Origin of the sequence: Micromonospora sp. CMU55-4, from assembly GCF_011602315.1 — a bacterium.
GTDB classification, from domain to species: Bacteria; Actinomycetota; Actinomycetes; order Mycobacteriales; family Micromonosporaceae; genus Micromonospora; species Micromonospora chalcea.
In genome coordinates, this window is sequence record NZ_JAAOLH010000005.1 from 56,439 (window position 1) to 113,201 (window position 56,763).

Genomic DNA, 56,763 nt, shown 5'->3' on the forward strand with positions numbered 1-56,763 from the left:
GCTCGGCCAGCCCGGCGGCGACCACGTTCTTGGCCACCCAGCGCATCGCGTACGCGGCCGAGCGGTCGACCTTCGAGGGGTCCTTGCCGGAGAACGCGCCGCCGCCGTGGCGCGCGTACCCGCCGTAGGTGTCCACGATGATCTTCCGGCCGGTCAGGCCGGCGTCACCCATCGGGCCGCCGATCTCGAAGCGCCCGGTCGGGTTGACCAGCAGCCGGTAGCCCTCGGTCTCCAGGCCGAGGCCCTCCAGCTCCGGGGTGATGACGTGGTCCCGGATGTCCGGGGTGAGCAGCGACTCCAGCGAGATGTCGGCCGCGTGCTGGCTGGACACGACGACGGTGTTGAGCCGGACCGGGCGCAGCCCGTCGTACTCGATGGTCACCTGGGTCTTGCCGTCCGGCCGCAGGTAGGGGATGGTGCCGTCCTTGCGGACCGTGGCGAGCCGGCGCGCCAGCCGGTGCGCCAGCGCGATCGGCAGCGGCATCAGCTCGGGCGTCTCGGAGCAGGCGAAGCCGAACATCATGCCCTGGTCACCGGCGCCCTGCGCGTCCAGCGCGCTCTCCGACCCGCCGGTACGCAGCTCGAAGGCGTTGTCGACGCCCTGGGCGATGTCCGGCGACTGGGCGCCGATGGACACGCTGACGCCGCAGGACGCGCCGTCGAAGCCCTTCTTCGACGAGTCGTAGCCGATGCCGAGGATGGTCTCCCGGACGATGGTGGGGATGTCGGCGTACGCCTTCGTGGTCACCTCACCGGCCACGTGCACCTGACCGGTGGTGATCAGCGTCTCCACCGCGACCCGGCTGTGCGGGTCCTGGGCGAGCAGCGCGTCGAGAATGCCGTCACTGATCTGGTCGGCGATCTTGTCCGGGTGGCCCTCCGTGACCGATTCGGACGTGAAGAGACGTGTCACGGCACTCCTAAGCATGTGAAGACTTTTAAAGGTCGCTCGGCGGCAGTTTAGCCATCCTCGTTCCGCCGCGACCCCCTGAACGCGGGCCGACCAACCGTCAGGAACGTGACGGCAACCGCGGACAGACGAGGTCCCAGACGGCGTCGGCCAGGGCCTCCTTGGGCTGCTCGGCCAGCCGGTGCACGGCGCCGTCGGCGCCGATCACGGTGGCCGCGTTGGTGTCGGCGCCGAAGACCTTGTCCACGCCGACCTCGTTGACGACGATCATGTCGGCTCCCTTGCGGGCCAGTTTGGCCCGGCCGTTGGCCTCCGCGTCGTCGGTCTCCGCGGCGAAGATCACCAGCACCTGGCCGGGGCGGCGGACGCGACCCAGCTCGGCGGCGATGTCCGGGTTGGTGACCAGCTCGATGGTCGGCGCGACACCGTCGTCCGACTTCTTGATCTTCCCGGTGGCGTAGCTGGCCGGCCGGAAGTCGGCGGGCGCGGCGGCCATCACCACGGCGTCCGCGTCGACGGCCGCCGCCAGCGTCGCCGTGCGCAGCTCCTCGGTGGTGCCCACCCGGACCAGGTCCACCCCGGCCGGATCGGGCAGCGCCACGTTCGCCGCGACCAGCGTCACCCGGGCGCCCCGGGCCACAGCGGCGCGGGCGAACGCGTACCCCTGCTTGCCGGAGGACCGGTTGCCCAGGAACCGGACCGGGTCCAGCGGCTCGCGGGTGCCCCCGGCGGTGACCACCACGTGCCGGCCGGCCAGGTCGGCCTCGGCCTCGACGCCGCGGGCCAGGGCCCGGCGGGCCACCGCGAAGATCTCCGCCGGGTCGGGCAGCCGGCCCTTGCCGGTGTCCCGCCCGGTGAGCCGCCCCACGGCCGGCTCGATCACCCGGACGCCGCGCGAGCGCAGCGTGGCCACGTTCGCCACGGTCGCCGTGTGCTCCCACATCTCGGTGTGCATGGCCGGCGCCAGCAGCACCGGGCAGCGCGCGGTCAGCAGCGTGTTTGTCAGCAGGTCGTCGGCGAGGCCGTGGGCGGCCTTGGCGAGCAGGTCAGCGGTGGCCGGGGCGACCACGACCAGGTCGGCGTGCTGCCCGAGCCGCACGTGCGGCACCTCGTGCACGTCGGACCAGACGTCGTCGGCCACCGGCTGGCCGGACAGGGCCGCCCAGGTCGGCGCCCCGACGAAACGGAGCGCCGAGGCGGTCGGCACCACCCGGACCCGGTGACCCGACTCGGTGAAGAGCCGGAGCAGCTCACACGCCTTGTAGGCGGCGATGCCGCCGCCGACCCCGAGGACGATCTCGGCGGGCATCGGCGCGGGCGCGGTTACGGCTGGTCGGTCGGCTCAGCGGTGAGCAGGCCCGCGTTGATCTCGCGCATGGCGATGGAGAGCGGCTTCTCCTGCGGGGTGGTCTCCACCAGCGGGCCGACGTACTCCAGCAGGCCCTCACCGAGCTGGCTGTAGTAGGCGTTGACCTGACGGGCGCGCTTGGCGGCGAAGATGACCAGCGCGTACTTCGAGGTGGTCTTCTCGAGCAGCTCGTCGATCGGCGGGTTGGTGATGCCCTCGGGGTTGGTGGCGATGGATCCCACGAATTAAACCTCTGCGTCTCGTGCGCCGCCCGCGGGCGGTCGGGCCGGAGCCAGGAAGGACGAACCGAGCAATCCTACCAGCTCCGCCGCGGCGCGCTCGGTGTGGTCGTGTGCCACGGCGTGGGCGAAGAGGGCCGCGACGTCCGGGTCGGCCCGGTACGCCGGCGGCGCGAGCAGCACCAGCCGGGCGCCGGGCGCCGCCGCCCGTACCGCGAGCGCGCCGCCCAGGTCCAGCGGCAGCAGCACCGGCCGGCCCGCGGCGAGCCGCGCCCGTACCTCGGCCCGGGGCACGCCCCGGCGGTACGGCCCGATCCGGCACCACTCCAGCAGTTCCCCGGCGGCGATCAGCTGGTCGAAGGCGGGCGCGTCGAGGAAGACGCGGTCCACGCCGTCCCGCTCGTCGGGGCGCGGCGGCCGGGTGGTGGCGACCACCGGCACCCAGACAGACGCAAGGCGCGCCCGGACCGCCTCGACCACACTGCTCCGGCCGGCCCCGGAGGGACCGGACAGGACAGTGAGCCGAGCCGCCGAGCGCGCCTCGTCATCCGTGCTCACCGCTTGTTTCTACACGGCGGGCCGTTCAGTTCGCGGCGAACTCCCCGAGCAGAGCCTTGCGCTGCTGCTCGCCGAGGCCGCGCAGGCGACGGCTGTCCGCGATCTTGAGCTTCTCCATGATCTGGGTGGCCCGGATCTTGCCGATGCCCGGCATCGCCTGGAGCACGGCCGAAACCTTCAGCTTGCCCACGACGTCGTCGGACTCGGCCCGCTCGAGGACGGTGGCGAGGGTGGTCTTGCCCTGCTTGAGCTGCTCCTTCAGCTCAGCGCGGGCCTTGCGGATCTCCGCGGCCTTCTCCAGCGCGGCAGCGCGCTGTTCGGGGGTCAGTGACGGGAGCGGCACCAGTTCTCCTCAGGTCCCTAGTACGGCGGGCGGAGCGCCCCACCGCATCTGTGAAACGTGGTGTCGCTGGCAACCAAAGGGGTCCGTGGTTCCCAGCGCGGGGAAAACTAGCGGTCAACGGAGATTTCGGCAACGTGGGCGCGCGATGATCAACGGAAAGTGACCGAGCCGTCAGTCAGCCTACGACGTCCAGGGCGCTCCGGCACTCGGCCAGCGCCCGCTCGGCGGCGGCGCGCAGAGCGTCCGGGTCCGGTCCCGCGCCGAGCACCTCCCGGGAGTACGACGGGAGCACCGACGGCAGCGCGGCGCCGAAGACGGTGCGCAACCCGGCGGGCGTGCCGCCCTGCGCGCCCAGGCCCGGAGCGAGCAGCGGACCGTTCACGGAGCCGAGGTCGTGACCGGTCTCGCCGACCGTCGCGCCGACCACCAGACCGAAGCTTCCGAGCGGCTCCGCACCCCGGTTGAGCTGGGAAATCTCGTCGATCACGGTCTGCGCGACGGTGCGCCCATCGGCCCCGACGGCACGCTGCACGGAGGCGCCCTCCGGGTTCGAGGTGAGGGCCAGGACGAAGACCCCGCCACCGTGCTCGGCTGCGGTGGAGAACATCGGCGCGAGTGAACCTACTCCCAGGTAGGGGCTCGCGGTCACCGCATCGACATACATCGGGCTGGATGGATCGAGGTACGCCGACGCGTACGCGGCCACCGTCGAGCCGATGTCGCCGCGCTTCACGTCAAGCAGAACGAGCGCTCCCAGATCTCGCAACTGTCGGATAGTTGACTCAAGCACCCCGACGCCGCGCGAGCCGAAGCGCTCGAAGAACGCCGACTGCGGCTTGACCACGGCCACCCGGTCCCCGATCGCCTCCACCACGGTGCGGCAGAACCGGTCGAGTCCGTCGACGTCGTCGGTCAGCCCCCAGCCGGCCAGCAACCCGGGGTGCGGATCGATCCCCACGCACAGCGGCCCTCGCTCCGCCACGGCCCGGTGCAGTCGGGCGCCGAACGTCTCCATCGCGTCTCTCCTCTCCCCGCGGCCCCGGGCCGCCTGGGCGTGTCCGGCGACGGCCTTCCCGTCGCGCCCTGTCGAACTCGGCCGGGCTCAGCCGGCCTTCACCGCCGCGGCCACCCCGGCCGCGATCCGTGCCACGTCCGCGGCGTCGCAGACGTACGGCGGCATGGTGTAGACGAGATCCCGGAACGGGCGCAGCCACACCCCCTGCGCCACCGCGGCGGCGGTCGCCCGGGGCAGGTCCACCTCGTGGTCGAGCTGCACCACCCCGATCGCGCCGAGCACCCGTACGTCGGCCACGCCGGGCGCGCCGCGCAACGGCGCCAGGCCGGCCCGCAGGCCCTCGGCGATCCCCGCCACCCGGCCGGCCCAGTCCCCGGCCCGCAGAAGCTCCAGGGAGGCGTTGGCGACCGCGCAGGCGAGCGGGTTGCCCATGAACGTCGGTCCGTGCGCCAGCACCCCGTCGGCGGAGATCGCCCGCGCCACCTCGGGCGTGCAGAGCGCCGCGGCCAGCGTCAGGTACCCGCCGGTGAGCGCCTTGCCGACGCAGAGCACGTCCGGGGCCACCCCGGCGTGCTCGGCGGCGAACATCCTCCCGGTCCGGCCGAAGCCGGTGGCGATCTCGTCGAAGACCAGCAGGATGCCGTGCTTCCGGGTCACCTCGCGCAGTACACGCAGATAGTGCGGGTGGTGGAACCGCATCCCGCCGGCGCCCTGGACCACCGGCTCGACGATCACCGCGGCCAGCTCGTCGGCGTGCCGCTCCACGGCGTCCACCAGAGCCGCCTCGTACGCCGGGTCGGGCGGCGCGTCGAAGCCGGACGGCGGCGCCGGCGCGAACACCTGCCGGGGCAGCACGTCGCCCCAGAGGTGGTGCATGCCGCCCTCCGGGTCGCAGACGCTCATCGGGTGGAACGTGTCACCGTGGTAGCCGCCCCGCCAGGTGCCCAGCCGGCGGCGCTGCGGGCGTCCCCGCGCCCGCTGGTACTGCAGGCACATCTTCACCGCGACCTCGACGCTCACCGAGCCGGAGTCGGCCAGGAAGACGTGTTCCAGGCCGTCCGGGGTCAGCTCGACGAGCGTGCGCGCCAGGCGTACCGCCGGCTCGTGGGTGAGCCCGCCGAACATAACGTGGCTCATCCGCCCGAGCTGGCCGGTCACCGCGGCGTCGAGCGCCGGGTGCCGGTAGCCGTGGATCGCCGCCCACCACGACGACATGCCGTCGACCAGCTCCCGCCCGTCCGCCAGCCGCAGCCGCACCCCTTGCGCGCTGTCCACGACGTACGGCGCGCCGGCGGAGGGCATCGCGGCGTACGGATGCCACACGTGCCGCCGGTCCGCGTCCAGAATCTCCTCAGGCGTCACGTCTCCTCCTTCACCCCTCCCCGCCGCCCCCTCTCTTCCCCCGCGATCTTGCGGTTGCTGCCCCTGCCGCGCCCGGAATGAGGGGGTGTGCCGGGGCCGCGAGTGCAAGATCGCGGGGAAGAGAGGGGTGGGTCAGGGGTGGGTGGTCCGGGTTATGGCTCTCGTCAGGGCGGGGCCGCGGTAGATGAAGCCGGTGTAGAGCTGGACCAGGGACGCGCCGGCGTCGAACATGCGCGTCGCGTCGTCCGGGTCGAGGATGCCGCCGACGCCGATCACAGGCAGCCGCCCGCCGGTCTCCCGGTGCACGAAGGCGACCATCTCCCGGGCCCGTACGGTCAGCGGCCGGCCGGACAGGCCGCCCGTCTCCGCGCCGCGCGCCCGGTCGGCCGGGGCCAGCCCGTCCCGGGCGAGCGTGGTGTTGGTGGCGATGACCCCGGCGGCGCCCCGGTCGAGGCAGACCTCCAGCAGCTCGGCCACGGCCGGCTCGGTGAGATCCGGGGCGATCTTCACCAGCACCGGCTTCTCCCCCACCAGCGCGGCCAGCAGCGCGTCCAGGTGGGACCGGTCCTGAAGCGAGCGCAGCCCGGGCGTGTTCGGTGAGGACACGTTCACGGCGAAGTAGTCACCGTGTCCCTTGAGCGCCCGGTAGGAGTCGAGATAGTCCTCGACCGCCTGGTCCAACGGGGTCACCTTGGACTTGCCGAGCGAGATGCCCAGCGGTACGCCGAGCGGGCGCGGCAACGCCGCCAGCCGGTCGGCGAGGGCCGCCGCGCCCGCGTTGTTGAAGCCCATCCGGTTGATCACCGCTTCGCTGTCGCGCAGCCGGAACAGCCGGGGCCGGGGGTTGCCCGGCTGGGCGTGCGCGGTCACGGTGCCGACCTCGACGAAGCCGAAGCCGAGCGCCGGCCAGGCGGGCAACGCGAGTCCGTTCTTGTCCATCCCGGCGGCCAGCCCGACCGGGTTGGGGAAGCGCACCCCGAACACGGTGCGCGGCGCGGACCGGAAGTACGCCCGTCGCAGCGCCGCGAGAACGGCCGGCTGCCGCGACACCGCCGCGAGCCGTTCCAGGGTCCACTCGTGCGCCCCCTCGGCGTCCCCGCCCGCGAGCGAGAACAGCCGGGGCCGCACCACCTTCTCGAAGATCACGCCCCGGCCCCCCGCCCGCTCTCCCCGTCGATCATGAGGTTGGCGGCGGATTTGGAGATCCACATCGCCGCCAACCTCATGATCGGCGCAGTCAGGCGCGGGGTCACTCGCCCGCCCGGAGGGCGGCGTGCAGGTCCTGCAGGGGGCGGACCTTCAGGTCGCCTCGGATGCGGGCCTCGATGCCCATGACCGCGGCTGCGGCGCCGGGGACCGTTGTCACGCAGGGGATGTCGACGCTCACCGCGGCGCTGCGGATCTCGTACCCGTCCGAGCGGGCGCTCGCGCCGGAGCCCTGCGGCGTGTTCACCACCAGCGCCACGTCCCCGCCGAGGATCAGCGAGACCGCGTCCGCACCCTCACCCGACTCGTAGTGCTTGCGGATCTGCTCGCAGGCGATGCCGTGCCGGCGCAGCACCTCGGCCGTGCCGGTGGTGGCCACGATCTCGAAGCCCAGGTCGGCCAGGCGCTTGATCGGGAAGATCATGCCGCGCTTGTCCCGGTTGGCGACCGAGACGAAGATCTTCCCGGCGGTGGGCAGCGAGCCGTACGCGGCAGCCTGCGACTTGGCGAACGCCTGCCCGAAGCCGGTGTCGATGCCCATCACCTCGCCGGTGGACTTCATCTCCGGGCCGAGCAGCACGTCGATGCCCTTGCCGGAGGGGGTGCGGAACCGCTTGAACGGCAGCACCGCCTCCTTGACCGCGATCGGCGCGTCGGCCGGCATGGTGCCGCCGTCGCCGGTGGGCGGCAGCATCCCCTCGGCGCGCAGCTGCGCGATGGTGGCGCCGAGGGCGATCCGGGCCGCCGCCTTGGCCAGCGGCACCGCCGTGGCCTTCGAGACGAACGGCACGGTACGGGAGGCACGCGGGTTGGCCTCCAGCACGTAGAGCATGTCGCCCTGCAGCGCGTACTGGACGTTGAGCAGGCCGCGCACCCCGACGCCGCGGGCGATCTCCTCGGTGTAACGGCGCACCTGGGCCAGGTGCGAGCCGGCCAGGGTGATCGGCGGCAGCGCGCAGGACGAGTCGCCGGAGTGGATGCCGGCCTCCTCGATGTGCTCCATCACGCCGCCCAGGTAGACGTCGCCGTCGGCGTCCACGAGCGCGTCCACGTCGATCTCGATGGCGTCGTCCAGGAACCGGTCCACCAGCACCGGGCGGTCCGGCGAGATGGCGGTGGCCCGGCCGATGTAGTCGCGCAGCGTGGCGTCGTCGTACACGATCTCCATGCCGCGCCCGCCGAGCACGTACGAGGGGCGGACCAGCACCGGGTAGCCGATCTCGTCGGCGATCGCCTTCGCCTCGTCGTACGAGGTGGCCATGCCGTGCGCGGGCGCGCGCAGCCCGGCCCGGGACAGCACCGCGCCGAACGCGCCGCGCTCCTCGGCCAGGTGGATCGACTCCGGGGACGTCCCGACGATCGGCACCCCGGCGTTCTTGAGCCGCTGGGCCAGGCCGAGCGGCGTCTGCCCGCCGAGCTGGACGATCACCCCGATCACGCCGGGGCCGCCGGCGGCCTTGCCGGAGGAGTCCTCGGCGTGCCAGACCTCCAGCACGTCCTCGAACGTCAGCGGCTCGAAGTAGAGCCGGTCGGCGGTGTCGTAGTCGGTGGAGACGGTCTCCGGGTTGCAGTTGACCATCACCGTCTCGTAGTCCACGGCCCGGAGCGCCTGGACCGCGTGCACGCACGAGTAGTCGAACTCGATGCCCTGACCGATCCGGTTCGGCCCGGAGCCCAGGATCAGCACCTTCGGCCGCGCCGAGGGCGCCACCTCGGTCTCCGAGTCGTAGGTCGAGTAGTGGTACGGCGTGGTCGCCTCGAACTCGGCCGCGCAGGTGTCCACCGTCTTGTAGACCGGCCGTACGCCGAGCCGGTGGCGCAGCGTGCGGACGCCGTCCTCGGCGGCCAGCTCGGGACGCAGCGCGGCGAGCTGCCGGTCGGACAGGCCGGCGCGCTTGGCCCGGCGCAGCAGACCGGCGTCGAGCACCGGCGCGGCCACGATCTCGGCGCGCAGCTCGACCAGCGAGGCGATCTGGTCCAGGAACCACGGGTCCATGCCGCCGGACGCCTCGGACACCTCGGCGATCGACGCGCCCAGGCGCAGCGCCCGCTCGACGGTGTAGAGCCGGCCGTCGTGCGGCGTCCGCAGCGCCGCGAGGGTGTTCTCCAACGTGGCGCCGTCCGGGTCCGGAGTGGTCCAGAAACCCGACGCCTTGGTTTCCATCGAGCGCATCGCCTTGTTCAGCGCCTCGGTGAAGTTGCGGCCCAGGCTCATCGCCTCGCCCACCGACTTCATGGTGGTGGTCAGCTCCGGGTCGGCGCCGGGGAACTTCTCGAACGCGAACCGGGGGATCTTCACCACCACGTAGTCGAGCGTCGGCTCGAACGCGGCCGGCGTCTTGAGCGTGATGTCGTTCGGGATCTCGTCCAGCGTGTAGCCGATGGCCAGCTTCGCGGCGATCTTCGCGATCGGGAAGCCGGTGGCCTTCGACGCCAGCGCCGAGGAACGCGACACCCGGGGGTTCATCTCGATCACGACGATCCGGCCGTCGGCCGGGTTCACCGCGAACTGGATGTTGCAGCCGCCGGTGTCCACCCCGACCTCGCGCAGCACCGCGATGCCGAGGTCACGCAGCCGCTGGTACTCCCGGTCGGTGAGCGTCATCGACGGCGCGACGGTGACGCTGTCGCCGGTGTGCACGCCCATCGGGTCGACGTTCTCGATCGAGCAGACCACCACCACGTTGTCGTGGCGGTCGCGCATCAGTTCGAGCTCGTACTCCTTCCAGCCGAGCACGCTCTCCTCGATGAGCACCTCGTGCACCGGGCTGGCCGCCAGGCCCGAGCCGGCGATGCGCTCCAGGTCCTCGTCGGTGTGCGCCATGCCGGAACCGAGGCCGCCCATCGTGAACGACGGCCGGATGACCACCGGCAGGCCCAGCTCGGCGACCGTCTCGCGGACCTCGTCCATCGAGTGGCAGACCCGCGAGCGCGGCACCAGCGCGGACGGATCCTCCAGGCCCAGCCGTACGCCGGCCTTCGCGACGATCTCCTTGAACAGCTGCCGGTCCTCGCCCCGGTTGATCGCCTCGATGTTCGCGCCGATCAGCTCGACGCCGTACTTCTCCAGCACGCCCGCCTCGTGCAGCGCGACGGCGGTGTTCAGCGCGGTCTGCCCGCCGAGCGTCGGCAGCAGCGCGTCGGGGCGCTCCTTGGCGATGACCAGCTCGACGAACTCCGGGGTGATCGGCTCGACGTACGTGGCGTCGGCGAACTCCGGGTCCGTCATGATCGTCGCCGGGTTGGAGTTGACCAGGCTGACCCGGATCCCCTCGCTGCGCAGCACCCGGCAGGCCTGGGTGCCGGAGTAGTCGAACTCGCAGGCCTGTCCGATCACGATCGGCCCGGAGCCGATCACCAGGACGTGCTTGAGGTCGGTCCGCTTAGGCATTCTTGCGCCCCTCGATCAGCTCTGCGAAACGGTCGAAGAGGTAGTCCGCGTCGTGCGGGCCGGCCGCCGCCTCCGGGTGGTACTGGACGGTGAAAGCGGGGATGTCGACGCCCCGCAGCCCCTCGACCACGTTGTCATTGAGGCAGACGTGTGACACCTGGACACCGCCGAACTCGGTCTGGATCACCTGATCCGGCACCACCGCGCCGTCCCCGGCGCCCGGCACCTGCACCGCGAAGCCGTGGTTGTGGCTGGTCACCTCGACCTTGCCGGTGGCCCGGTCGAGCACCGGCTGGTTGATGCCGCGGTGGCCGTACCCCAGCTTGTAGGTGCCGAAGCCGAGCGCCCGGCCGAGGATCTGGCTGCCGAAGCAGATGCCGAACAGCGGGATCCGCCGGGCCAGCACCTCCCGGGCCAGCGCCACCGGACCGTCGGCGGTCGCCGGGTCGCCCGGGCCGGGCGAGAAGAAGACCGCGTCCGCGCCGGTGGCGAGCAGGTCCTCGATCGTCGACCCGGCGGGCAGCACGTGGGTGGTGACGCCGCGGGCGGCGAGCCGGCGCGGCACGTTGCGCTTGATGCCCAGGTCCACCGCGGCCACCGTGAACCGGTGCTCGCCCTCCGCCTCGACCACGTACGGCTTGGCGGTGGTCACCTCGTCGGACAGGTTCGCGCCGACCATCTGCGGCGAACGGCGCACCCGCTCCAGCAGCGCGGCCGGGTCGTCCTCGACGCTGGAGATGCCGACCCGCATCGCGCCGCGCTCGCGCAGGTGCCGGGTCAGCGCCCGGGTGTCCACCCCGCTGATGCCGACGACGCCCTCGGCGGCGAGCCGGTCCTCCAGCCCGCCGTCGGCGCGCCAGTTGGAGCTGATCCGGGCCGGGTCACGCACCACGTACCCGGCCACCCAGATCCGGTCGGACTCGTCGTCCTCACCGTTGACGCCGGTGTTGCCGATGTGCGGCGCGGTCTGCACCACCACCTGCCGGTGGTACGAGGGGTCGGTGAGCGTCTCCTGGTAGCCGGTCATGCCGGTGTTGAAGACCGCCTCGCCGAAGGTCTCCCCGACGCTGCCGTACGCCTCGCCGTGGAACGTGCGCCCGTCCTCGAGGACGAGAATCGCAGGACGTCTCTTCACTTAACTGCCTTTCCGTCCAGGACCGTCGGCTCGCCGCGCAGGAAGGTCGCCACGATGCGACCCGGCAGCGTCATGCGGGCGTACGGGGTGTTACGACTACGGCTGGCCAGCTCCGCCGGTTCGATGACGCGGCGGGCGGCGGGGTCGACAAGGGTCAGGTTGGCCGGCACGCCGGGCGCCGGGTCGACGCCGTGCCCGGTCAGCCCGGCGATGCGGGCCGGCGTGCGGGACATCCGCTCGGCGATCAGGTCCCAGCGGGGGCCGAACACGTCGAGCGCGATGGACAGGGCGGTCTCCAGGCCGAGCATGCCCGGCCGGGCGTACGCCCACTCGCACTCCTTGTCCTCCACGGCGTGCGGGGCGTGGTCGGTGGCGATGATGTCGATCACGCCCTCGGCCAGCGCCTCCCGCAGCGCGGCGATGTCGGCGGCGGTGCGCAGCGGCGGGTTGACCTTGAAGACCGGGTCGTAGCTCTCCGCCTTGGCGTCGGTCAGCAGCAGGTGGTGCGGCGTGACCTCGGCGGTGACCCGTACCCCGCGCGCCTTGGCCTGGCGCAGCACCTCGACGCTGCCGGCGGTGGAGACGTGGCAGACGTGCAGGCGGCTGCCCACGTGCTCGGCCAGCAGCACGTCCCGGGCGATGATCGCCTCCTCGGCGACGGCCGGCCAGCCGGTCAGGCCGAGGCGGGTGGACACCTCGCCCTCGTGCATCTGCGCGCCCTCGGTGAGCCGGGGCTCCTCGGCGTGCTGGGCGATCACGCCGTCGAACGCCTTGACGTACTCCAGGGCCCGGCGCATCAGCCGCGGGTCGGCCACGCAGTGCCCGTCGTCGGAGAAGATCCGCACCCCGGCGGCGGAGTCGGCCATCGCGCCCAGCTCGGCCAGGCGCTCGCCGGCCAGCCCGACGGTGACCGCGCCGATCGGCTGCACGTCGACCAGGCCGGCCTCCCGGCCGAGCCGCCACACCTGCTCGACCACGCCGGCGGTGTCGGCGACCGGCGAGGTGTTTGCCATCGCGCACACCGCCGTGTACCCGCCGAGCGCCGCGGCCCGGGAGCCGGACTCGACGGTCTCGGCGTCCTCCCGGCCGGGCTCGCGCAGGTGGGTGTGCAGGTCGACCAGGCCGGGCAGCGCGACCAGGCCGGTCGCGTCGACGACCGTGGCGTCGTCGGCGGCGAGTCCCTCGCCGACGGCGGCCACCACGCCGTCGCGGATGAGCAGGTCGGTCGGCTCGCCGCCGACCACACTGACGTTAGTGATGAGGTACGCGGTCACCGGTTGTTCCCTCCGAGCAGCAGGTAGAGCACGGCCATCCGCACGGAGACCCCGTTGGCGACCTGTTCGACGATGGTGGAGCGGGGCGAGTCGGCCACCTCGGGCGTGATCTCCATCCCCCGGTTCATCGGCCCGGGGTGCATGACGATCGCGTGCTCGGGCAGCCGGCGCATGCGCGGCCCGTCGAGCCCGTAGCGGCGGGCGTACTCGCGGGCCGACGGGAAGTAGGAGTCACCCATCCGTTCGCGCTGCACCCGCAGCATCATCACCACGTCCACATCTGGGAGAACGGCGTCGAGGTCGTAACAGACGTCGGTGCCGGGGGCCAGGGCTGCGGCGATGTCGACCGGGATGAGCGTGGGCGGGCCGATCAGGGTGACCTTCGCGCCGAGCGTGGACAGCAGCAGCACGTTGGAGCGGGCCACCCGGGAGTGCAGCACGTCGCCGACGATCGCCACGTGCAGGCCGTCGAGCCGGCCCAGCCGGGACCGCATCGTGTACGCGTCGAGCAGCGCCTGGGTGGGGTGCTCGTGGGTGCCGTCACCGGCGTTGACCACCGACCCGTCGACCCACTCGGCCAGCCGGTGCGGCGCGCCCGAGGCGGGGTGCCGGACGACCACCGCGTCCGCGCCCATCGCCTGGAGCGTCAGCGCGGTGTCCTTCAGGCTCTCCCCCTTGGCCACGCTGGAACCCTTGGCAGAGAAGTTGATCACGTCGGCGCTGAGCCGCTTGGCGGCCGCCTCGAACGAGATCCGGGTCCGGGTGGAGTCCTCGTAGAAGAGGTTCACCACGGTGCGCCCGCGCAGCGCGGGCAGCTTCTTGACCTCGCGCCCGGCCACCGTCGCCATCTCCGCGGCGGTGTCCAGGACCAGGGTGGCGGTGGCGGCGTCCAGGTCGGCGCCGGAGAGCAGGTGCCGGATCATGCGGGAGAGCCTCCGTACAGCCGTACCTCGTCGGCGCCGTCGGTCTCGGCGAGGGTGACCTTCACGTTCTCGGCCAGCGCGGTGGGGATGTTCTTGCCGACGTAGTCGGCGCGGATCGGGAGCTGACGGTGACCGCGGTCGACCAGGACGGCGAGTTGCACCGAGGCCGGGCGGCCGACGTCGCTGAGCGCGTCGAGCGCGGCCCGCACGGTGCGGCCGGAGAACAGCACGTCGTCGACGAGGATCACCCGCTTGCCGTCGATCCCGCCGGACGGCAGGTCGGTCGGGCCGACCGCGCGGGTGGCGTGCCGGCGCAGGTCGTCGCGGTAGAGCGTGATGTCGAGCACGCCGACCGGGACGGTGACGTCCTCGAACGTGCTGATCCGGTCCGCGAGGCGGCGGGACAGCGGCACACCGCGGGTGGGGATGCCGAGCAGCACGGTGTCGGCGGCGCCCTGGGTCTTCTCCAGGATCTGGTGGGCGATGCGGTCGACCACCCGCGACACGTCCGCAGCGGCGAGGATCACCTTCACCGAGGGTTGTCGCGGCGGTGACGAATGGGCAGCCGGTGGGTAGGCCACGGCGGACCTCCTTCCCCGCCTCACGGGACGGGTCGTTAAAGGACGTCTGGGTCGGCTCCGGGGGCCCGCGCGGGGCCCGGACCGGGGCTTCACGCCACGTTACCAGCGGTCACCGGGCCGCCCGCCGCCGGTACTGACCTGCTGGTCAGCCCGGAGAAATGGGGACAAGCCACACGAGCGTCCTAGACGTCGTGGACAGCAACACTTGACCGCGTGTCGCAATCCCCGTACCGTCACGCTCCGTAGCGATAGCTGGGAGAACCCCGAGCAGCACTGGGAGTGTCCGAATGCCCTCTGAATACGCCAAGTCGCTGGGCGCCCGCCTGCGCTCCATCCGCCAGCAGCAGGGCCTGTCCCTGCAGGGGGTGGAGGAGAAGTCGAACGGGCGGTGGAAGGCCGTGGTGGTCGGCTCGTACGAGCGCGGCGACCGCGCCGTCACCGTGTCCCGCCTGGCGGAACTGGCCGACTTCTACCGCGTTCCCGTCTCGGAGCTGCTGCCCGACGGCAGCGGGGTGCGTCACGAGCCCACCAGCAAGATCGTGCTGGACCTGGAGCGGCTCTACGACGAGGCCTCCGAGGACCTGGCCTACGTCGCCCGCTACGCGCGCGCCATCCAGCAGCAGCGCGGCGACTACAACGGCCGGGTGCTCTCCATCCGCGCCGACGACCTGCGCGCCCTCGCGATCGTCTACGACGCCTCACCGTCGGGGCTGATCGAGCGGCTGACCGAGCACGGCGTGCTGGTCGCCGACCCGCGGGCGTTCTTCGCGTCCTGACATCACGTACGAGAAGGGCCCGTGTCGGACGGCACGGGCCCTTTCGTCGTCGGAGCGCGGGGCTCAGCGGCTGGCGTACTCGGCGATCCGGCCGAGGATGCCGTTGAGGAACCGGGGCGAGTCGTCCGTCGACATCTGCCGGGCCAGCTCCACCGCCTCGCTGATCGCCACCGCGTCGTCGATCTCGTCGACGTAGAGCAGCTCGTACACGGCGATCCGGGCCAGGTTGCGGTCGACCACCGGCATCCGGTCCAGCGTCCACCCCTCGGCGTAGCTGGCGATCGTCTCGTCGATCCGGTCGAGGTGCGCCGCCACGCCCTCGACCAGCCCGACCGCGTAGCCGAGGTGGTCGGGGCGCGGCTGCTCGATCCGCTCCAGGTAGCCGGCGAGCACCTCGACCGGCGGGCGGTCCCGCAGGTCGGCCTCGAAGAGCACGTCCAGCGCCCGCTTGCGCGCCTTGCGACGCGCGGGCATCTGCTGCTTGGGACCCTCGGCCATCAGGCTCGGCCGAGGTAACGGCCGTCGCGGGTGTCGACCTTGATCTTCTCACCGGTGGTGATGAACAGCGGCACCTGCACTGTGGCGCCGGTCTCGACGGTGGCCGGCTTGTTGCCGCCGGTCGACCGGTCGCCCTGCAGGCCCGGCTCGGTGTAGGTGACCTCGAGCACGACCGAGGTCGGCAGCTCGATGTACAGCGGCACGCTCTCGTGGGTGGCGACGGTCGCCTCGGCCTCGGGGAGGAGGTAGTTGGCGGCCTCGCCGACGGTGCCGCCGGGGACGGTGATCTGGTCGAACGTCTCCAGATCCATGAAGACGTAGTCCTCGCCGTCGGCGTACAGGTACTGCATGGTGCGCTTGTCCACGGTCGCGGTCTCGACCTTGGTGCCCGCGTTGAAGGTCTTGTCGACCACCTTGCCGGACAGCACGTTCTTCAGCGTGGTGCGCACGAAGGCACCACCCTTACCGGGCTTGACGTGCTGGAACTCGACGACGGCCCACAGCTCGCCGTCCAGGTTGAGTACCAGGCCGTTCTTCAGGTCGTTGGTGGTGGCCATTTCCTGCCTTGATCATCAATTGGCGGACAGACCGTCCAAGTCTACTCGCCCTGTCGAATCGGACTCGCACGCTGAGCCAGATGCTGCAGCGCCAGCCGGTAGCCGTCCACGCCCAGCCCGCAGATCACCCCGGTCGCCACCGCGGAGACCACCGAGTGGCGCCGGAACTCCTCCCGGGCGTGGATATTGGAGATGTGCACCTCGACCAGCGGGCCGCGCAGCATCGCGCAGGCGTCCCGCACCGCTACCGAGTAGTGCGTCCAGGCCGCCGGGTTGAGCACCACCGCCGCCTCCTCGTCGGCCGCCGCGTGCAGCCAGGCCAGCATCTCGTGCTCGGCGTCGGTCTGCCGGACCACCACGTCCAGCCCCAACTCCCGGCCGTGCCGCTCGCAGTCGGCCACCAGCTGGGCGTAGCTGGTCACCCCGTACACGTCGACCTGGCGGGTGCCGAGCCGGCCCAGGTTCGGCCCGTTGAGCACGTACACCCTCATGAGCTGATCTCCGCGTACGCGGCGGCGAGCAGGTCGTCCGGCGGCGCCTCCAGGATCGCCGGGCGGGCGATCCCGTCGAGCACCACGAACCGCAGCCGGCTGCCCCGGGCCTTCTTGTCCACCCGCATCGCGGCCAGCAGTTCCGGCCAGGCGTCGGCCCGGTAGCCGGTGGGCAGGTCGAGCGCGGTCAGCACCCGGCGGTGCCGCTCGGCGTCGGCCGCGTCGAGCCGGCCGGCGAGCCGCGCGAGAGTGGCCGCGTAGACCAGGCCGGCCGACACCGCGTGACCGTGCCGCCAGCGGTACCCCTCCACCTTCTCGATCGCGTGGGCGAGGGTGTGCCCGTAGTTGAGCACCTCGCGTACCCCGGATTCGCGCAGGTCACCGGCGACCACGTCGGCCTTCACGCGGACCGCGCGCTCGACCAGTTCCCGCAGCACCGGCCCGGCCGGGTCGAGCGCGGCGGCCGGGTCCCGCTCGACCAGGTCGAGGATCACCGGATCGGCGATGAACCCGCACTTGACCACCTCGGCCATGCCGGCGGCCAGGTCGGCCGGGGGCAGGCTGTCCAGCGTCGCCAGGTCGGCCAGCACGCCGGCCGGCGGGTGGAACGCGCCGACCAGGTTCTTGCCGGCTGCGGTGTTGATGCCGGTCTTGCCGCCCACCGCCGCGTCGACCATGCCGAGCAGCGACGTCGCGACCGGCACCCAGCGCACGCCGCGCAGCCAGGTCGCGGCGACGAAACCGGCCAGGTCGGTGACCGCGCCGCCGCCCACCCCGACCACCGCGTCGGTACGGGTGAACCCGGCGTCGCCGAGCCGCTCCCAGCAGGCCGCCGCCACGTCGACGTGCTTGCCCGCCTCGGCGTCCGGCACCTCGATCAGCAGCGGCGTCACGCCGCCCTCGCGGACCGCGTCGGCGAGCCGGTCGGCGAGCGCCTTGAGCGGCGGCGCGTGCAGGAAGGCCACCCGCTCGGCGCCCGCCAGCAGCACCGGCGGCGGGTCCAGCAGGTCACGTCCCACCAGCACGTCGTACGGCCGCTCGCCGCCGACCGGGATCCGGGTCACCTCGTCCATCGCGGGCAGCCTAGTCCAGCGCGCCGCCCCCGCGCGGCCGTTGTCCACTGGCTGGGTGTTTGTCCGGCCACATCGCGGGTAGGGCGGCCGGAATGAGTGAGACGACGGCACACGCGACCCGACCGGAGTCCGCGACGAGCATCCGGCTGCCCGCCACGATCCTCGGCGTCGGGCTCGGCGGCTTCGTCGACGGCATCGTCCTGCACCAGGTCCTGCAGTGGCACCACATGCTCAGCAGCACCGGCAGCGACCGGATCGGCGTCCGCGAGTACCCGGTGGACACCGTGCCCGGCTTGCAGATGAACACGCTCTGGGACGGCCTATTCCACGTGGTCACCTGGGTGGCGGTGCTGACCGGCCTGGCCCTGCTCTACTCCCGGGTCACACACTCGCGGGGCCGGCTGTGGCGCTCGCCGATGCTGTGGGGCTGGGCGCTGATCGGCTGGGGCCTGTTCAACCTGGTCGAGGGCGTCGTCGACCACCACCTGCTCGGCATCCACCACGTCCGCGGCGGCCCGAACCAGCTCTGGTGGGACCTCGGGTTCCTCGCGCTCGGCGTGGTGCTGATCGCTGTCGGCTGGACGATCCAGCGCCGGGCCCGCACGGTGGACCTCTGCGCGCCGGAGCGCCGGTGAGCCTGGCTCACGCCGGGCACGCCGACGGCGGCTTCCCGGCGATCGCGCTGATCCCGGCGGCGCTGTTCTGGGCGTACCTGGCCGCCGCGCTGCGGCTGCGGGACCCGGGCGGGCCCGGCTGGCCGCACGCCCGGACGGCGAGCTTCGGGCTGGGCGCGCTGCTGCTGGCGGGCGGGCTGGCGTGGCCGGCCGGCGACTTCGTCGGGCACATGTGGCAGCACCTGCTGATCGGCATGCTCGCGCCGCTGGCGCTGGTGCTCGGCGCCCCGGTCACGCTGCTGCTGCGCACGCTGGACCGGCGTACCGGCCGGGCACTGGTCCATCTGCTGCGGCATCCGACAGCACGGGTGCTCGGCCACCCGGTGACCGGCCTGCTGCTCACCGCGGGCGGGCTGTGGCTGCTCTACCTCACCCCGCTGTACCGGGCCACGCTGGACAGCCCGGCCCTGCACACGCTGGTGAACGTGCACTTCCTGCTCAGCGGCTGCCTGTTCGCCTGGTCGATCGCCGGTCCCGACCCGGGCCCGCACCGCCCGCGCGTACCGGTGCGGCTGGTGGTGATCGGGGTCGGGGTGGCCGCGCACGCCACCATCGCCCAACTGCTCTACGCCGGGCTGTTCGTGGACGTGCCGGCGACCGCCGCCGAGCTGCGGGCCGGGGCCACGCTCATGTACTACCTGGGTGACCTGGCCGAGATCGCGCTGGCGCTGGCGCTGCTCGCCACCTGGCGACCGGAGCGGAGCCCTCGCCGCAGGGCGGCCGGGGCCGTTGCGGCAAATGCCTGACCGGCCCGTCCCGACACGTTTCCCACGCACCCATGGCGTTCCACCCACCGACGCCATCGACGCCGACTGGAACGCCACGGGTGCCATAACGCTCGGGAGACACCCAAGGCGTTCCACCCACCAACGTCATCCACGCCGGGTGGAACGTCATGGGTGCCACGACACCCCGGAGACACCCACCGCGTTCCACCGAGGGCGGGAGCCGGGCGCGGCAGTGCGGGTGTCAGGGCTTGAGCAGCGCGGCGATCTCCGCGGCCAACTCCTCCGGCGTACGCCCGTCCGTCACCACGGTCGCGGTCGCCACCTCGGCGTAGAGCGGGCGGCGCTGGTCCATCAGGTGCTTGAGCGTGGCGCGCGGGTTCAGCGCGAGCAACGGACGCCCGGCGCCCAGACCGACCCGCTTGACCGCGTCCGGCAGCTCCACCGACAGGTGCACCACGGTGTGGCCGATCAGCGCTGCCCGGTTCTCCTCGGCCAGGACCGCGCCGCCGCCGATCGCGAGCACGCCCGCGTGCGACGCGAGCGCCGCCGCCACGGCGGCCCGTTCGAGGGTACGGAAGTGCTCCTCCCCCTCGTCCACGAAGATCTCCGGAATGGGCTTGCCGGCGAGGTTCTCGATGTCGGCGTCGGTGTCCCGGAAGTCGACGCCGAGCGCCTCGGCCAGCGCCGTGCCGACAGTGGTCTTGCCGGCACCGGGCGCACCGACCAGCACGCAGATCGGCCGGGTGCTCACCGGATCACCAAGCTGTCGAGGTAACCGGTCAGGTTGCGGCGCATCTCGGCGACCGAGTCGCCGCCGAACTTCTCCACCGCCGCCTCGGCCAGCACCAGCGCGACCATCGCCTCGGCCACCACCGCCGCCGCCGGCACCGCGCACACGTCGGAGCGCTGGTTGATCGCGGTGGCCGGCTCGCCGGTGGTCACGTCGACCGTGGCCAGGGCCCGGTTCAGCGACGAGATGGGCTTCATGGCCGCCTTCACCCGCAGCGGCTCACCGGTGGTGATGCCACCCTCCAGGCCACCGGCCCGGTCGGTGATCCGCCGCACGCCGGTGGCGGTGGGCACGATCTCGTCGTGCGCCTCCGAGCCGCGCGAGCGGGCCTGCTGCCAGCCGTCGCCGATCTCCACGCCCTTGATCGCCTGGATCGACATGAGCGCGGTGGCGAGGCGCGCGTCGAGCTTGCGGTCCCACTGCACGTGGCTGCCCAGGCCCGGCGGCACCCCGTACGCGAGCACCTCGACCACGCCACCGAGCGTGTCGGCGGCCTTCTTCGCGGCGTCGACCTCGGCGACCATCCGGGCGCTGGCCTCGGCGTCGAGGCAGCGCAGCGGGTCGGCGTCGATGCGCGCCGCGTCCTCCGGCGTGGGTCGCAGGCCCAGCTTGACCGCCACCGGGCCCAGCTCGACCACGTGGGAGACGATCTCGACGCCGAGCGCCTGACGCACCAGCGCCTTGGCGACGGTGCCCACCGCAACCCGGGCGGCGGTCTCCCGGGCGCTGGCGCGCTCCAGGATCGGCCGGGCGTCGGTGTGCCCGTACTTCTGCATGCCGGCCAGGTCGGCGTGACCCGGGCGGGGACGGGTCAGCGGCGCGTTGCGGGCCTGACTCGCCAGCTCCTCCGGGTCGACCGGGTCGGCGGCCATCACGGTGCGCCACTTGGGCCACTCGGAGTTGCCGACCCGGATCGCCACCGGGCTGCCGAGCGTCACGCCGTGCCGGAGCCCGCCGATGATCTCGACCTCGTCCTGCTCGAACGACATCCGGGCACCCCGGCCGTAGCCGAGCCGGCGCCGGGCCAGCTCGCCGGAGATCTCCCCGGTGGTCACCTCGATGCCGGCGGGTACGCCCTCCAGCATCGCGACGAGGGCGGGTCCGTGCGATTCACCTGCAGTCAGCCAGCGCAACACGACGGTCAGTGTGTCACGCCCGGTGGTCACCGGCGTACGCCGCCCGCCGCATCCCGCCCACCGGACGCGAGCGATCCGAGCAAGGGGGCAGCGGCAGCGCGCCGACATGAGGTGATCCGTGCGGCTGAGGACGTGTGGCACGGGCGGTCAAGCGAATCACCCGCCGGGCGTCTGGCTCCCTCGGGGCTGCGGAGAGGTGTCCGACGAAGCGACGGACACCTCTCCGCTACCGCGATCCGTCCCGAAATCCCTGGAACTCACGCGTCAGTCGATCAGGCAGTGAAGCTCGTCAGCACCACGACGGCTTCGAGGAGTAGTAGACCACCGACCACGTGTCGTTCGAGTTGTAGAAGAGTGCCGAGTACCGGCCGTTTGCACGCTTGAACGCGGCAACGCCGTTCGAACCGTTGTAGTAGACATAGCCGTTGCCCTGATCGGTCAGCCGGTTGTCGGCCTTCCCGAAGGTGGCGGGTCCGACCTTCCCGTCAGCGGTGAGGCCGTTCCGGCTCTGCCAGGTCTTCGTGGCCGCCAAGGTCTTCGGACCGAACGAACAGTCGACGTCCACAGTGCTCATCAGCCCGTCCGCGACCAGAACCTTCTGCCAGAGCCCTACAGCGCCGCTGTTCGCATAACTCGTCGTGCTGAGCGTCCCCTCGTCACCCCAGTCATCGGTCACTGCGTCGACGCCGCTGATGTAGCCGGCGGAGGCGGATGCTGAAGCGGACGATGCTCCCCCGAAAGCACCGAGCATCGCCGCTGCGGTCATTAGAGCAGTACCTACCGCGGTCCCCGTTCGTCTGCGCAAGATTCTTCCTTCCCGCACACAGAGCCATTGACGCTCTGTAACAGCCTACGCACGTATAGAACAATATGATCACAGGCTGGCCGCGTGGGGAAGGGCTTGCTTCGAAGTAGGTGGATACGCGCCGACGGGTCTACGCCACCTGTAGTCGGTGAGACCCGATGGCGGTTGACACCAGGCTCCCCGGTTCAGCGATTGCTCAAACGGTCGTTACTCAAGGCGTCGGCCATCGCGGCGCGTGGGGCGGTGACGCCGGTGAACTGCTCGAACTGGCCGTACGCCTGGGCAAGCAGCAGGTCCAGCCCGGAGACCACCCGGCACCCGGCTGTCAGCGCCGCCGCCGCGAGCGGCGTGGGCCACGGATCGTAGACGACGTCGAAGAAGACCGACTCCGGTCGCCAGTCGAAGTTGTCGGCGAGCGGGTCGGCCACGCCCTTCGGCACCGTGGAGATCACCAGGTCGGCGCGGGCGTGCGCGGGCGCGCCGTCCCACTCGGCCCCGGCCAATGGCACGCCGGCCGCCGCCGCGACCGGGCGCAGCTCGTCGACCGCCTCCGGGCGGCGGGCCACCACAGTCACCTCGGCCGCCCCGATCCGGGCTGCCGCCGCGATGGCCGCCCGGGCGGTGCCACCGGCGCCGAGCACGGTGACGACCGCCCCGGCGACGCAGCCCGCGCCGGTGAGCACCTCGACCATGCCGGTGACGTCGGTGTTGTCCGCGTACCAGGTGCCGTCGGCGCGTCGTACCAGCGTGTTGGCGGCGCCGACGGCGGCGGCGGCCGGTGAGACCTCGTCGGCCAGCGCGAGCGCCGCCTCCTTGCCCGGCATGGTCACCGACAGCCCGGCCCATTCCGGGCCGAGGCCCGCGACCAGGCCGGGCAGGTCGTCGGCGCCGGCTTCGATCTGGGTGTACGACCAGCCGCTCAGCCCGGCCGCCGCGTACCCGGCGGTGTGGATCACCGGGGAGAGCGAGTGGGCGATCGGCTTGCCGACCACCGCGGCGCGGCGGGGATCGGCCATCAGATGATCCCGGCCTCGCGCGCCTTCTGCTCGTTGCGTTGGTGCTCGGCGTAGGTCTCGGCGAACGCGGAGCGCCCGTCCTTGCTGATCGCCACGAAGAAGAGCCACTTGCCCGGCGGCGGGCTGAGCGCGCCCTGCAGGGCGTCCTTGCCCGGGTTGTTGATCGGGGTGGGGATCAGGCCGCGCAGCTTGCGGTTGTACGGGTTCTTCGGGTCGTCCAGCTCGGCGGCGGTCATGTCCTTCGACGCCTTGGTCGGCCGCCCGGTCAACTCCAGGTAGTAGTTGACGGTGACGTCCATCTCCAGACAGCCGCAGTCGAAGTTGCCCTTGTAGACCCGGTTGTAGGCGACCTGAGCGACCTTGCCCAGGTCGACCTTGTTGCCGGCCTCGGCCTGCGCGAGCGAGGCGACGATCAGCGCCTCGTACGGGGTGATGCCACCGCGGTCCTGCTGCACCTTCTCGGCGTACTGCATGTTCGAGGTGACGGTGAGGAAGTTGTTCACCATCAGCTTGAGCACCGTCTCGGCGGTGGCCTTCGGCGGGATCTCGTAGGTGTCGGGGAACAGGAAGCCCTCGATCGACGGCTTGACCTTCTTGCCGTCGGAGCGCTTGAACCACCAGTCCGGCACGCCGAGCGCCTCCGGATCCTTCGCCGCCGCCTCGAAGTCCTTGACCGGGATGTCGGTCTTCTCGGAGAGCCGCTTGTAGACCGTCTTCGCGGTGAGCCCCTCGGGAATGGTGATCCCGTTCACGATCCGGTTCTTCAGGTCCAGCATGGCCGCGACCGCCGCGTCGCCGCTCATCTGCTTGCGCAGCTTGTACGTGCCGGGCTGGATGTTCTTGCTGCGCGAGTTCTCCTCGGCGGCCTCGATGAACGCCTTGGTGCTCTTCACCACGTCGGCGGCGACGAGCGCGTCGGCCATGTCGGCGAGCAGCGCGCCCTGCTTGATCTCGACGGTCACCTGGCCGGTGCCGGAGCCGTCGTAGTCGGGGGTGACGAAGTAGTTCTGGACCCGGTCGAAGCCGTAGAACGCGCCGCCGCCGATGCCGCCCAGCAGGATCAGCGCGAGCGCGAGGGCGAGCAGGGTCTTGCCCCGGCCGCCGCCGGACTTGCCCTGCCGTCGGCGTACCGCGCCGCGCCGGTGCCGGCCCTTCTCCCCCCTGTCCTGCTCGTCGAAGCCCAGATCAAGGTCGTCGATCATTGCGTCCGCCTCCGCTGTGCGTCCAGCCAGCTCTGCAGAATCTCCACCGCGGCGGCCTGGTCGACCACCGCCCGTTGGCGCTTTCCCCGGACGCCCCGTTCGGCCAGCCTACGACTCGCGACGACGGTAGACATCCTCTCGTCCGTCAGCGTCACCGGAATCGGCCTCATTACATCAGCCAATCGGCTGGCATAGGCTGATACGTTCACCGCCGCGGGGCCGTGCTTTCCGGCGAGGTTGACCGGCAGGCCGACCACGATCCCCACCGCCTCGTGCTCGGCGGCGAGCCGGACCAGCTCGGCCATGTCGGCGGGCACCGCGTCCGGTTCGGCGGTCAGGTCGCGGGCCAGCGTGACCAGGGGCGTGGCGAGGATGCCGTGCGGATCACATCGGGCCACACCCACCCGGACCTGGCCCACGTCGACGCCCAGCCGGACGCCACGGGACAGCTCGGCCACTATCGGACACCTCCCCGCCGGTACGGGCCAGGGCGGACCGGGTGGTCCGCCCTGGCGTCGATCGGTGCGCTCATGCCGTGCCGATCGGGCATGCGCTCACGGCCCTCGCTCCGCTCGGTGCATTCGCTCATGCCGTACCGGCGACCGCCTGCTCGACGGTGACCAGCAGGTTCGGCGCCTCCGCCGCGGGCAGGCCGCCGCCCTGGGCCAGGTCGTCGCTGCCGCCGCCCCGGCCGGAGAACGCCGCCTTCACGAGGTCCTTCGCGCTCAGGCTCCGGCCCCGGGCGGCCTGGTTGACGGCCACCACCAGGGACGCCTTGCCGTTGGCCCGGGCCGCCACCGCGACCACCGCCGGGCGGGCCGGGTCGATCCGGCCCCGGATCTCCTGGGCGAGGGTCCGCACGTCGTTCGCAGCCGCGCCCTCGGGGGCCTCGGTGCCGACGTACGCGACGCCGCGCACGTCCTTGGCCTGCGCGGCCAGGGCGCCGGCCCCGCCGAGCACGAGCTGGGCGCGCAGCTTCTCCAGTTCCTTCTCCGCGTCGCGAAGCTGGGTGACGGTCTGCTCCACCCGGTCGGCGACCTGCTCCCCCGGCACCCGGAACAGCTCGGCCAGCCGGGACACCAGCAGGTGCTCGCGGGCCAGGAAGCCGAACGCGTCCATGCCGACGAGCGCCTCGATCCGGCGTACCCCGGAACCCACCGACGCCTCGGAGAGGATCTTCACCAGGCCGAGCTGGGCAGAGCGGGCCACGTGCGTACCGCCGCACAGCTCCCGGGCGTAGTCGCCGACCTCGACGACCCGGACCCGCTCGCCGTACTTCTCGCCGAACAGGGCCATCGCCCCGATCCGGCGCGCCTCCTCCTGGCTGGTGACGAACGCGTGCACCTCCAGGTCGGCCAGCAGCACCTCGTTGACCTGCTGCTCCACGTCGTGCAGCACGCTCGGCGCCACACCCGTCGGGGTGTTGAAGTCGAACCGCAGCCGGCCGGGCGCGTTCAGCGAACCCGCCTGGGTGGCCGACTCGCCGAGGAAGTTGCGCATCGTCTGGTGCACCAGGTGCGTCGCGGTGTGCGAGCGGGAGATCGCCCGGCGGCGGGACACGTCGATCTCGGCGTACCCGGTCTCCCCGGAGCGCACCTCGCCGCGCACCACCTTGGCCCGGTGCACGATCAGGCCGGGCACCGGCTGCTGCACGTCGAAGACCTCGACCTGGCCGCCGCCGACGGTGATGAGCCCCTGGTCGGGCTGCTGCCCGCCGCCCTCGGCGTAGAACGGGGTGGTGTCGAGCACCAGCTCGATCGTGTCGCCCTCGACCGCGGCGGAGATCGCGGCGCCGCCGGACAGCAGCGCGCGCACCCGCGACTCGCGGCTCAGCTCGGTGTAGCCGGTGAACTCCACCGGCCCGCCGCCGTCGAGCACCGACCGGTACGCCGACACGTCGGTGTGCCCGGTCTTGCGCGCCTGCGCGTCGGCCTTGGCCCGGCTGCGCTGGTCGGCCATCAGCCGGCGGAAGCCCTCCGCGTCGACCTGCAGCCCCTGCTCGGCCGCGATCTCCAGGGTCAGGTCGATCGGGAAGCCGTACGTGTCGTGCAGCTGGAACGCCTTGTCACCGGAGAGCGCCGCCTTGCCGGCCGACTTGGTCTCCGCGATCGCGGTGTCCAGGATCGTGGTGCCGGCGCGCAGCGTGGCCAGGAACGCGTCCTCCTCGGCGTACGCGTACTGGGAGATCCGGCCGAAGTCCTCGGCCAGCTCCGGGTACGACGGCGCCATGCAGTCGCGGGCCACCGGCAGCAGCTCCGGCAGCGCCCGGTCCTGGTAGCCCAGCAGCCGCACCGCCCGGATCGCCCGCCGCATGATCCGGCGCAGCACGTAGCCCCGGCCCTCGTTCGACGGGGTCACCCCGTCGCCGATCAGCATCAGCGAGGTGCGCACGTGGTCGGCGATGACCCGCAGCCGTACGTCGTCCGGGTGCGACTCGTTCGCCGCGTGACCGGAGTGCACGCCGTAGCGCTTGCCGGTCAGCTCGGCGGCCTTGTCGAGGATCGGGCGGACCTCGTCGATCTCGTAGAGGTTGTCCACGCCCTGCAGCAGCGAGGCCATCCGCTCCAGGCCCATGCCGGTGTCGATGTTCTTCGCCGGCAGGTCACCGAGGATCGGGAAGTCCTCCTTGCCGGTGCCCGGGCCGCGCTCGAACTGCATGAAGACGAGGTTCCAGAACTCCAGGTAACGGTCCTCGTCGACCTCCGGACCGCCCTCGCGGCCGTAGGCCGGGCCGCGGTCGTAGTACAGCTCGGAGCACGGGCCGCACGGGCCGGGGATGCCCATCGACCAGAAGTTGTCGGCCTTGCCGCGGCGCACGATCCGCTCGGCCGGCACGCCGGTGGCGCGCCAGATGTCGTACGCCTCGTCGTCGTCCAGGTAGACCGTGGCCCAGATCCGCTCCGGGTCCAGCCCGAAACCGCCCGCCTCGACCGACTTCGTCGCCAGGTCCCAGGCGAGCGGGATCGCCCCGGACTTGAAGTAGTCACCGAAGGAGAAGTTGCCGTTCATCTGGAAGAACGTGCCGTGCCGGCTGGTCTTGCCGACCTCGTCGATATCAGGCGTCCGGATGCACTTCTGCACGCTCGTCGCCCGCGCGTACGGCGGGGTCTGCTGGCCCAGGAAGTAGGGCACGAACTGCACCATGCCCGCGTTGATGAACAGCAGGTTCGGGTCGCTGATGGCGGGCAGCGGAGCGGACGGCACCACGGTGTGCCCGTTCGCCTCGAAGTGGGCGAGGAACCGCCGCTTGATCTCCGCCGTCTTCATCGCTGGTGGTCCTCCGGGAAAATCTCTCGGTCGCCGATGCGCGGGTCCTCCCGCAGCTCGGCGAACTGGTCGTCGTACACCTCGCCGCGGGCGAAGGCCTCGTGGATCTCCTGCTCACGCTCGGCCATGCCGACCCGGACGTCGTCCACGAACGCCCGCAGCGACTCGACCAGACCGCCGGCGGACTCGGACAGCCCGCTGGCGATGCCGGCCGGGGTGTACGCCTGCGCGGTCCGGGTGGCCTTGCGCACCACCAGGACGCCCACGGCCAGCCCGATGCCCAGCCAGAACAACCGCCTCATGCTCTCATCCTCCCGCGTACGCCGGTCGGGGTCAGCGGTTGCCGCGCTTGGCGGCGCGACGCTGCTGCTTGATGGTGTCGCGCACCTCGCGCTCGGTCTCGGCGTGCCGGCGCGCGGAGGCGGCGCGGCGCACGCCGTACCCGAACGCGGCCACCTTCACCAGCGGGTTCGCGGCGGCGGCCGAGACCACGGTGGCCAGGTTCGCCACGTTCGCGGTGACGTTCTGCGCGTGGCTGGTCATGGTGTCCACCTTGGCGAGCTGCAGGTTCACCCCGTCCAGCGAGGTCTGCACCTGCTCCAGCGCCACGTTGACGTTCTTCACCGTGGTGTTCACGTCCCCGAGCAGCGGCGCGGTGCGCTCGTTCACCTCGGTGATCATGCGGGTCGTCGCGTCCACGGTGTGCCGCAGCCGCAGGATCGGCACCGCCAGCACGAGCACCAGCATCAGGAACGCGCCGGCCGCGATCAGCGCAGCGATTTCTCCACCACTCACGCGCATGTCCTCCTCAAGCAGTGTCCCGGAACCCGACGCCCCGGAACGCGCGACCGTACCTACCCACTTCGCGCCACGCCGACCCGGTCACCGAGCGCGGACGGGCGTGCCAGCCCCAGACCCTACCGTCCGTGATGAAAGTCGGCTCACGACGGTGAGGGAGTCGCCTCGCCCAGCGGGTCGTCGGTCAGCGTCGGGAACGGATCCTCACCGGTGAGTGACGGATCGGTGGTCGGCGTCGGCCCGGTGCGCTCGTCGTCGATCGCGTTGCGCACCTTCACCGACACCAACGAGCCGGTGCACGTCGCCGCTGCGGGCGCGGCCGGCGCGGAGGGCGCGGGCGCGCCGTCGATCGGCGGCGGCGTGCAGGCCGGGTCGCGTACCCACAGGTCAAGCGTGAGTTCGTCGCGACGCCAGCAGGTGTAGCTGCCCTCGACCTTCTCCTCCGGGCAGCGTTCGACGCTCCACCGCCGCCAGCCGTCCTTGGCCAGCGCCTGCTCGTAGACGGCGACCGTCTGCTCCCATCCCTGCTCCGACTCGACCGCGCGTTCCCGCAGCCGGCAGTCCTGCAGGCACCAGCGGCTGCCGCTGACGTTGTCGACTGTCTTCTTCTCGGCCCAGGCGGGCACGTCGAGCGCGTCGAGGGTGTCGAAGACCGGATCGCGGCTGAGCGTCCGCATGCCGAAGTAGAGCGGTACCGCGCCCAGCAGCAGGAGGCTCACCAGCGCGAGGACACCCATCCGCAGGCGGCGCCGCTCGCGCATCTGCCGCCGCAGCTCGGACCGGGCGCCGCGCAGGCCACCGGCCTCCGCGTCGGTCTCGTCCACGCCGGGACCGGCGGGTCGCGGCGCGGGCATGGCGTCCGCGCCGGGCCGTGGCCCGGCAGCCTCCCCCGGGGGTACGACAGCAGCCGCCCGCGCCACCGCCGGAGCGCCCGGAGGCGGCGCCACGCCGGCCGGGTTGCCCGGACCGCTGCGATCCGGCTCCGGTCCGGGGCCGGCCGCCCGGCCGGTGGTCCGCTCGTCCGGCCCGACCGGTCGCGCCACACCCGCCGCCGCGCGGGCGGCAGGCGCCGGTCCGGCGGCCGCGCCCCGGGCGCCGGGCGCCACCGGTGGACGGGGTCCGCCACCGGGCGGAGGTGCCTCACCGGGCCGGACCGGGCCGGACCCGCCGGGCCCCTGCCGGGGCGGATGCGGGCCGGGACCGCCGGGTCCCTGCCGGGGTGGGTGCGGGCCGGGACCGATACGGCCACCGTCGCCGCCGGGCGGACCGGCCGGACGCGGCGGGCCACCACCGGGACGGCCACCACCGATCGGCACACCGCCCGTGCGCTCGACGTCGCTCTGCGGGCCGCCACCGGGTGGTACGCCGGGGCGGGCGGCGCCCCGGGCCGGGCCGGGGCGGCCGGGGTTCGCGGCCGGGGCGGGCATCGGGGGACCCGCCGGGGGCGCGATCGGGCCGGACTGGTCGGGCCGGACCGGTGCAGCCGGTTGGCCTGCCGCCGCGCCACGCGCCGGCCCACCCGGTCCAGCCGGCGCGGGCCGCCGCGACGGCGTGCCCGGATCGGCCGGTTCGGGGCGGACCGGTGGGACGGCGGCGCCGGTACGGCCGGTCGGCTCGTCGGCCGGGCGGCGGGTCACCGGCATGGCGGGGTCGGTGTGTGGCGCGCGACCGGCCTGCCGCAACCATTCGCCCGGCCGCTGCGGACGCGGGTCGCCGGTGTCGTCAGGCGCCGCGCGACGTCCGGGCCGCGCCGCCTCGGCCGCGGCGCCGGGTTCGGCCGGCCCGTCGGGAGCGGCCCTCCGGCCACCCGGCGCGGCGCGGCGCGGCGCGTTCGCCGGGCCGCCGGACACGGGCGCGCCGGGCAGGTCCGGCGCGTTTCCGCTGCGCGGCACCACCGGCGGGCGGTCCGGTTCCGGGGCGGCCCGGCGGCCACCCGCCGGGGGCACGACGCCCTCCGGCGCGGCGCGGCGGCCGGCGCCGGAGACGGGGCGGGTGCCGGGCGGAACGTCGTCCGGCCGGGCACGACGGCCCGCGCCCGACACGGGCCGGACGCCGGGCGCAACGTCGTCCGGTCGCGCGCGACGGGGCCCGCCGGAGACCGGCTGGACGCCGGCGGTGTCGTCGGGCCGGGCCCGGCGGCCGCCGGGCGGCGAGGTGACGGGCGGGTTGGCCGCGGCCTGGTGCGCGCCCTCCGGCACGCCGGCGCCGTGCCGGCCGCGCGGTGTCGGGGGCCGGTGCTCGCCGTCGACGGGCGGGCGGCCCGGCTCGGCGGGTACCCGGCCGGGTGGCGGCCCGGCGGGCGCGCCGGGCGGCGGCGAGACGCCGGTGACCGGCGGCTGCTGGCCGGTGGGGCCGTCCGCGCCCCGGCGGGCGGGTGCTCCCGCCGGACGACGGGCCTCGGGCACGCCGGGCCAGGGACCGTCGACGGGCGGGCGCGGCGCGCCGGCCTCGGGACCGCCGGGGCGCACCGGCGGCGCGGCCGGGCCGAGCTGGTCGGGACCGCGCCGGGTCACCGGAGGACGCGGACCGGGCCGGCCGCCGGGCATCGGGGGCGGCGCGTCAGCCGGGCGGCCGGGTGGCATCTCCGGACCGGGCCGGGCGGCGCCCGCGTCCGCTGCGGAACGCCCGGCGACAGGTGGTACGTCCGCGCCGGGCCGGACGTGACCGGGCCCGGCCGGTCCTCCGCGGCCCACGCCCGGCGGGGACGCCGGGCCGCCACGACCGGAAACGGGCGGTTGCGTCGGGTCGGTGCGGCCGTCCGGCACCGGCCCGGCCGGTTGGGGACGGCCGGGGGGCGGGGCGGCGGGAGACGACGGACCGGGCCGGGCGGACGACGGAGGCGCCGCCGGGCCGGGCCGACCGGAGACGGGTGGCTGCGGGCCCGGGTGACCGGCCAGGGGCGGCTGCGGGCCCGGGTGACCGGACGCGGGCGGCTGCGGACCCGGCCGGCCGGGTGGTTGCGGGCCCGGCGCCGGGGGCCGCGGAGCGGACCGGGCGGGCATCCCCGGCCCGGCGGCGGGCGGAGGCATGCCGGGCCCGGCGGCCGGACCCGGTGCTGCTCCCGGCCGGCCCGGCGCGGGCGCGGAGGAATCCCCCTCCGGTCCGAGTTCGCCGCCCTGCTGCTTGGCGGTACGCAGATCGTCGATCCAGCCGAGTTCCTCGCCGACGACGGTCGGGTCGAGCTCGGGCTCGGCCCGGCCGCGTCCCCACCGGCGGCCCTTGGCCCGCGGATCGCGCCGCTCGTCGGGGCCGTCCGCCGGCCGCTCCGGACCACGCGCCATCACTACTGACCCCCCTCGGCGGCGTCGCTGCCGCCCTCACTCGCCCCGCTGGCCTGCTCGCCGCCGCCCACCCGGGCCCCGTTCACGGCGGCCGGGGCGCCGGCCTCCGCCCGGGTCGCCGGTGCCGGCAGCCCACGGACGATCCGGCGCAGCAGCGGCAGCCGGGTGGCCACCGCCCGCTCCGCGCCGTGCCCACTGGGCTGGTAGTAGTCGGTCCCGACGAGGTCGTCCGGAGCGTACTGCTGGGTGACCACCCCCCGGTGGTCGTCGTGCGGGTAGCGGTAGCCGGCCCCGTGCCCGAGTCCGCGCGCGCCGGAGTAGTGGGCGTCGCGCAGCCCGCGCGGCACCGGACCGCCGCGACCGGCGCGTACGTCGGCGACAGCGGCGCCGATCGCGGCGGTGGCCGAGTTCGACTTCGGCGCGGTGGCCAGGTGGATGACCGCCTGGGCCAGGTTGAGCTGCGCCTCCGGCAGGCCCACGTACTCGACCGCGTGGGCGGCGGCGGTGGCCACCGTCAGCGCGGTGGGATCGGCCATGCCGACGTCCTCGCTGGCGAAGATCACCAGCCGGCGGGCGATGAACCGGGCGTCCTCGCCGGCCACCAGCATCCGGGCCAGCCAGTGCAGCGCCGCGTCCACGTCGGAGCCGCGCATGCTCTTGATGAACGCGCTGGTCACGTCGTAGTGCGCGTCGCCGTCGCGGTCGTAGCGCACCGCCGCCACGTCGACCGCCTGCTCCGCCACGGCCAGGTCGATCCGGCCGGTGCCGAGCGCGGTCGCGGTGGCCGCCGCCGCCTCCAGCGCGGTGAGCGCCTTGCGCACGTCGCCCCCGGCGAGCCGGACCAGGTGGTCCTCCGCCTCCTCGGCCAGCACCAGCGCGCCGCCGAGGCCGCGCTCGTCGGCGACCGCGCGGCGCAGCAGCCCGCGTACGTCGTCGTCGTCGAGGGCCTGGAGGGTGAGCAGCACGCACCGCGACAACAAGGGCGAGATGACCGAGAAGTACGGGTTCTCCGTGGTCGCCGCCAGCAGCGTGACAGTACGGTCCTCGACGGCGGCGAGAAGCGAGTCCTGCTGGGTCTTGCTGAACCGGTGCACCTCGTCGATGAACAGCACCGTCGGCGGGCCGCCGGAACGCCGCTGCCGCCGTGCGGTCTCGATCACCGCGCGGACGTCCTTCACGCCGGCGGTCAGCGCGGACATCGCCACGAACCGCCGGTCGGTGGCCCGGGCCACGAGATGCGCGATCGTGGTCTTGCCGCTGCCCGGCGGCCCCCAGAGGATGACCGACATCGGCGCCGCGCCCTCGACCAGCTGACGCAGCGGCGCGCCCGGTGCGAGCAGGTGCTCCTGCCCGACCAGTTCGTCGATGCCGGCCGGCCGCATCCGCACCGGCAGGGGCGAGTCCGCCCGGGCGTCGGTGAAGCCGTCGGCGCCGCTCGCGCCCGCGGGTGCTCCGGCGGGCTCGCCGAGGGTGAAGAGGGCGTCCGATTCCATCACGAGAACAGTACCGGGCCGGGCCGACGGCGCCGGAATCGCGCCGCCGACCCGACCCGGGTGGTCGTTTCCGGTCAGCCGCGACCCGGCCGCCGGCCCCGGTACCAGCGGCCGCCACCGCCACCGCGCGGGCCGGAGCCGACGCCGGCCAGGTAGAGCGAGAGCAGCAGGAAGCCGATGAGCATGAGCGTCGAGGTGCTGAACAGATCGGGCGCGCCGAGGTCGGTGTTCATGAAGTCGAGCAGCAGCGCGAAACCGAACACGATGGCCGCGAGAATGGCGAGCATGTCGTTCCTCCGGTGGGGGTTCCCAGCAGGTCGGCGACGGATGTACCCAATCGGTCTGTTCGTCAATCTCCACCCTGGAACAGGAGATGGCCGTCCTCCGATACGGGCTGCGGGTGCTCGTAGGCTGGCGCAATGATCACTGTCGACGAGGCGCTGACCGGGCGCGGGGCGCTGCTCGCCGCGGCCGGCGACCACCCGTACGCCCGGCACGCGCTGCGGGACGACCAGGCCGTACGCGGATGGCGGCACGGCGGCGCGGTCGGGTGGCTGCTCCCGCCGGGCGAGTGGTCGGCCGGCGGGGCGGTCGGCGCCCCCGGCCCGGCGCTCGACGTCTTCGCCGCCCACCGGGCGGACGGGACGCTGCGAGCCGGTCAGTCGATCAACCTGCCCCACGCCGACCCGGACGAGGTGGCCGCGCGGCTGCCGGTGGCCCGGCTGATCGAGTGGGACTTCCTCTGGACCACCGCGCCGCCGCCGCACCAGCCGGAGCAGGAGCGGGTGGAGCGGCTCACCGCTGCCGACCGCCCCGCCCTGACCGCGCTGATCGAGGAGGCGTTTCCGAGCACCACCTCCCGGCCGGGCGAGCCGGGCATCGTCGACTGGTACGGGATCCGCGACGGGGACCGCCTGCTCGCCTGCGGCGCGGATCGCAGCCGCGCCGACATCGGCTTCCTGGCCGGGTTGACCGTCGCACCCGGGCTTCGCGGGCGAGGGCTGGGCGCGGCGCTGACCGCCGGCATGACGGGCGCGCTGTTCGCCCGGTACGACACGGTGGCGCTGGGCGTCTACCCGGACAACCTGGGCGCGATCCGGCTCTACCGGCGGCTCGGCTTCACCGCCACCGAACGCCGCACCTCGATCAAGCTGGCCTGACGCTGCCGGCACCCGGCCAGGGCTGCGATCGGAAGCGGGCGCGTCGAACCGGTGAGTGGAACGTCATGGGTGTCAAACGGGAGCCGAGACACCCATGACGTTCCACCCGCGGGGCGGTGACCCGCACGGCGATGCCGGGAACGTTGCTGCCGACAACGCCGGCACCACTCGGCCGCCGCCGGGCGACGCCCGCCGTCGGGACGCCGGGACGCCGGGACGGCCCAACCACTGCCGGACGACGCCCGCAGGACTCAGTCGCGGCCGGGTGACGCCGGCACGACCACCGGCCCGGGCCCGCCAGTGACGGCAGCCGCGTCCGCGCCGACGGCGGCGCCACGGTCCGCCGCGTCGAGGGGCGGCTCGGACGCCAGGCCGGCGTGGCCGGGGCCGCCGCCCGTCACCTCCGGCGTCACGTCGACCGCCGAGGGGGTACGGCGGGCGGCGCGCCAGGCCGGCAGGTAGAGCGGCGCGGCCACGGCGAGCACCACCCCGCCGACGATCATGGCGGTGCTGACGCTCGTGGCGTCGGCCAGCGCGGTGAGCGTGACCGCGCCGAGCGCGCCGGCCGGCTGGCCGGCCATCGAGTTGAGCGACAGCACGCTGGTGCGGTACGGCCCGTCGACCTGCCGGTGCAGCAGTCCCATGTGCAGCGGGTTCGACGCGCCGTGCACGGTGTAGCAGGCCAGGTACGCGATGAGGATGCCGACCGGCCCGGCCAGCAGGCCCATGCCGACCACTGTGACGCCCTGGAGGATCCGCATCAGCGCGGCGGCCGGGGCGGCGCCGAGGCGGCGCAGCAGGAACGGGGTGAGCGCGGCGCCGGCGGCGTTCGCGAGCCAGGCCGCGGTGCCGGCGGGGCCGAGCAGCGCCGCGGCGCGGGCCGGGTCGTCGAGCACCTCGGCGAGGCGTACCGGCAGCAGCGACTCGAAGGTGACCATGCCGAAGCCCCAGAACAGCTCGACGGCGACCAGGGCCGCCAGCACCCGGTTTCGGCGCAGCAGCCCGACGGCCTGCCCGACCATCCGGGGCGCGTCGACCACGGAGGCGCGCAGCGCGGCCGGGCCGGACGCGGGCCGCCGCTCGGCCATCAGCGCGAGCAGCGCCACGATGGACACGGCCTGGAGCACGGCGGCGACGATCACCGGCAGCGCGAGGGCGCTGACCGGGCCGACCGGGCCGAGCGCGACGAGGCCGCCGCTGAGCAGGGCGCCGGCGCCGATGGCGACACCGATCACGGTGCCGGCCCAGCCGAGGCCGCGTTCGTACTCGGCTTTCGGGTCGGCGGCGAGCGTCGCGTCCACGTACCAGGATTCCATCGGGCCGCTGTCGAGCGCCCGGTAGACGCCCTGCAGCGCCCAGACCAGGAAGAACATCCAGAACGAGTCGGCCACCGCCATCAGCGCCAGCGAGCCGAGGCCGATGGCCCAGGCGGCGACCAGCACGGGTTTGCGGCCGAGCGCGTCGGCGAAGCCGCCGGTGGGCAGTTCCAGCGCCAGCACGACGAGGCCCTGGGCGGTGGCGACCAGGCCGATCTGGGACAGCGTGAGGCCGCGCTCCTGCATCAGCAGGATCATCACCGGCATGAGCAGGCCGCTGGGCAGCCAGCGCAGGCCGTACAGCGTGAGGTAGCGGATCCGGATCTGGCGTACGGACAGCGCGGTCACGGCTTCTCCTCGGCGGGTGGCGGGGTGGACCGGGGGAACGCCGCGTCCATCGGGAGGGCGGCGAGGTAGAGCTGCACCGTCTCGGCGTCGGGGTCGTCCGGGTCGGTCTCGTCGCGGTGCCGCTCGAAGACCGCGAAGACCTCCTCCTGGATCGCCTTGAGGCGGTCCACCGGAATCCGCATGAAGAAGTCGCCCATGCCGAACGCGTCACGCCAGGCCGGCGACCACCGGTGCCGCTGGGCGAACCAGCGTTCGGCGTGCCCGGCGAAGAAGCGGACGTAGTCCGCCTCGACCCACTCGATGGCCGCCCGCGAGTCGGGGTCGTCGTCGAAGTCGCTGGACTCCCAGCTGGTGACGTCGTGCGCGGCCCGCCAGTAGCGCTGCCGGCCGGTGCCGAGGCTCGGGTCCTCGACCACGAGGCCGACCTCGGCGAGTTGGCGCAGGTGGTAACTGGTCGCGCCGCTGTTGGTGCCGAGCGCCTCGGCGAGGGTGGTGGCGGTGGCCGGGCCCACCACGCGCAGCGCCCCGATCAGCCGCATGCGCAGCGGCTGGGCCAGCGCGCGGACCTGACGGTGGTCGATGCGTACGGTGCGCTTCTTCTCCTCCATGAGATGCACAATATCTGTGCACACTTTCCATGCACAAGATACTTGCAAAGAATCTGTGCAACTAGCCGTACAGCTCGGTGATCCCCCGCAGCCGGGTCCGCAGCAGGCCCGCGGCGCGGGTGGAGTCCAGCACCACCTCGCCCGGTCGGCGCAGCCCGGCGGCGGCGATCGTGGTCGTCCGCAGCCCGCCCGTATCCACCCCGTCGTGCCGGGCCACCAGCAGCCCCAGCTCGGCGCGGCTCACCGCGTCCGGCCCGGCCACGTTCAGCAGCCCGGCATAGTCGCCCGGCACCAGCTCCAGCACCGCGGCGGCGAGGTCGGCGACGTGCACCGGGCAGCGCAGCTCGTCGGTGAACAGCGTGGCCCGCCCCGCGAGGGCCTCCCGGCAGAGATGGATCTGCTTGCTGCCCTCCCCCACGATCAGCGAGGTACGCACCAGCGCCGCGCCCGGATCGACCGCCCGCACCGCCGTCTCCGCCGCCGCCCCGTACGCGTGCAGCGGCGTGGGCACGTCCTCGTCCGCGTACGGCGCAGGCCGCCCGGCGTGCAGCGCGTCGCTGGACAGGTGCACCAGCCGGGCGTCCACCTCGGCGGCGGCCACCGCGATGTGGGCCGCCCCGTCCGCCGTGACCGCCCAGTCGTCGTACCGGTAGGGGGTGGCGACGACCGCGTCGGGGCGTACCCGGGTCAGCAGCTCCCGCACGGCGGCGCGGTCGGTCACGTCGAGCCGGTGCGGCGCGACGCCGGGCACCGCGACGGCGGCGCGGTGGTACGTGCCGGCGACCCGGTGCCCGGCGGCGACCGCCTGCCGGCACACCTCGGCGCCGAGGAAGCCGCTGGCTCCCACCACGAGCAGGTTCATGTCGTCTCCCCCGAAGATCGAAAAAGGCCCGCGTCATCATGACGCGGGCCAGTTCCGGAAAGCGAGGATCAGACGGGGTCGGCCACCGGGGCGGCCGGGCCGGCGGTGCCGGCGTGCGGACCGGCCGGGGCCTTCGGCTTGGCGTCGATGCCGGCCTCGGCGCGCTGCTGCCCGGTGATCGGGGTGGGCGCGCCGGTCAGCGGGTCGAAGCCGCCGCGGGTCTTCGGGAACGCGATGACCTCGCGGATCGAGTCGGCGCCGGCCAGCAGCATGCAGACCCGGTCCCAGCCGAACGCGATGCCGCCGTGCGGCGGGGCGCCGTACTTGAATGCCTCCAGCAGGAAGCCGAACTTGTCCTGCGCCTCGTCGGCGGTGATGCCGAGCAGGTCGAACACCCGCTGCTGTACGTCGCCGCGATGGATACGGATCGAGCCGCCGCCGATCTCGTTGCCGTTGCAGACGATGTCGTACGCGTACGCCAGCGCCCGGTCCGGCGCGTCCTCGAACCGGTCCACCCACTCGGCGTTCGGCGAGGTGAACGGGTGGTGCACGGCGGTCCAGCCGCCCTCGTCGGTGCGTTCGAACATCGGCGCGTCGACGACCCAGCAGAACGCCCAGGCGCTCTCGTCGATCAGGTTCGACCGCTTGGCGATCTCGATCCGGGCCGCGCCGAGCAGCTCCTGCGCCTCGCGGGTGTTCGTGCTCGCGGCGAAGAAGATCGCGTCGCCGGGCTTCGCGCCGACCGCGTCGGCCAGACCGGACAGGTGCGCCTCGGACAGGTTCTTCGCCACCGGGCCGCGCGGCTCGCCGGTCTCGGCGTCCAGCACCACGTACGCCAGGCCGCGCGCGCCGCGCGCCTTGGCCCAGTCCTGCCAGCCGTCCAGCTCCTTGCGGGTCTGCGCCGCGCCGCCGGGCATGACCACCGCGCCGACGTAGCCGCCCGCGTCGATCGCGCCGGCGAACACCCGGAACTCGGTGCCGCGCAGGTAGTCGGTCAGCTCGGTCAGCTCCACGCCGTAGCGCAGGTCCGGCTTGTCAGAGCCGTACCGGGACATGGCGTCGTGCCAGGTGATGCGCGGGATCGGCCGGGCGATCTCGTAGCCGGCGAGGTCCTTCCACAGCGCCGAGACGATCGCCTCGCCGAGGTCGATCACGTCGTCCTCGGTGACGAACGACATCTCGATGTCGAGCTGGGTGAACTCCGGCTGCCGGTCGGCACGGAAGTCCTCGTCGCGGTAGCAGCGGGCGATCTGGTAGTACCGCTCCATGCCGCCGACCATGAGCAGCTGCTTGAACAGCTGCGGCGACTGCGGCAGCGCGTACCAGCTGCCCGGCTGCAGCCGCACCGGCACCAGGAAGTCGCGCGCGCCCTCCGGGGTGGAGCGGGTCAGCGTCGGCGTCTCGATCTCCAGGAAGTCCCGCTCGTGCAGCACACCACGGGCGATCTGGTTGGCCCGCGAGCGCAGCCGCATGGCCTTCGCCGGGCCGCCCCGGCGCAGGTCCAGGTAGCGGTACTTGAGCCGGATGTCGTCGCCGGCCTCGATCTGGTCGTCCACCGGCAGCGGCAGCGGCGCGGCCTCGGAGAGCACCTCCAGCGCGGACGCGGTCACCTCGACCTCGCCGGTGGGCAGGTCCGGGTTCTCGTTGCCCTCGGGGCGGCGGGTCACCTCGCCGGTGACCTTGACGCAGAACTCGTTGCGCAGCGCGTGCGCGTCCTCCTCGCGGAAGACCACCTGCACGACACCGGAGGCGTCCCGCAGGTCGACGAAGATGACACCGCCGTGGTCGCGCCGGCGGGCCACCCACCCGGCGAGCGTCACCGTCGAGCCGGCGTCCGCGGCGCGCAGGCTTCCGGCATTGTGGGTACGGATCACGGCTGGCGTCTCCTCAATCTGGTCCACTCACTGCTCCCCCGCATTCTGTCAGGGCGGGCGGGCCCGCTCCCGGGCACCCGTCGAGCCGGTCCGCCCCGGCGGTGGCGAAAGCGCCGTGCGGGCCGGGTCCGGCGGTCTACCGTGGCCGGGTGCGTGCCGTACCGAGCTGGGCCGTGGTCACCGCGGCCGCCGCGCCCGCGCTGCTGGTGGCGGGCTGGACGGTCGCGGGCGCCCGCCAGGGGCCGGGGTACGACCCGGTGCGGGACACGATCAGCGAGCTGGCCGGCGAGGGCGCGACCGATCCGTGGCTGATGGGCGGCGCGCTGGTGCTGCTCGGCTGCTGCTACGCCGCCACCGCCGCCGCGCTGCACGCCGCCGGGCTGCCCAGCCGCTTCCTGCTCGCGGTCGGCGGGGTGGCCACCGTCGCGCTGGTCGCGTTCCCCCGCCCGCAGGTTGGTGGCTCCCCGGCGCACGGCGTGGTCGCGACGGTGGCGGTGCTCGCGTTGTCGCTGTGGCCGGCCGGGACGGCGCTGCGGCTGCCCCGCAGAGTCCCGCGCGAGGTGGCCGCCTCCCCGGCCGGCACGCCGCCGTGGGCGTTCCGCCGGCCGGTGGCGCTGGCCGTGACGGCGGCGCTGCTGGCGTTGTTCGGCTGGTCGGTGGCGGAGGTGACAGGCGGCTCCCGGACCGGGCTGGCCGAGCGGGTGGCAGCGCTCGCGGTGACGCTCTGGCCGCTGGCGGCGGTGCTGTCGGCGCGGCGGGCCCACCGGCACTGGACGGCCCGGCCGTCGGACCCGCCCCGCCCGGACGGGCCGCCGATCGGTCCGGGCCGTCTTGGAGCGGGCGCCTGAGCGGGTACGCGGAACGGGCCGCCGGTCGCCCGGCGGCCCGTTGGATGCGATGCGTGGATCAGAAGACGCTCACGCCGTAGACGCTGAGCGGCTCGGTGACCGGCTGGAAGTAGGTGGTACCGCCGGAGGAGCAGTTGCCGCTGCCGCCGGAGGTGAGGCCCAGGGCGGTGGTGCCGGCGAACAGCGAGCCGCCGCTGTCGCCCGGCTCGGCGCAGACGGTGGTGCGGATGAGACCGGAGACGCTGCCCTCGGCGTAGTTCACGGTCGCGTTGAGCGCGGTCACGCTGCCGCTCTTCACGCCGGTGGTGCTGCCGGAACGGCGGACGGACTGGCCGACGTAGGCGTTGCCGGCCGAGGTGATGTCCTGGGTGCTGCCGTTGTAGAGCGAGACGTTACCGGCCGCGTTGGCCGAGTTGCTGTGCCGGACGATGCCGTAGTCGTTACCCGGGAAGCTGGTGCCGGTCCGGGTGCCGAGCACGGTGGTGCGGCTGGAGTTGGAGTACCAGGTCGAGCCGATGTTGGTGCAGTGCCCGGCGGTGAGGAAGTAGTACGTCGAGCCGCTGCGCACGTTGAAGCCGAGCGAGCAGCGTCCGCCGCTGGCGTAGATCGCCTGGCCGCCGGAGATCCGGGTGCTCAGCACGCCGGCCTCGGCCTCGATGCGGATCGCGCCGTTGTGCCGGGCGGCGGCGGCCCTGACCCGCTCCAGCTTGGCGCCGGTGACGGTGCTGTCGATGGAGACGACGACCTGGTTCGTGACCGGGTCGGTCCACCAGGCGGTGCCGGGGATGCTCGCGGAGCGCTCCAGCTCGCTGGTGGCGGCGTTCAGCTTGTCCGCGCCGCGCGTCACGATCTTCGGGATGGCGCCGGCGGCGCGGACCTGGCGGGCGGTGGCGGTGTCGGTCACCGTGACGATCATCTTCCCGCTGGCGTCGGCGTACGTGCCGGCCGCCCGGGCGCCGAGCTTCTCGACGAGGGTGGCGGCGGCGTCCGGCGAGAGGGCCGCGGGGGCGGCCTGCGCGGGGGCGCTGAGCAGCGAGCCGGTGACCAGGGTGCCGGCAACGGCGACTGCGGCGGCGCGGCGGAGCGTGGACCTCGTGGGTCGCATGTAACAACCTCCGAATGGGGGTGAACGGGCGCTGTCATGGGGGCGCGCCCGAGGACAACCCGGGCGACCTGGGGAAACCGCCCGGGTGCCCAAAGTATTCACACATTTAAGATCGTAAACAAGACATGGCTTTGCCCGGATTCGCACCAGCGCCCGATGTAACGCCCCAGCAACAACATCGACTCAAGGTGTCAGAGCCGGGGATCGACCCGCGTCGACGTGCTGGGGGGCAGGCGCGGCGAACGGTCAGGCGCGCGGGCGGTCAGGCGCGCGGGCGGTCAGGCGCGCGGGCGGTCAGTCGCGGCGGTGGGCGCCGGGGCCGGGACGGGGCAGCACGTCGCGCGCCTCGGTGATCTCGTGCCCCTCGGCGCAGCGCAGCTCGACCCGGACCTCGGCGCCACAGTCACGATGCGCCACGCTCAGCGGGGAGCCCTCCGGGTCGGCCAGGTAGCGGTCACCCCAGCCGAGCACGGCGACGAGCACCGGCCACAGGTCCAGCCCCATCTCGGTGAGCCGGTACTCGTGACGCGGCCGGCTGCCCGGCTCCCGGTACGGCTCGCGACGCAGCACCCCGCGCTCGACGAGCATGGCGAGCCGGTTGGTCAGCACCTGGCGCGGGATGCCGGTACGCACCCGCATGTCGTCGAAGCGGCGTACGCCGTTGAAGACCTCGCGCAGCACGACCAGGGTCCACCGCTCGCCGAGGACCTCCATGGCGCGCGCGATGGTGCAGTTCTCCACCGACCAGTCCAGTGCCGCGGGTCTCATCCGACCAGGCTAGGTCTGATTGACAGACTCAGCAACGCGCTGCCAGGCTGAGTCCATGACGCAGACGCAGGAACGCTCGCGCACGTTCACCTGGTCCGACCCGGCCGCCGGGGCCGCCCACCTGGGCCGGCGCAGCGGCCTGGAACTGATGCGGGCGATGATCGCCGGCGAGCTGGCCGCCCCGCCGATCATGCACCTGATCGACATGTCCCGGATGGAGGCCGAGGAGGGGCGCGTGGCGGTCGAGCTGCTGCCGCAGGAGTTCCACTACAACCCGCTCGGCACGGTGCACGGCGGCGTCCTCTCCACGCTGCTGGACACCGCCGCGGCCTGCGCCGTGCACACCACGCTGCCGCCCGGGGTCGGCTACACGTCGCTCGACCTCAACGTGAAGTTCCTGCGCCCGGTAACAGTCGACACCGGCACGCTGCGCTGCGAGGGCACTGTGCTCCAGCGGGGCCGCCGCACCGCCCTGGCCGAGGCCCGCCTCACCGACCCCGCCGACCGCCTGGTGGCCCACGCCACCTCAACCTGCCTGATCTTCCCCCTCCCCTGACCACCGCACCCCGCGCCCCCGCCGCGCCCGGCGCGCCCGGCGCGCCCGGCGATCTTGCGGTTGCGGCCCCCGCAGCGCCGGTTTCGCGGCATTCGCGGGGGCCGTGAGTGCAAGATCGCGCGGGAGAGAGGGGGGTGGGGTCAGCGGGTTGCGGCCAGGCGGGCTGCTCGGGCTGCGCGCTTCTCCTCGAAGCGGGACGCCTGGGTCTCCAGCATGTCCAGGTGGGCGGCGATCTGGTCGCGGGCGGCCTCGCCGTCGGCGTTCAGGCCGGTCACGTCGAACAGGTTCCACTGACGCAGCACCGGCATCACCACCTCGTCACGGTGCTGGCGCAGGTCGTAGATGCCGGCCAACGCGATCGCCACCGACTTGCGGGCGAAGCCGTCGATGCCCACGCCCGGCATCTGGAAGTTGGCCAGCACGTCGGCGACCGCGCGCATGGCCTGCGACGGGGCCAGCTCGAACGCCGCGCCGAGCAGGTTGCGGTAGAAGACCATGTGCAGGTTCTCGTCCGCCGCCACCCGGGCCAGCAGCGCCTCGCACGTCGGGTCGCCGGTGGCCCGGCCGGTGTTGCGGTGCGAGATGCGGGTCGCCAGCTCCTGGAACGACACGTACGCCAGCGAGTGCAGCATCTCCTGGTCGTGGACGTTCTGGTAGCCCGCCGACATGTGCACCATGCGGGCCCGCTCCAGCGCCACCGGGTCCACCGCCCGGGTCACCGTCAGGTAGTCGCGGATCGCCGTGCCGTGCCGCCCCTCCTCGGCGGTCCACCGGTGCACCCAGGTGCCCCACGCGCCGTCGCGCCCGAACAGGGTGGCGATCTCGTGGTGGTACGAGGGCAGGTTGTCCTCGGTGAGCAGGTTGACGATCAGCGCCGTCCGGGCCACGTCGGGCAGCGTCGAGTCCTCCGGTGACCAGGCCTCGCCGCCCAGCGGGCCGTCGAAGGTGCGGCCCTCGCTCCACGGCACGTACTCGTGCGGGAACCACTCCTTGGCCAGCGACAGGTGGCGGTCGAGGTTCTTCTCGACCACCGGCTCGAGTTCGGTGAGCAGAGCGGTCTGGCTGAGCACGGTCACGACGTTCTCCCTACGGTGGCGTAACTTACGCCACCGTAGGTCCAAACGCCTTCAGACGCCAGTGCCGGCCGGGCCGACCAGCGGCTTCAGGTCCGCCCGGGGCGGCGTCCACTCGCCCGCCGAAGCGGCCACCTGCTCACCGGAACGGATGTCCTTGACCTCGTCGCCGTCCGCGCCGGGGAACCAGACGTACGGGATGCCGCGCCGCTCGGCGTACCGGATCTGCTTGCCGAACTTGGCCGCCGACGGGGACACCTCGGTCGGCACACCGCGCGACCGCAGCGCCGCCGCGACCGCGTCACTGGCCGCCCGGTCCTCCTCGGCGGTGACCGCCACCAGCACACAGGTCGGCACCGAACGGGACACCGACAGCGCCTCGGCGCCGAAGAGCAGGCCGAGCAGCCGGGTCACCCCGATCGAGATGCCCACCCCGGGGAACCGGACGTTGCCGGAACTGGCCAGGTTGTCGTACCGGCCGCCGGAGCAGATCGACCCGAACCGCTCGTAGCCGATCATCTGCGTCTCGTAGACCGTACCCGTGTAGTAGTCCAGGCCCCGCGCGATGCGCAGGTCGGCCACGCAGAGGCCGGGCGCGTGCGCGGCGGCGGTCTCCACCACGGCGGCCAGCTCCGCGACGCCCTCGTCCAGCAGCGGATCGCTCACCCCGAGGCCGCGCACCGCGTCGGCGAAGGAGGCGTCCGGCGCGGAGATCTCGGCCAGCGACAGCACGGCCTTGGCCTGCGCCTCACTCGCCCCGGCGGTGCTCGCCAGCAGCTCCGTCACCCCGGCCGGGCCGATCTTGTCGAGCTTGTCCACGGCGCGCAGCGCCGCCTCCGTGTCGGTCAGCCCGATGCCCCGGTAGAAGCCCTCGCAGATCTTGCGGTTGTTGACCTGGATACGCACCGGCGGGATCGGCAGCGACCGCAGCGCGTCACCGATTACCAGCGGCATCTCCGCCTCGTAGTGCGCCGGCAGCGTGTCCCGGTCGACGATGTCGATGTCGGCCTGGAGGAACTCCCGGTAGCGGCCCTCCTGCGGGCGCTCACCCCGCCACACCTTCTGGATCTGGTAGCGGCGGAACGGGAACTGCAGCTTGCCGGCGTTCTCCAGCACGTAGCGGGCGAACGGCACGGTCAGGTCGAAGTGCAGGCCGAGCGCGTCGTCACCGGCCGGCCCGTCGGCGTCGGCCTGCAACCGGCGCAGCAGGTACACCTCCTTGGAGGTCTCCCCCTTGCGCAGGAGCTGGTCCAGCGGCTCCACCGAGCGGGTCTCCAGCGGCGCGAAGCCGTACAGCTCGAACGTGGCGCGGATCCGGTCGAGCACGAACTGCTCGATCATCCGCTGCGCCGGCGTCCACTCGGGGAAGCCGGAAATGGGCGTGGGCTTGCTCATCACGAACTCCTTGAGAACCCGCGCGGGCGCGGGTGAGGGTCTAGAGGCCTCGGGTGGGCGCGGCCGGGCGCGCGCCGCCGGTGCCCGCCACCTCGACGAGGTACGGGTTGGTCGCGCGCTCGCGGCCGATAGTGGTCGCGGGGCCGTGGCCGGGCAGGACGACTGTGTCGTCGGCCAGCGGGAGCACCTTGTCCCGCAGGCTGGACAGCATCCGGGGCATGCTGCCGCCCGGCAGGTCGGTACGGCCGATCGAGCCGGCGAACAGCACGTCACCGGAGAGGCAGATCTGCTCCGCCTCCCAGGGCGAGCCGGCGCCGGGCAACCGGAACAGCACCGACCCGCCGGTATGGCCGGGGGCGTGGTCGACGGTGATCTCCAACCCGGCCAGCGACAGCGTCGCGCCGTCGGTCAGCTCGGCCACGTCGTCCGGCTCGGCGTACGGCAGCCGGCCGCCGAACAGCTGGGTCAGGTCCATCGACAGCGCCTTGCTCGGGTCGGCCAGCAGCTCCCGGTCGTCCGGGTGGACGTAGGCGGGGATGCCCCGCGCGCCGCAGACCGGGGCGACGGAGAACGTGTGGTCCAGGTGGCCGTGGGTGAGCAGCACGGCGGCCGGGTGCAGGCGATGCTCGGCGAGCACGGCGTCGAGCCGGTCGAGCACCCCGATGCCGGGGTCGACCACCACGCACTGCTCCCCCGGAGCGGTCGCCACCACGTAGCAGTTGGTGCCGAAGGCGTCCGCGGGAAAGCCGGCCACGAGCACGTCGCTCCCCTTTCCGTCCGGTCGTCGTCTGCTTGCAGCCTAGTCGTAGCGGCGAGCGAGTTCCGCCCGCCACCGGGCCCGTCCGCCCCGGCCGGGCTGAGATGACGGGACCTCGTACACGACATTCACAGTCGCTACCCGTACACTCTGGCGGGCGTGTGGCGTGGCGCACCCCGACCGGAACGGCGGCCGGCGCCCGGCGCCGGCGGCGATTCAGGCAGAGGAAGGGGAGCGCACGTGGCTTCCAGCAGGGACCGGCAGCGCAAACTGGCGCGGGCCAAGCTCGACCGGCAGCTCGCCCGGCGGGCGGCGGCCGCGAAGCGCCGCCGGCAGATCCGGGCCGGTGTGGGCGCCGCGGTGGTGCTCGTGCTGATCGTGGCCGGTTCCGCCTGGGCGCTCGGCGCGTTCGACTCGGAGCCGGAGAAGCAGGCCGCCGAGGACGTCTGCCTCTGGACCGCGCAGGACGGCGCCGTCAACACCAACCTCAAGGACGTCGGCGAGCCGCCCACCACGGGCCTGCCCACCTCGGGCACCCGGCCGATGACGATCACCACCAACCAGGGTGGCCCGATCACCGTCGAGCTGGACCAGACCGACGCGCCGTGCGGCGCGGCGAGCCTGAGCTACCTGGCCGGCCGCTCGTTCTTCGACAACACCACGTGCCACGAGATCACCGCCGAGGGCGCGCTGCGCTGCGGCGACCCGACCGGCACCGGGCTCGGCGGACCGACCTACTCGTTCTTCGACGAGAACGTGCCGGCCGCGCCGGAGCCCAGCCCGTCGGCCTCCCCGGCCCCGGGGCAGCCGGCGACGTACCCGAAGGGCACGGTCGCCATGATCGGCAACCCGCCGGGTAGCAACGGCAGCCAGTTCCTGATCTTCTTCAAGGACGCCAGCCCGGAGAAGCCGGCCTACTCCGTGGTCGGCAAGGTCACCGGCGGGCTCGACGTGGTGGAGAAGATCGGCGCCATGCCGACGGAGGACAATGGCAACGGCGCCAAGGTCAAGCCCAAGACGCAGATCCTGGTGCAGAGCGTCACCGTCGGCGAGCCGGGCGCGGCTCTGGCCGACAGTCCCGCGCCCTCGCCGAGCGCCAGCGCGGGCTGACCGACCCAGAGCCGGCGGCAGCCCGCCGGCTCACCCACACGTGACCGGCGGCGCGCGCGCCGACCCCAAACGCAGCAGGTGAGGAGTGACCGTGACGTCCACCAGAGACCGCCAGCGCGCGGCGGCGCGGGCCAAGCTCGAGCGGGAGATGGCGGAGCGGGCCGGTAAGGCCCGCAAGCGCCGGCAGACCCAGGCGATCGTCGGCGCCGCGGCCGTGCTGGTGCTCGTCGTTGCCGGCACGGTGTGGCTGGCCACCTCGCTCGGCGGCGACGACGACGAGCAGACGGGCGGCACGACCACTGCCGACGCCGTGCAGTGCGCGTACACGGAGGTGCCCAAGGAGGGCCGGCCGCCGCAGATCAAGGACATCGGGCTGCCGCCGACCCAGCAGACCGGCAAGGGCACCCAGACGATGACGATCGACACCAACCTGGGCCCGATCACCGCCAAGATCGACCGCGCCGCCGTGCCCTGCACCGCCGGCAGCTTCACCCACCTGGCCAGCAAGGGCTTCTTCGACAACACCAAGTGCCACCGGCTGGTGACCGAGGGCATCAAGGTCCTGCAGTGCGGCGACCCGAGCGCCACCGGCAAGGGCTGGCGGGACACCGACGGCACCGGTGGGCCGAGCTACAACCTGGCCGAGGAGAACCTCCCCACCAACAAGCGCCCGCCGTACCCGGAGGGTGTCATCGCGATGGCCAACTCCGGGCAGCCGGGCAGCACCGGCAGCCAGTTCTTCATCGTGTACGGCGACTCGCCGCTCGACCCGAACTACACGGTGCTGGGCACCATCACCGGCGGCATGGACGTGGTGAAGCAGGTCGCCGCGGCCGGTGACGACGGCGCGTTCGCCAAGCAGGCCGGCGGTGGTCACCCGAAGAAGGAGATCACCATGACCAAGGTGACGATGAGCCCGGTCGAGGGCGGCTGACCGCACCCGTACGACGACGAAGCGCCCGCCGGCTGTGATCACAGCCGGCGGGCGCTTTCTCGTACGTGGTGGCTCAGGCCCCGGAGGTGACCCGGTACGCGTCGAACACGCCGTCGACCTTGCGCACCGCGGCCAGCAGGTGGCCGAGGTGCTTCGGGTCGGCCATCTCGAAGCTGAACCGGCTCACCGCCACCCGGTCGCGGGTGGTGGTGACGGTCGCGGAGAGGATGTTGACCCGCTCCTCGGACAGCACCCGGGTCACGTCGGCGAGCAGCTTGTGCCGGTCCAGCGCCTCGACCTGGATGGCGACCAGGAACGTGGACGCCGAGGTGAGCTTCCAGCTGACCTCGACCACCCGCTCGGGCTGGGCGCGCAGGTCCTCGGCGTTGGCACAGTCGTCGCGGTGCACGCTGACCCCGCCGGAGCGGGTGACGAAACCGAACACCGAGTCCGGCGGCACCGGCGTGCAGCAGCGAGCCAGCTTGATCCAGACGTCGCTGACGCCGCGGACCACCACGCCCGGGTCGGCGCTGCTCTGCCGGCTGCGCGGCGGCCGGGTGGCGACGGCGGTCTCGGCGATGTCCTCCGCCGCGCCCTCCTCGCCGCCGTAGGAGGCCATCAGCTTCTGCACGACCGACTGCGCGGAGACCTGGCTGTCGCCGACCGCCGCGTACAGCGACGCCACGTCGGCGAGGTGCAGGTCCCGCGCGATCGCCATCAGCGCGTCCGAGGTGAGCATCCGCTGCAACGGCATGCCCTGCTTGCGCATCGCCTTGACGATCGCGTCCTTGCCGGCCTCGATCGCCTCCTCGCGCCGCTCCTTGTTGAAGTACTGGCGGATCTTCGTACGCGCGCGCGGGCTCTTCACGAAGCCCAGCCAGTCCTGCGTCGGGCCGGCCGTGTCGGACTTCGACGTGAAGATCTCGATCACGTCGCCGTTGGAGAGCGTCGACTCCAGCGGCACCAGCTTGCCGTTCACCCGCGCGCCGATGCACTTGTGCCCGACCTCGGTGTGCACCGCGTACGCGAAGTCCACCGGCGTCGACCCGGTCGGCAGCGGGATGACGTCGCCCTTGGGGGTGAAGACGTACACCTCCTGGCTGGACAGGTCGAACCGCAGCGCGTCCAGGAACTCGCTCGGGTCCGCCGCCTCGCGCTGCCAGTCCAGCAGCTGCCGCAGCCAGGTCATCTCGTCGATGTGCGCCGGCGGGCCCACCACCGGCGTGCCCTTGTGCTCCTTGTACTTCCAGTGCGCGGCGATGCCGAACTCGGCCGTGCGGTGCATCGCGTACGTGCGGATCTGCATCTCCACCGGCTTGCCGGTGGGCCCGATGACAGTCGTGTGCAGCGACTGGTACATGTTGAACTTGGGCATGGCGATGTAGTCCTTGAACCGGCCCGGCACCGGCTGCCAGTTGGCGTGGATGACCCCCAACGCCGCATAGCAGTCGCGCACCGTGTCGACCAGGATCCGCACACCCACCAGGTCGTAGATGTCGTTGAAGTCGCGCCCCCGCACGATCATCTTCTGGTAGATCGAGTAGAGGTGCTTGGGCCGCCCGGTCGTCTCCGCCTTGATCTTGGCGGCCTTCAGGTCGGTGGACACCTTCTGGGTCACCTGGCGCAGCAGCGCCTCGCGCTGCGGCTGGTGCTCCCCGATCAGCCGGTTGATCTCCTCGAACCGCTTCGGGAACAGCGTGCCGAAGGCGAGATCCTCCAGCTCCCACTTGATCGTGTTCATACCGAGGCGGTGCGCCAGCGGCGCCAGGATCTCCAGCGTCTCCTTGGCCTTCTGCTCCTGCTTGGGGCGCGGCAGGAAGGTCAGGGTCCGCATGTTGTGCAGCCGGTCGGCCAGCTTGATCACCAGGACCCGGGGGTCCTTCGCCATCGCGACGACCATCTTGCGGATGGTCTCGGCCTTGGCCGCGTCGCCGAGCTTGACCTTGTCGAGCTTGGTGACGCCGTCGACGAGCAGCGCGACCTCGCCGCCGAAGTCGGCGCGCATCGCGTCGAGCGTGTATTCGGTGTCCTCGATGGTGTCGTGCAGCAGCGCCGCGACCAGCGTGGTGGTGTCCATGCCCAGGTTCGCCAGGATGGTCGCCACCGCGAGCGGGTGCGTGATGTAGGGGTCGCCGGACTTGCGGTACTGCCCCGAATGCCACCGCGCGGCCGTGTCGAAGGCGCGCTGCAGCAGCCGCGCGTCGGCCTTGGGGTGGTTCTCCCGGTGCGTCGCGATCAGCGGCTCCAGCACCTCACTGACCTGCGATGTCTGCCAGGGCGCGTTGAACCGGGCCAGCCGGGCGCGTACCCGCCGGCCGGTGGGCGCGTTGGAGAGCGCGAACCCGCCGCTGGTCGCCGCGTCGGCGGCAGCCTCGGTCGGGAACGGCACCACGACCGCCCCGCCGTCGGCCGTCGCGTCGGGCGCGCCGCCGGTGGCGCCGGTCGCCCGGGCCTGCGGGTTACCGCTACGCTCGGTCACCGAGCCGTCCGCGTCGCCTGTCGGGTGCACCGTGCCCTCCACCGGAGGGACGACATCGTGGGACACCGGCCTCCTCACCGCTCGCCGGGATGCGCCGGCCGTTCGGCCGACGTCTGGTTCAACCGGCCCGGGGGCCGGTGTTGTTCCGCGCGGTCACCGGGGCCGGGCCCCGGCGCCTTCGCCGCCCCGGACACCTCGGCCGGGTCGGGCAAAGCGCAATGCTACCCGTACGCAGGGTACGCCACCGCTCCCCCGGACGGTCGGCGCCGACCGGCCCGACGGCCGGGGCCGGGTCAAACGGTCAACAGGGCGTGGACCGGACGCGGCGCGAGCCGCTTGCGGCCTTCCAGGAAGCCCAGCTCCAGCAGCACGGTGAACCCGGTCACCGTGCCACCGGCCCGCTCCACCAGGTCCAGCGTCGCCTCGGCGGTGCCGCCGGTGGCGAGCACGTCGTCGAGCACCAGCACGCGGTGGCCGGCGGTGAAGGCGTCCTGGTGCACCTCCAGCGTCGCCTCGCCGTACTCCAGCGCGTAGGAGGCGGAGTGCGTCGCCCGGGGCAGCTTGCCGGCCTTGCGCACCGGCACCACGCCGACCCCGGTGGCGTACGCGACGGCCGCGGCGAGCACGAACCCACGCGCCTCGATGCCGGCGACGGCGTCGAACGAGTCGCGCCCGTGGTACGCGATGATGCCGTCGATCACCTCACGGAACGCCGTACCGTCGGCGAACAGCGGCATCAGGTCCTTGAACACGACACCCGGCTTGGGGAAGTCCGGCACGTCCAGCAACCGGCTGGCGACGAGCTGGGCGACCTCCGGGCCGCTGTCTCCGCGTACGCCCGTGGTGTGGGTCTCCGTCACAGTGCGTCCCATGTCCTCTCGAAACGACGACGGCGTCCGTCATGCCGTGAGTCCAGCATGACGGACGCCGTCGTCGCGACTACGTCCGGGCCCGTGGTTCAGCGGCGCTTGCCGCCGGGCCGGTTGCCACCACCGCCGGCGGGCCGCCCGCCGCGGGCGCCGCTGGGGCGCTTGCCGGCCGGGCGGGCGCCGACCTTGGGGGCGGCGCCGGCGAGCGCGGCGGCCTCCGGGTCGATCGGCTCGTCGGCGGCCGGGGCGGCACGCGAGGCGCCCTTCGGGGTGATCTCGCCCCGGGCCAGCGCGGCCCGGCGGGACAGCACCCGCTTGTTGTGCGCGCTGATCCGCGGGTCCATGTTCTTCAGCAGCACCAACAGCGGGGTGGCCAGCACGATCGAGGTCAGGAACGCCACCGCCATACCGACGAACAGCACCAGGCCGAGGTCCTTCAGCGTGCCCGCGCCGAGCAGGCCGGCGCCGATGAAGAGCAGGCCGCCGACCGGCAGCAGCGCCACCACCGAGGTGTTCAGCGACCGCATGAGGCTCTGGTTGAGCGCCAGGTTGGACGCCTCGCCGTAGGTGACGTTGTTGTTCGCGGTGATGCCGCGTGTGTTCTCCTGCACCTTGTCGAAGACCACCACCACGTCGTAGAGCGCGAAGCCCAGGATCGTGAGGAAGCCGATGATCGTCGACGGGGTGACCTCGAAGCCGACCAGCGAGTAGATGCCGGCGGTGAGGACCAGGTTGGTCAGCAGCGAGGTGATCGCCGCGACCGCCATCCGCCACTCGAAGCGCAGCACCAGGTAGATCGACACCACCGCGATGAAGATCAGCAGACCGAGGAAGGCGCGGGAGGTGACCTGGCTGCCCCACGCCTCGGAGACCTGGCTGCCGCTGATCTGGTCGGCCTGGATGCCGAACTCCTCCGCCATCGCGGCCTTGGCCGCGTTGGCCTGCTCGGCGCTGAGCTGCCCGGTGCGCATCTCGTAGAACTCGCCGCTGGTGCTGCCGACCTTCTGCGCGCTCACCACCTCGACGCCGGGCGCCTCGTCGGCCAGCACCTCGTCGACGGTCTGCTCGGCCCGGTCCAGCGTGCCGACGCTGGCCGGCACCTGGAACGTGTTGCCGCCGGCGAACTCGATGCCGAGCTTGAAGCCGCTGATCGCGAAGCTGAGCACCGCGATCAGGACGAGGACGCCCGCCACGCCGAACCACAGGTTGCGGCGGCCGACGATGTTGAGATCCGCCTCGCCCCGGTAGAGCCGGGCGGCCAGACCGTTCTTAGCCATCTCAGGCCTCCTTGACACGCGGGTTGCGGGCGGTGCCCGACTCGGCCGACCGGGCCGGCAGAGCCCGGCCCAGACCGCTGACCCGCGGCGACAGGAACGCCCGGGTGCGGGCGAACATCGTCATGATCGGGTGGCGGAAGAGGAACACGACGACCAGGTCGAGCACTGTCGCCAGGCCGAGCGCGAAGGCGAAGCCCTTCACCGCGCCGACCGACACGATGTAGAGCACCACCGCCGACATCAGCGTGATCGCGTTCGCCGAGATGATCGTCCGGCGGGCCCGGATCCAGGCGCGCGGCACCGCGCTGCGTGGGCTGCGGCCCTCCCGGATCTCGTCCTTCAATCGTTCGAAGTAGATGACGAACGAGTCCGCCGCGACGCCCAGTGAGACGATCATGCCGGCGATGCCGGCGAGCGTGAGCGTGAAGCCGATCGAACGGCCGAGCACCACGAGCGCGCCGAAGACCAGCAGCGCGGAGAGCACCAGGCTCAGGAAGATGACCGAGCCGAGCAGCCGGTAGTAGAAGAACGAGTAGATGATGACCAGCAGCATGCCGATGCCGGCGGCCAGCAGACCCGCCTTGAGGTGGCTGTCGCCGAGCGTGGCGGTGACGTTCTGCTGCTCCTGCGGCTCGAACGTGACCGGCAGCGCGCCGTAGCGGAGCTGGCTGGCGAGCGCGTTCGCGGTCTTGTTGTCGAAGCTGCCGGTGATCTGCGAGTCACCGGTCAGCACGCCCTGGATCTCCGGGGACGAGACGATCTCGTTGTCCAGGACCACGGCGACCCGGCACTTGCCGTCCTGGCCGAGCGCGGTCTGGTCGCAGGCCTGGCCCTCGTTGTTGAACGCCTCGCGGGTCAGCGCGGTCCACTTCTCCTGGCCCTTGCCGGTGAAGTTGAGGCTGACCACCCAGGAGCTGGTCTGGTCGAGCTGGGCGGAGGCGTTCTTGACGTCGGTGCCGAGCACCTTCGCCACGTCGAGCAGGTACTTCGCGCCGGACTCGCAGGCGACCGCCTTCTGCTTCTCGTCCTTGATCGAGGCGGCCGGGCGCTTGTCGAGCTGGGCGCAGGTGATGGTCGGGACGTTGAACTGCATCTCGACCGGCAGGACCGCGACCTCCTGCGGAGTGAGCGTGCCGAACGGCTTGAGCTTGTCGGCGAGCGTCGGGTCGGTGGTGAGGTCGGCCGGGGCCTGCAGGCCCGAGGCGGCGGCCCAGGCGGCCGCGCCGACCTTCTGCTCGACGGCCTTGCGCTGCTGCTCGATGCTCTGCGGCACCGGCTCGGCGCTGGCGCTGGGGGACGCGGCGCTCGGCGAGGCCGACGGGGTGGCCGAGGCGCTGGCGCTCGGGTTCGGGGCCATGCCGCCCTGTCCGCCGGCGCTCGGCGACCCGCTGACCTTGGGGCTCGTGGTCGCCTGCGGCGACGCGCTGCCCGACGGCGCCGGGCTGGCGGTCCCGGACGGAGCGACGCTCGGGGTCGGCGCGGGCGCGGCGGCGGCGCCGCTGCCGTCGGTGGCCTTGAGGACCTTGCGGAAGCGCAGCTCGGCGGCGCTGCCCACGTCGGTCAGGTCCCGGTTCTGGCCGGGCAGGGAGATGACGATGTTGCGGTTGCCCTCGGTGACCACCTCGGCCTCGGCCACGCCGTAGGCGTTGACCCGGCTCTCGATGATCTGGCGCGCCTCCTCGAGGTTGCCGGCGGTCGGCGGCTTGCCGTCCACGGTGTTTGTGGCCTCGAGCGTCAGCCGGGTGCCGCCGACGAGGTCCAGGCCGAGCCGGGGCTCCAGCCGGTCCTTCCAGCCACCGCTGGCGCCGCCCGAGAAGAACACCAAAAGATAGAGGACGACGAAGATGAGCCCGAGCACGGCGAGCTGCCGTCCGGGCCGCATCTGTCCCTGAGGTGGTGCCACGGCTGTCCTGTCTCCCTGTACGGTCGCGCCGCTTCCGCGGCGGCGACAACTGTCGGGCCGGGGGTGTCCGCCCGACTGCTCCGGCGGATCGGCACCGGCCGACGGCACGCCGACCGGGGCACGGCGCGGGGGCGCCGCACGGCCTGGCCGGGTGCCGGCGCCGGGCGCCGACCCCAACTATCCACTTGTACCGATGATTCCGCTGCCCCGTCCGGGGCGGCAGTCACTCCTTGACCGGCTCGGCTTCCTCGCTGATCGTCTCGGCAGCCGGCGCCTCGGCGCGCTTGATCACGCGGGCCACGGCGGGGCGGGCGTACCGGGTCTGCACCCCCGGGGCCACCTCCAGCAGGACGGTCTCGTCCTCGACCGCGGTGACAGTGCCGTGCAGGCCGCCGATGGTGACCACCTCGTCGCCCGGGGCCAGGGCGGACTGCATCTGCTCGGCCTCGCGGCGGCGCTTCTGCTGCGGTCGGATCATCATGAAGTACATGACGACGAAGAGCAGAGCGATCATCAGGATCGGCGTCAGACCGCCGGCTCCCCCGCCACTCGCTGCTGCGTAAAGCACGGTGTAGACCTTCCGGTTGGCCTCCGTCCCGGCGCCGGAGGGCGCCGCAGCGGAAGCGGATTCTCACGTCCTGTACAAACCGCGGCGAAGTCTAGTCCCTGCTCCTGAGAAGACCGAATGCGGCACAGATCACGAACGGATCACGGCTGGTCGGTCTGTACCGAGAAGAGATCGGGCCCCGAAGAGGTATCCGCACCAAATGTACCATTCGGCGGGTTGCGGCCCAGATGACGCCAAGCGGCCTCCGTCGCCACCCGCCCCCGCGGCGTACGCGCCAGCAGGCCGGCCCGCACCAGGAACGGCTCGCAGACCTCCTCGACCGTGTCCGGCTGCTCCCCCACCGCGACCGCCAGCGTGGACAGGCCCACCGGGCCGCCCCGGAACGAGTCGACGAGCGCGGTCAGCACCGCCCGGTCGAGCCGGTCCAGACCGAGCGCGTCCACGTCGTAGACGGTCAGCGCGGCCCGGGCGGTCTCCAGCGTGACCACCCCCTCGGCCCGCACCTCGGCGTAGTCGCGCACCCGGCGCAGCAGCCGGTTGGCGATACGCGGGGTGCCGCGGGACCGGCCGGCGATCTCGGCCGCGCCGTCAGCGGTGATCGGCACGCCGAGGATCCGGGCCGACCGGTGCAGCAGCGTCTCCAGGTCGGCCGGGGCGTAGAAGTCGAGGTGCGCGACGAAGCCGAAGCGGTCGCGCATCGGCCCGGTCAGCAGGCCGGACCGGGTGGTGGCGCCGACCAGCGTGAACGGCTCCACGTCGAGTGGGATGGCCGTCGCGCCCGGGCCCTTGCCGACCACCACGTCGACGCGGAAGTCCTCCATGGCGCTGTAGAGCAGTTCCTCGGCCGGCTTGGCGATCCGGTGGATCTCGTCGATGAACAGCACGTCGCCCTCGGCGAGGCTGGTCAGGATCGCGGCCAGGTCGCCGGAGCGCTCGATGGCCGGGCCGCTGGTCACCCGGATCCCCGCGCCCAGCTCGGCGGCGACGATGTTGGCCAGGCTGGTCTTGCCCAGGCCGGGCGGACCGGACAGCAGGATGTGGTCCGGCGGCGAGCCACGCCGCATCGCGCCCTGCAGCAGCAGGTCGAGCTGGTCCCGGACGCGGTCCTGGGCGATGAACTCGGCCAGCCGCTTCGGCCGGACGCTCGCCTCCGCGTCCCGCTCGGCGTCGTCGACGTACGCCGAGACCAGGTTCTCCCCGCTCATCGGGTCCGGCCCAGGAGGCGGATCGCCTGCTTGAGCAGGACCGGCACCGGCGGCGTCTCACCGTCCACGGTCTCCGCCACCGCGGCCACCGCCTGCTCGGCCTGGGCGGCCGTCCAGCCCAGCCCGACGAGGGCCTGGCGGACCTGCTCCGGCCAGGCGCCGGCGGTCACCCCGGCCGCGCCGTCGGCGCCCACCGGCACCGGGCCGATCCGGTCGCGCAGCTCCAGCACCAGCCGCTCGGCGCCCTTCTTGCCGATGCCCGGCACCCGGGTCAGCGCCGCGGTGTCGGCGTTGGCGATGGCCTTGCGGACCGCATCAGGCGTGTGCACGGCGAGCACCGCCTGGGCCAGCCGGGGACCGACCCCGCTGGCGGTCTGGAGCAGCTCGAACAGCTGCTTGGCGTCGTCGTCGGCGAAGCCGTAGAGGGTGAGCGAGTCCTCCCGGACGACCAGGCTGGTCGCCAGCCGGGCCGGCTGGCCCACGCGCAGCTCGGCGATCGTGCCGGGGGCGCACTGCACGGCCAGGCCGATGCCGCCCACCTCCACCACCACGTGATCCGGGCCGGTGGCGGTCACCGTGCCGCGTACGCTCGCGATCATCGCGTCCCTCCTCGTCGGGCCCGCTGCGCGGCCTCGGCCAGCTTGGACCGGGTGCCGCCGCGCCACACGTGACAGATGGCCAGCGCCAGCGCGTCGGCGGCGTCGGCCGGTTTCGGCGGCTCGGGCAGCCGCAGCAGCCGGGTGACCATCGCCGTCATCTGCGCCTTGTCGGCCTGGCCGGAGCCGGTCACCGCCGCCTTCACCTCGCTCGGCGTGTACGTCGTTACCGGCAACCCGGCCCGGGCCCCGGCGAGCACCGCGACGCCGCTGGCCTGCGCG

54 protein-coding genes (2 of these 54 running past the window's edge) are annotated in these 56,763 nt (G+C 73.1%); 8 read left to right on the forward strand and 46 right to left on the reverse strand.

Annotated elements, in window-relative coordinates; translation table 11 throughout:
* The 13 genes from metK to pyrR form a co-directional block, all read right to left on the reverse strand.
* Window positions 1–913 carry the 5' portion of a methionine adenosyltransferase gene (gene metK / locus HA073_RS11125; RefSeq protein WP_223201130.1) on the reverse strand. It extends 278 nt beyond the left edge of the window, so 913 of the gene's 1,191 nt are visible here — the first part of the coding sequence; its start codon is at window positions 911–913; its stop codon lies beyond the left edge, outside the window.
* 97 nt (window positions 914–1,010) lie between these two features.
* Complete coding sequence (gene coaBC / locus HA073_RS11130; protein ID WP_166456325.1) at window positions 1,011–2,219, reverse strand: bifunctional phosphopantothenoylcysteine decarboxylase/phosphopantothenate--cysteine ligase CoaBC; 1,209 nt, start codon at window positions 2,217–2,219, stop codon at window positions 1,011–1,013.
* A 14-nt stretch (window positions 2,220–2,233) separates the two neighbouring features.
* The gene (gene rpoZ / locus HA073_RS11135; RefSeq protein ID WP_013285517.1) at window positions 2,234–2,500 is read right to left on the reverse strand and encodes a DNA-directed RNA polymerase subunit omega; all 267 of its coding nucleotides are present in this window, start codon (window positions 2,498–2,500) and stop codon (window positions 2,234–2,236) included.
* 3 nt (window positions 2,501–2,503) lie between these two features.
* Window positions 2,504–3,055 (reverse strand): guanylate kinase, encoded by a 552-nt coding sequence (locus HA073_RS11140; protein ID WP_064448505.1) that lies wholly within the window; start codon window positions 3,053–3,055, stop codon window positions 2,504–2,506.
* Window positions 3,056–3,080: 25 nt separating this feature from the next.
* Complete coding sequence (gene mihF / locus HA073_RS11145) at window positions 3,081–3,398, reverse strand: integration host factor, actinobacterial type (RefSeq protein ID WP_013285515.1); 318 nt, start codon at window positions 3,396–3,398, stop codon at window positions 3,081–3,083.
* A gap of 175 nt (window positions 3,399–3,573) precedes the next feature.
* Window positions 3,574–4,413: an orotidine-5'-phosphate decarboxylase gene (gene pyrF, locus HA073_RS11150; protein ID WP_166456326.1), complete on the reverse strand. Its 840-nt coding sequence runs from the start codon at window positions 4,411–4,413 to the stop codon at window positions 3,574–3,576.
* An 87-nt stretch (window positions 4,414–4,500) separates the two neighbouring features.
* The gene (locus HA073_RS11155; RefSeq protein WP_064448507.1) at window positions 4,501–5,775 is read right to left on the reverse strand and encodes an adenosylmethionine--8-amino-7-oxononanoate transaminase; all 1,275 of its coding nucleotides are present in this window, start codon (window positions 5,773–5,775) and stop codon (window positions 4,501–4,503) included.
* 132 nt (window positions 5,776–5,907) lie between these two features.
* Complete coding sequence (locus HA073_RS11160; protein ID WP_043324949.1) at window positions 5,908–6,921, reverse strand: quinone-dependent dihydroorotate dehydrogenase; 1,014 nt, start codon at window positions 6,919–6,921, stop codon at window positions 5,908–5,910.
* A 103-nt stretch (window positions 6,922–7,024) separates the two neighbouring features.
* Window positions 7,025–10,372, reverse strand: a complete 3,348-nt coding sequence (gene carB / locus HA073_RS11165) for a carbamoyl-phosphate synthase large subunit (RefSeq protein WP_064448508.1) — start codon at window positions 10,370–10,372, stop codon at window positions 7,025–7,027.
* On the reverse strand, window positions 10,365–11,507 hold the full coding sequence (gene carA / locus HA073_RS11170) for a glutamine-hydrolyzing carbamoyl-phosphate synthase small subunit (RefSeq protein ID WP_166456327.1): 1,143 nt from the start codon (window positions 11,505–11,507) through the stop codon (window positions 10,365–10,367). The genes carB and carA overlap by 8 nt, the downstream gene beginning before the upstream one ends.
* The gene (locus tag HA073_RS11175; RefSeq protein WP_064448510.1) at window positions 11,504–12,781 is read right to left on the reverse strand and encodes a dihydroorotase; all 1,278 of its coding nucleotides are present in this window, start codon (window positions 12,779–12,781) and stop codon (window positions 11,504–11,506) included. The genes carA and HA073_RS11175 overlap by 4 nt, the downstream gene beginning before the upstream one ends.
* The gene (locus HA073_RS11180; protein WP_030502502.1) at window positions 12,778–13,704 is read right to left on the reverse strand and encodes an aspartate carbamoyltransferase catalytic subunit; all 927 of its coding nucleotides are present in this window, start codon (window positions 13,702–13,704) and stop codon (window positions 12,778–12,780) included. The genes HA073_RS11175 and HA073_RS11180 overlap by 4 nt, the downstream gene beginning before the upstream one ends.
* Window positions 13,701–14,285 (reverse strand): bifunctional pyr operon transcriptional regulator/uracil phosphoribosyltransferase PyrR, encoded by a 585-nt coding sequence (gene pyrR / locus HA073_RS11185; RefSeq protein WP_043324953.1) that lies wholly within the window; start codon window positions 14,283–14,285, stop codon window positions 13,701–13,703. Before pyrR ends, HA073_RS11180 begins: the two co-directional genes overlap by 4 nt.
* Window positions 14,286–14,572: 287 nt before the next feature.
* On the opposite strand from pyrR, the gene HA073_RS11190 reads away from it, so the two are divergent.
* On the forward strand, window positions 14,573–15,061 hold the full coding sequence (locus tag HA073_RS11190) for a transcriptional regulator (RefSeq protein ID WP_013285505.1): 489 nt from the start codon (window positions 14,573–14,575) through the stop codon (window positions 15,059–15,061).
* A 63-nt stretch (window positions 15,062–15,124) separates the two neighbouring features.
* On the opposite strand, the gene nusB is transcribed toward HA073_RS11190, so the two are convergent.
* Genes nusB through aroB form a run of 4 tightly spaced genes read right to left on the reverse strand, consistent with a single transcriptional unit; the run spans window position 15,125 to window position 17,680 of the window.
* On the reverse strand, window positions 15,125–15,535 hold the full coding sequence (nusB, locus tag HA073_RS11195) for a transcription antitermination factor NusB (RefSeq protein WP_174534511.1): 411 nt from the start codon (window positions 15,533–15,535) through the stop codon (window positions 15,125–15,127).
* 23 nt (window positions 15,536–15,558) lie between these two features.
* Window positions 15,559–16,116: an elongation factor P gene (gene efp, locus HA073_RS11200; RefSeq protein WP_013285503.1), complete on the reverse strand. Its 558-nt coding sequence runs from the start codon at window positions 16,114–16,116 to the stop codon at window positions 15,559–15,561.
* 41 nt (window positions 16,117–16,157) lie between these two features.
* Complete coding sequence (gene aroQ / locus HA073_RS11205; protein WP_043324954.1) at window positions 16,158–16,607, reverse strand: type II 3-dehydroquinate dehydratase; 450 nt, start codon at window positions 16,605–16,607, stop codon at window positions 16,158–16,160.
* Window positions 16,604–17,680, reverse strand: a complete 1,077-nt coding sequence (gene aroB / locus HA073_RS11210) for a 3-dehydroquinate synthase (RefSeq protein ID WP_166456328.1) — start codon at window positions 17,678–17,680, stop codon at window positions 16,604–16,606. Before aroB ends, aroQ begins: the two co-directional genes overlap by 4 nt.
* Window positions 17,681–17,772: 92 nt before the next feature.
* Here aroB and HA073_RS11215 point away from each other — a divergent pair, with 92 nt between their 5' ends.
* Together HA073_RS11215 and HA073_RS11220 are read left to right on the forward strand one after the other, a co-directional pair.
* Window positions 17,773–18,315, forward strand: a complete 543-nt coding sequence (locus HA073_RS11215) for a DUF2243 domain-containing protein (protein WP_166456329.1) — start codon at window positions 17,773–17,775, stop codon at window positions 18,313–18,315.
* The gene (locus HA073_RS11220; protein ID WP_166456330.1) at window positions 18,312–19,100 is read left to right on the forward strand and encodes a cytochrome c oxidase assembly protein; all 789 of its coding nucleotides are present in this window, start codon (window positions 18,312–18,314) and stop codon (window positions 19,098–19,100) included. Before HA073_RS11215 ends, HA073_RS11220 begins: the two co-directional genes overlap by 4 nt.
* Window positions 19,101–19,323: 223 nt before the next feature.
* Here the strand turns inward: HA073_RS11220 and HA073_RS11225 are convergent, their stop codons facing one another.
* From HA073_RS11225 to HA073_RS11280, 12 genes are all read right to left on the reverse strand, one after another.
* Window positions 19,324–19,833, reverse strand: a complete 510-nt coding sequence (locus HA073_RS11225) for a shikimate kinase (RefSeq protein WP_043324958.1) — start codon at window positions 19,831–19,833, stop codon at window positions 19,324–19,326.
* Window positions 19,830–21,008 carry a chorismate synthase gene (gene aroC, locus HA073_RS11230; RefSeq protein ID WP_166456331.1) on the reverse strand — a complete coding sequence of 393 codons (1,179 nt, stop codon included), beginning with the start codon at window positions 21,006–21,008 and terminating at the stop codon, window positions 19,830–19,832. The genes HA073_RS11225 and aroC overlap by 4 nt, the downstream gene beginning before the upstream one ends.
* A gap of 289 nt (window positions 21,009–21,297) precedes the next feature.
* On the reverse strand, window positions 21,298–21,774 hold the full coding sequence (locus tag HA073_RS11235; protein WP_166456332.1) for a peptidoglycan-binding protein: 477 nt from the start codon (window positions 21,772–21,774) through the stop codon (window positions 21,298–21,300).
* A gap of 224 nt (window positions 21,775–21,998) precedes the next feature.
* Window positions 21,999–22,829, reverse strand: a complete 831-nt coding sequence (locus tag HA073_RS11240; RefSeq protein ID WP_166456333.1) for a shikimate dehydrogenase — start codon at window positions 22,827–22,829, stop codon at window positions 21,999–22,001.
* On the reverse strand, window positions 22,829–24,031 hold the full coding sequence (gene mltG / locus HA073_RS11245; protein ID WP_166456334.1) for an endolytic transglycosylase MltG: 1,203 nt from the start codon (window positions 24,029–24,031) through the stop codon (window positions 22,829–22,831). Before mltG ends, HA073_RS11240 begins: the two co-directional genes overlap by 1 nt.
* Window positions 24,028–24,489 (reverse strand): Holliday junction resolvase RuvX, encoded by a 462-nt coding sequence (gene ruvX / locus HA073_RS11250; protein WP_043324961.1) that lies wholly within the window; start codon window positions 24,487–24,489, stop codon window positions 24,028–24,030. The genes mltG and ruvX overlap by 4 nt, the downstream gene beginning before the upstream one ends.
* A 127-nt stretch (window positions 24,490–24,616) precedes the next feature.
* Entirely contained in the window at window positions 24,617–27,298 is a 2,682-nt protein-coding gene (alaS, locus tag HA073_RS11255; RefSeq protein ID WP_064448515.1) for an alanine--tRNA ligase, read from the reverse strand.
* A complete protein-coding gene (locus HA073_RS11260) occupies window positions 27,295–27,600 on the reverse strand; it encodes a hypothetical protein (RefSeq protein ID WP_013285491.1) in 306 nt (101 codons plus the stop codon). The genes alaS and HA073_RS11260 overlap by 4 nt, the downstream gene beginning before the upstream one ends.
* A gap of 31 nt (window positions 27,601–27,631) precedes the next feature.
* Window positions 27,632–28,093: a DUF948 domain-containing protein gene (locus HA073_RS11265; RefSeq protein WP_104115776.1), complete on the reverse strand. Its 462-nt coding sequence runs from the start codon at window positions 28,091–28,093 to the stop codon at window positions 27,632–27,634.
* Window positions 28,094–28,239: 146 nt separating this feature from the next.
* Complete coding sequence (locus HA073_RS31115) at window positions 28,240–28,857, reverse strand: hypothetical protein (RefSeq protein ID WP_043330338.1); 618 nt, start codon at window positions 28,855–28,857, stop codon at window positions 28,240–28,242.
* 2,522 nt (window positions 28,858–31,379) lie between these two features.
* Window positions 31,380–32,870 carry a replication-associated recombination protein A gene (locus HA073_RS11275; RefSeq protein WP_166456335.1) on the reverse strand — a complete coding sequence of 497 codons (1,491 nt, stop codon included), beginning with the start codon at window positions 32,868–32,870 and terminating at the stop codon, window positions 31,380–31,382.
* A gap of 74 nt (window positions 32,871–32,944) precedes the next feature.
* Window positions 32,945–33,157, reverse strand: coding sequence for a hypothetical protein (locus tag HA073_RS11280; RefSeq protein ID WP_018785054.1), 213 nt, complete (start codon window positions 33,155–33,157; stop codon window positions 32,945–32,947).
* 132 nt (window positions 33,158–33,289) lie between these two features.
* Between HA073_RS11280 and HA073_RS11285 the strand changes: the two genes are divergently transcribed.
* Window positions 33,290–34,030 carry a GNAT family N-acetyltransferase gene (locus HA073_RS11285; RefSeq protein WP_166456336.1) on the forward strand — a complete coding sequence of 247 codons (741 nt, stop codon included), beginning with the start codon at window positions 33,290–33,292 and terminating at the stop codon, window positions 34,028–34,030.
* Window positions 34,031–34,281: 251 nt separating this feature from the next.
* Here HA073_RS11285 and HA073_RS11290 read toward each other — a convergent pair whose 3' ends face one another.
* The 4 genes from HA073_RS11290 to aspS form a co-directional block, all read right to left on the reverse strand.
* Entirely contained in the window at window positions 34,282–35,694 is a 1,413-nt protein-coding gene (locus HA073_RS11290; RefSeq protein ID WP_166456337.1) for an MFS transporter, read from the reverse strand.
* Complete coding sequence (locus tag HA073_RS11295) at window positions 35,691–36,302, reverse strand: helix-turn-helix transcriptional regulator (RefSeq protein ID WP_166456338.1); 612 nt, start codon at window positions 36,300–36,302, stop codon at window positions 35,691–35,693. Before HA073_RS11295 ends, HA073_RS11290 begins: the two co-directional genes overlap by 4 nt.
* Window positions 36,303–36,363: 61 nt before the next feature.
* The gene (locus tag HA073_RS11300; RefSeq protein WP_166456339.1) at window positions 36,364–37,164 is read right to left on the reverse strand and encodes a sugar nucleotide-binding protein; all 801 of its coding nucleotides are present in this window, start codon (window positions 37,162–37,164) and stop codon (window positions 36,364–36,366) included.
* A gap of 68 nt (window positions 37,165–37,232) precedes the next feature.
* Window positions 37,233–39,038, reverse strand: a complete 1,806-nt coding sequence (aspS, locus tag HA073_RS11305) for an aspartate--tRNA ligase (protein WP_043324967.1) — start codon at window positions 39,036–39,038, stop codon at window positions 37,233–37,235.
* 149 nt (window positions 39,039–39,187) lie between these two features.
* On the opposite strand from aspS, the gene HA073_RS11310 reads away from it, so the two are divergent.
* A complete protein-coding gene (locus HA073_RS11310; RefSeq protein WP_069087702.1) occupies window positions 39,188–39,886 on the forward strand; it encodes a DUF998 domain-containing protein in 699 nt (232 codons plus the stop codon).
* Window positions 39,887–39,944: 58 nt separating this feature from the next.
* Here the strand turns inward: HA073_RS11310 and HA073_RS11315 are convergent, their stop codons facing one another.
* Together HA073_RS11315 and HA073_RS11320 are read right to left on the reverse strand one after the other, a co-directional pair.
* On the reverse strand, window positions 39,945–40,991 hold the full coding sequence (locus tag HA073_RS11315; protein WP_166456340.1) for a S1 family peptidase: 1,047 nt from the start codon (window positions 40,989–40,991) through the stop codon (window positions 39,945–39,947).
* Window positions 40,992–41,285: 294 nt separating this feature from the next.
* Complete coding sequence (locus HA073_RS11320) at window positions 41,286–41,759, reverse strand: helix-turn-helix domain-containing protein (protein ID WP_166456341.1); 474 nt, start codon at window positions 41,757–41,759, stop codon at window positions 41,286–41,288.
* A 55-nt stretch (window positions 41,760–41,814) separates the two neighbouring features.
* Between HA073_RS11320 and HA073_RS11325 the strand changes: the two genes are divergently transcribed.
* Window positions 41,815–42,315: a PaaI family thioesterase gene (locus HA073_RS11325; protein WP_064448524.1), complete on the forward strand. Its 501-nt coding sequence runs from the start codon at window positions 41,815–41,817 to the stop codon at window positions 42,313–42,315.
* A gap of 140 nt (window positions 42,316–42,455) precedes the next feature.
* Here HA073_RS11325 and HA073_RS11330 read toward each other — a convergent pair whose 3' ends face one another.
* Genes HA073_RS11330 through HA073_RS11340 form a run of 3 tightly spaced genes read right to left on the reverse strand, consistent with a single transcriptional unit; the run spans window position 42,456 to window position 45,543 of the window.
* Window positions 42,456–43,391 carry an acyl-ACP desaturase gene (locus HA073_RS11330; RefSeq protein ID WP_043324971.1) on the reverse strand — a complete coding sequence of 312 codons (936 nt, stop codon included), beginning with the start codon at window positions 43,389–43,391 and terminating at the stop codon, window positions 42,456–42,458.
* A 51-nt stretch (window positions 43,392–43,442) separates the two neighbouring features.
* Entirely contained in the window at window positions 43,443–44,783 is a 1,341-nt protein-coding gene (gene hisS / locus HA073_RS11335; protein ID WP_113973154.1) for a histidine--tRNA ligase, read from the reverse strand.
* A 40-nt stretch (window positions 44,784–44,823) separates the two neighbouring features.
* Window positions 44,824–45,543: an MBL fold metallo-hydrolase gene (locus tag HA073_RS11340; protein WP_030502528.1), complete on the reverse strand. Its 720-nt coding sequence runs from the start codon at window positions 45,541–45,543 to the stop codon at window positions 44,824–44,826.
* A 237-nt stretch (window positions 45,544–45,780) separates the two neighbouring features.
* Here HA073_RS11340 and HA073_RS11345 point away from each other — a divergent pair, with 237 nt between their 5' ends.
* On the forward strand, window positions 45,781–46,650 hold the full coding sequence (locus HA073_RS11345; protein ID WP_166456342.1) for a peptidylprolyl isomerase: 870 nt from the start codon (window positions 45,781–45,783) through the stop codon (window positions 46,648–46,650).
* A 91-nt stretch (window positions 46,651–46,741) separates the two neighbouring features.
* Complete coding sequence (locus tag HA073_RS11350; protein WP_166456343.1) at window positions 46,742–47,584, forward strand: peptidylprolyl isomerase; 843 nt, start codon at window positions 46,742–46,744, stop codon at window positions 47,582–47,584.
* Window positions 47,585–47,657: 73 nt separating this feature from the next.
* On the opposite strand, the gene HA073_RS11355 is transcribed toward HA073_RS11350, so the two are convergent.
* The 8 genes from HA073_RS11355 to ruvC form a co-directional block, all read right to left on the reverse strand.
* A complete protein-coding gene (locus HA073_RS11355) occupies window positions 47,658–50,129 on the reverse strand; it encodes a bifunctional (p)ppGpp synthetase/guanosine-3',5'-bis(diphosphate) 3'-pyrophosphohydrolase (protein WP_043324973.1) in 2,472 nt (823 codons plus the stop codon).
* 227 nt (window positions 50,130–50,356) lie between these two features.
* Entirely contained in the window at window positions 50,357–50,923 is a 567-nt protein-coding gene (locus tag HA073_RS11360; protein WP_043324974.1) for an adenine phosphoribosyltransferase, read from the reverse strand.
* Between the two features lie 98 nt (window positions 50,924–51,021).
* Window positions 51,022–52,209, reverse strand: a complete 1,188-nt coding sequence (gene secF, locus HA073_RS11365; protein WP_166456344.1) for a protein translocase subunit SecF — start codon at window positions 52,207–52,209, stop codon at window positions 51,022–51,024.
* Between the two features lies 1 nt (window position 52,210).
* Entirely contained in the window at window positions 52,211–54,112 is a 1,902-nt protein-coding gene (secD, locus tag HA073_RS11370) for a protein translocase subunit SecD (RefSeq protein WP_181373716.1), read from the reverse strand.
* A 223-nt stretch (window positions 54,113–54,335) separates the two neighbouring features.
* The gene (yajC, locus tag HA073_RS11375) at window positions 54,336–54,680 is read right to left on the reverse strand and encodes a preprotein translocase subunit YajC (protein ID WP_036343450.1); all 345 of its coding nucleotides are present in this window, start codon (window positions 54,678–54,680) and stop codon (window positions 54,336–54,338) included.
* Window positions 54,681–54,820: 140 nt separating this feature from the next.
* Window positions 54,821–55,885 carry a Holliday junction branch migration DNA helicase RuvB gene (ruvB, locus tag HA073_RS11380; RefSeq protein ID WP_043324977.1) on the reverse strand — a complete coding sequence of 355 codons (1,065 nt, stop codon included), beginning with the start codon at window positions 55,883–55,885 and terminating at the stop codon, window positions 54,821–54,823.
* Window positions 55,882–56,484 carry a Holliday junction branch migration protein RuvA gene (gene ruvA, locus HA073_RS11385; protein ID WP_166456345.1) on the reverse strand — a complete coding sequence of 201 codons (603 nt, stop codon included), beginning with the start codon at window positions 56,482–56,484 and terminating at the stop codon, window positions 55,882–55,884. The genes ruvB and ruvA overlap by 4 nt, the downstream gene beginning before the upstream one ends.
* Window positions 56,481–56,763, reverse strand: partial view of a crossover junction endodeoxyribonuclease RuvC gene (gene ruvC, locus HA073_RS11390; RefSeq protein WP_030502538.1) — the 3' portion only. The gene runs 245 nt beyond the window's last position; 283 of the gene's 528 nt are visible here — the last part of the coding sequence; its start codon lies off the right edge, out of view; it ends in the stop codon at window positions 56,481–56,483. Before ruvC ends, ruvA begins: the two co-directional genes overlap by 4 nt.

Bases quoted from the DNA above. Each gene is read 5' to 3' on its own strand.
- coaBC (WP_166456325.1), bottom strand. From the start codon at position 2,219: ATGCCCGCCGAGATCGTCCTCGGGGTCGGCGGCGGCATCGCCGCCTAC.
- pyrF (WP_166456326.1), bottom strand. From the start codon at position 4,413: ATGGAGACGTTCGGCGCCCGACTGCACCGGGCCGTGGCGGAGCGAGGG.
- carB (WP_064448508.1), bottom strand. From the start codon at position 10,372: ATGCCTAAGCGGACCGACCTCAAGCACGTCCTGGTGATCGGCTCCGGG.
- HA073_RS11180 (WP_030502502.1), bottom strand. From the start codon at position 13,704: ATGATCCGGCACCTGCTCTCCGGCGCCGACCTGGACGCCGCCACCGCC.
- HA073_RS11190 (WP_013285505.1), top strand. From the start codon at position 14,573: ATGCCCTCTGAATACGCCAAGTCGCTGGGCGCCCGCCTGCGCTCCATC.
- nusB (WP_174534511.1), bottom strand. From the start codon at position 15,535: ATGCCCGCGCGTCGCAAGGCGCGCAAGCGGGCGCTGGACGTGCTCTTC.
- efp (WP_013285503.1), bottom strand. From the start codon at position 16,116: ATGGCCACCACCAACGACCTGAAGAACGGCCTGGTACTCAACCTGGAC.
- aroQ (WP_043324954.1), bottom strand. From the start codon at position 16,607: ATGAGGGTGTACGTGCTCAACGGGCCGAACCTGGGCCGGCTCGGCACC.
- aroB (WP_166456328.1), bottom strand. From the start codon at position 17,680: ATGGACGAGGTGACCCGGATCCCGGTCGGCGGCGAGCGGCCGTACGAC.
- HA073_RS11215 (WP_166456329.1), top strand. From the start codon at position 17,773: ATGAGTGAGACGACGGCACACGCGACCCGACCGGAGTCCGCGACGAGC.
- HA073_RS11235 (WP_166456332.1), bottom strand. From the start codon at position 21,774: ATGACCGCAGCGGCGATGCTCGGTGCTTTCGGGGGAGCATCGTCCGCT.
- HA073_RS11240 (WP_166456333.1), bottom strand. From the start codon at position 22,829: ATGGCCGATCCCCGCCGCGCCGCGGTGGTCGGCAAGCCGATCGCCCAC.
- mltG (WP_166456334.1), bottom strand. From the start codon at position 24,031: ATGATCGACGACCTTGATCTGGGCTTCGACGAGCAGGACAGGGGGGAG.
- alaS (WP_064448515.1), bottom strand. From the start codon at position 27,298: ATGAAGACGGCGGAGATCAAGCGGCGGTTCCTCGCCCACTTCGAGGCG.
- HA073_RS11260 (WP_013285491.1), bottom strand. From the start codon at position 27,600: ATGAGGCGGTTGTTCTGGCTGGGCATCGGGCTGGCCGTGGGCGTCCTG.
- HA073_RS31115 (WP_043330338.1), bottom strand. From the start codon at position 28,857: ATGCGCGAGCGGCGCCGCCTGCGGATGGGTGTCCTCGCGCTGGTGAGC.
- HA073_RS11275 (WP_166456335.1), bottom strand. From the start codon at position 32,870: ATGGAATCGGACGCCCTCTTCACCCTCGGCGAGCCCGCCGGAGCACCC.
- HA073_RS11280 (WP_018785054.1), bottom strand. From the start codon at position 33,157: ATGCTCGCCATTCTCGCGGCCATCGTGTTCGGTTTCGCGCTGCTGCTC.
- HA073_RS11285 (WP_166456336.1), top strand. From the start codon at position 33,290: ATGATCACTGTCGACGAGGCGCTGACCGGGCGCGGGGCGCTGCTCGCC.
- HA073_RS11295 (WP_166456338.1), bottom strand. From the start codon at position 36,302: ATGGAGGAGAAGAAGCGCACCGTACGCATCGACCACCGTCAGGTCCGC.
- HA073_RS11300 (WP_166456339.1), bottom strand. From the start codon at position 37,164: ATGAACCTGCTCGTGGTGGGAGCCAGCGGCTTCCTCGGCGCCGAGGTG.
- HA073_RS11315 (WP_166456340.1), bottom strand. From the start codon at position 40,991: ATGCGACCCACGAGGTCCACGCTCCGCCGCGCCGCCGCAGTCGCCGTT.
- HA073_RS11320 (WP_166456341.1), bottom strand. From the start codon at position 41,759: ATGAGACCCGCGGCACTGGACTGGTCGGTGGAGAACTGCACCATCGCG.
- HA073_RS11325 (WP_064448524.1), top strand. From the start codon at position 41,815: ATGACGCAGACGCAGGAACGCTCGCGCACGTTCACCTGGTCCGACCCG.
- hisS (WP_113973154.1), bottom strand. From the start codon at position 44,783: ATGAGCAAGCCCACGCCCATTTCCGGCTTCCCCGAGTGGACGCCGGCG.
- secF (WP_166456344.1), bottom strand. From the start codon at position 52,209: ATGGCTAAGAACGGTCTGGCCGCCCGGCTCTACCGGGGCGAGGCGGAT.
- ruvB (WP_043324977.1), bottom strand. From the start codon at position 55,885: ATGAGCGGGGAGAACCTGGTCTCGGCGTACGTCGACGACGCCGAGCGG.
- ruvA (WP_166456345.1), bottom strand. From the start codon at position 56,484: ATGATCGCGAGCGTACGCGGCACGGTGACCGCCACCGGCCCGGATCAC.